This window comes from Streptomyces sp. NPDC002092 (genome assembly GCF_053593775.1).
This window is the reverse complement of record NZ_JBSFDG010000010.1, coordinates 1-54,966: the sequence shown is the minus strand read 5'-3', so window position 1 is coordinate 54,966 and position 54,966 is coordinate 1. Positions and strand designations below refer to the sequence as shown.

Below are 54,966 nucleotides of genomic sequence, written 5' to 3'. Positions count from 1 at the left end.
CGCCCGGCGAGGTGCGCCAGCACGTCCGCCACGGGCCAGAACTCGCCCATGCCCAGCCCTTCTTCCGGCCGGGGCTGCAAGGGATCGGGGGAGCCGGTGGGTGTCTTGCGGTCGGCCTGGGCCCGGATCTCGTAGTGCGCGGCGTGACTGGTGGCGCGGAAAGCCTCCTCGTACGCGGCGAGCGCTCCGCCGAGTCCGCCACCGGCAGTGCCACGGCGCCGGACCCGCAGCGCCAGTCCGGTGAAGGCTGCCGTCACGACGGCCAGACCACCGGTCAGGACGAGGTAGGGCGTCAGCGCATCCATGCCGTCGACCTTACGTCCGCGCATACTGCCTGATATTTCGAACGATGTTCTCGTACACCTTCCCGGCGAACTCGATCACCTTCCTGCGGATCAGGCAGAAGCAGCAGGGGTCTCCTGCGCGGGCTGCTGTCCGAGCGGCAGCAGCCCCCGCTCGGCGAAGACCTTCTTCGCGACGAAGGTCGCGTTCAGAGCCTTCGGCATGCCGCAGTACACCGCCGAGTGGGTCAGGGCCTCGACGATCTGCTCGGGGGTGAGGCCCACGTTCAGGGCCGCGTTGACGTGGACGTCGAGCTGGGCTTCGCAGCCGCCGAGCGCGGTGAGCATGCCCAGCGTGACCAACTGCCGGTCGCGCGGGGCGAGCCCGGGACGGTCGTAGATCTCCCCGAAGGCCCAGGCGACGACCTGGTGACCGAGTTCGGGGTTGATGTCGGCGAGGGACTCGACGACGCGTTGGCCGGCTTCGCCGTCGACCCTCTTCAGGACCTCCATGCCGTGGGCGAAGCGGTCTTCGCGGGTGGTGCTCTCGCTCATCTCGGGTCTTCCGTCCCCGACTGCTCGTCGAGCAGTCGTGCATAGTGATGGATCTTGGCGTCCAGCGCACGGGCGTTGCGGCGCAGCGACCGGATCCGGTCGCCCAGTTCGGCGCGGTGCTCTCGCAGCATCGCCAGCCGGGCGGCGACCGAGCCGTTGCCCTGCGCCCGCAGCTGCGCGAAGCGCTGCATGTCGGCGATCGACATACCGGTCTCGCGCAACCGCAGCAGGAACTCCAGCCAGGCCAGGTCGGCCGCGTCGTAGCGACGCTGGTTGCCGGTGGTCCGGCCGACCCGCTCGATGAGGCCCGCCTTCTCGTAGTAGCGCAGGGTGTCGTGCGAGAGCCCGGTGCGCTCGGCGACCTCGGCGATCGTGAGGGTCGGCTCCCGGTCCTGCGGGAGGCGGTGTCCGCTGGTCATGAACAAGACGGTAGAACCTGGAGCGCACTCCAGGTCAAGCGGCCGCCGGGCGCACCGCCGGGGGCTGCGCCCGCCGACCAGTCGAATTTCACCATCAAATAACTCTCCGGGAGAGTTCTGTTTCCCGGTCGTTCACCATTTCATAAGTGCGCCCTCGTATTTCGGAATTGACTTAATCTCTTTCTCGCAGACGGCACAACCAAACGGAAACGGCGTCCGTCTAAGTCGTCGAATCGATAACCCGCGGGGAGTGCCAAGGAATGGATCGCTCGACTCTGTCCACAGCCGTTTCGAGCGGTCGTTTCTCGCCGAAGAAGGCCGCGGCCCTGCTCGCGGCCGTCATCTCCGCCGCCGTGTTCTGTGCCGCCGACGCCGTCGCCCGCAGCTACCCCTTCGGCCCCCGCACCCGCAGCGTCAACGACCTCGGCAACCAGTACGTGCCCTTCCACGCGCACCTGTGGGACCTGCTGCACGGCCGGGCCGACGGCGGCCTCTTCGTCAACTGGCAGTCCGGCTTCGGCTCGAGCTTCCTGCCCGACCTGGGCACTTACCTCGGCAGCCCGTTCGCCCTGCTGGTCGGCCTGTTCCCCCGGGACGAGATCGATCTCGCGGTCTATGTGATCACCGTGCTGAAGATCGCCTCAGCCGGTGCGGCGATGGCCTGGCTGCTGCTGAGTCTGCGTCCCGGCCGCTGGTGGGGCGCCGGGCTGCTGGGCGCCTCGTACGCCCTGTGCGGCTGGAGTGTGGCGCTCGGCGACTACAACCCGATGTGGCTCGACGGCCTCGCGGCCCTGCCGCTGCTGTGTCTGGTCGGCGAGTGGACGCTCCAGCGCCGGCGCCCGCTGCTCGGCGTCCTGATCGTCGCCCTCGCCTGGATCGCCAACTTCTACACCGCGTACATGGCCACCCTCTGCGCCGGCCTGGTGCTGCTGCTCCGGTTGTGGCTCTGCGACCTCTCCCGAAGGCAGCGACTCGTGGCGGCCGGTCGCGCCGCCGCCACCGTCGTCCTCGGCATGGGCCTGGCCGCACCGCTGGTGACCGTCGTCTACTTCGGCACCAAGCACGCCTACCCGGGGCGGGTCGTGCAGTTCGCGCCCGTGAGCACCGAGGATCTGCTGGCCCGTCTGCTGCCCACGACGTACAGCTTCGGCAGTCCGGCCCTCTACGTGGGCATGACGGCGCTGCTGCTCGCCCTCGCCCTGCCCTTCCACCGGGCGGTTCCCGGGCGGGTGCGCACGGGATGGGCGCTGCTCGTCGCCGCGGTCGCGCTGTCGCTGCAGTGGGGGCCGACCCATCTGGTCTGGCATGCCTTCGCCACCCCGCAGGGCAGCCCGTACCGGCAGGCCTTCGTCGTGTGCGCGCTGCTGGTGATGGCCGCCTGGCAGGCCCTGTCCCACGGCCTTCCCGACCGGCGGGCGCTGGGGGCCGCGGGAGCGCTGCTCGCCCTGATCACCGCCGTGGCGAGCCTGAGTGACTTTGTGAAGCCGGTGGCCTGGCCGGTCCTGGTGCTCGCCGTCATCGGTGCGGCGGGCGGGCTGCTGCTGTTGCGCCGGGCCGAGGGCCGCGGCCGTACCGTCATGGCCGGGCTCGCCCTGGTGCTGCTGTTCGGCGGGCAGTTCGGAGAGGCGGCGGCCACTTCCGCCGTCGCCACCCGCGTCCGCTTCGGCCACATGGACGACTACGCGCCCTGGGGCGCGCGGCAGGAGACCCAGGCGGAGGCGATCGCAAGGGCCGACGGCTGGCCGCGGTACCGCACCGACCCGGGCCGGGAGCAGACCGTCGCCAACGACCCGATGCTGGTCGGCGGCCAGGGCGCCCAGTACTACAGCAGCCTCACCGCCGACGTCCTCAGCCGCACCCTCACCGCCCTCGGCGACGGCTGGACCTCGCGGGGCCGCAACCTGCAGAGCCTCGACAACCCCGTCACCGACGCGATTTTCTCCGTCGGAGCGCGGGTGCACTCGCCGGTCGACCCGCACCAGGCGTATCTGCCGCAGCTCGGCGGCCCGTTGTCGGTCTCCCGGCAGGACGTGCCCCCTCTGGTGACCGTACGCAGCACTCCCGGCCGGGCGGGCTTCGGGCCGTCGCCGTACCGCAACCAGGAGCTGCTGCTCGGCGCCCGCGTCTACACCGTCCCCCGGACCGCCGTGCGCGACGACAACGGAAAGCCGCTGCGGGAGCAGGACGGGGTCGGTGACGGGACCGCCCTCACCCACCCGACGATCACGGCCGACTGCCCGGCCGGCAGCCAGGTCTACCTGTGGGCCCCGTACTACTCCGGCACCGCGCGCCTCGCAGGTCACCGCGTGCTCTTCCGCGCCCATTACCCGCGCAACCGCGCCGCCATGGCACCGCTCGGCACGGCCCCCGGCGCCGGCCGGCTGCGCATCGAACTGACCCCCGACCGCCCCGGCCGCATCCCGCGGGGCGCCGTCGGCTGCCTGGACACCGCCCGGCTGCACAAGGCCGTCGAACACCTCAAGGCCACCGCAGCCACACAGGTCACCGTCTCCGACGCCACCGTCCGGGCCGAACTCCCCGCGGGCAGCAGGGGACTCGCGGTCGTCGCGGCTCCCCGCATCGCGGGCTGGCGCTGCGCCGCGGGCGACGGCGACGCCGTACCGGCCCAGCAGTTCCTCGGTCTGATCGCCGTCCCGCTCGACGGCTCCTCGACCAGCGTCACCTGCCAGTTCCATCCGCCCGGCCTGCGGCTCGGCACGGCCGTCGGGGCCGCCTCGCTGCTGACCCTGATCCTGCTCGGCGCCGTCACCGCCGTACACCGGAGGCGCTCCACCATGCCCGACCCGCCCACGACCAGCACCCGCCCGCGCGAGCCCATGACCGGCGTTCTCTGACCGCGTCCCCAAGGGAAATGACCATGCTCATATCGATCGTCGCACCCTGCTACAACGAAGAAGACGTCATCGAGCGCTTCCACGACCAGGTCCAGAAGGTCGCGGAGGAGCTCCTTCCGCTCGGTCACGACATGGAGTTCGTGTACGTCGACGACGGCAGCCGCGACCGCACGCTCGCCGCGCTGGAGCGGCTGGCCGACCGGGACGCGCGCGTGCGCTACGTCTCCTTCAGCCGCAACTTCGGCAAGGAGGCGGCCCTGCTGGCCGGCCTGCGCCACTCCACGGGTGACTCCGTGATCGTCATGGACGCGGACCTCCAGCACCCGCCGGAGCTGATCAAACGCATGGTGGACCTGCGCAAGGAGGGCTACGACCAGGTCATCGCCAAGCGCACCAGGACCGGTGACCGGATGACCCGCACCGTCACCGCCCGCCTCTACTACCGCCTCATCAACCGCCTCGTCGACGTGGAACTCGTCGACGGCGTCGGCGACTTCCGGCTGATGTCCCGCCGAGTGGTGGACGCGGTCCTGGAGCTCACCGAGTACAACCGCTTCTCCAAGGGCCTGTTCGCCTGGGTGGGCTTCCCCAGCACCACCTTTGAGTACGAGAACGCCGTACGCGAGGCAGGCCGCAGCTCCTGGAGCCTGCGCAGCCTGCTCAACTACGGCATCGACGGGCTGCTGTCCTTCAACAACAGGCCCCTGCGCCTCGCCCTGTACCTGGGCATGGGCCTGCTGGTGTGCGCCCTCGCCTATACCGCGTGGATCGTGGGCGCCGCGCTCGTCAACGGCGTGCAGACGCCCGGCTATGTCACGATCATCACCGCCGTCACCGGTGTCGCCGGAGTGCAGATGATCATGCTCGGGGTCATCGGGGAGTACACCGGCCGCATCTACTACGAGGTCAAGCGGCGCCCGCACTTCCTGGTGAAGGCGAGCAACGTGGACCGGGCGAAGGACCTCATTCCCTGATGCGCAGTGCACTTGTCTCGAGGCAGATGATCACCTTCGCCGTGATCGGTGTCGTCAACACGGGCACGTATTACGGTGCCTATCTGCTGCTCCTTACCCGTTTGCCGTACCTCCTCGCCCATATCCTCGCGACCGCGCTCAGCCTGACTGGTTCATTTTTCCTCAATGCGCGATTCACCTATAGGACACGCCCGACGCTGCGGAAATTCATGCTGTTCCCCCTGACGAATGCCGCGAATTTCGTCATCACGACGGCCGGCGTCTACGTCCTCGTCGACCTGCTGCACTTCAGCAGCCGCTTCGCCCCGCTGCTCGCGTCCCTGGCGGCCATCCCGGTGACCTTCCTCGTCTCCCGGCGGATCATGCTCCCGAAGGCGGACCCCGCCCCGATTGCATAAACGTGCATCGATACGTATAGTCATGCCATCCAGGAGGAGGATGACATGGCGGTACGTGCGGCAGTGGCCGGAGCGAGCGGATACGCGGGCGGGGAGCTCCTGCGTCTGCTCCTGGCGCACCCCGAGATCGAGATCGGGGCCCTGACCGGCAACTCCAACGCCGGTCAGCGGCTCGGCGCGCTGCAGCCGCACCTGCTGCCGCTGGCCGACCGCATACTCCAGGAAACCACCCCGGAGGTCCTCGCCGGGCACGACGTGGTGTTCCTCGCCCTGCCCCACGGCCAGTCCGCCGCCGTCGCCGAGCAGCTCGGCCCGGACGTGCTCGTCATCGACATGGGCGCCGACTTCCGGCTCAAGGACGCGGCCGACTGGGAGAGGTTCTACGGCTCCGCGCACGCCGGGACCTGGCCGTACGGCCTCCCCGAACTGCCGGGTGGCCGCGCCGCGCTGGAGGGGTCCAAGCGCATCGCGGTACCCGGCTGCTACCCGACGGCCGCCACCCTGGCCCTCTTCCCGGCCTACGCCGCAGGGCTCGCCGAGAACGAGGCCGTGATCGTCGCCGCCTCCGGCACCTCCGGCGCGGGCAAGGCGCCCAAGCCGCACCTGCTGGGCAGCGAGGTCATGGGCTCCATGTCGCCGTACGGCGTCGGCGGCGGCCACCGGCACACCCCCGAGATGGTCCAGAACCTCAGCGCGGCGGCCGGGGAGCGGGTCTCCGTCTCCTTCACCCCGACCCTCGCACCGATGCCCCGCGGCATCCTCGCCACCTGCAGCGCGAAGGCCAAGCCGGGCGTGACCGCCGAGTCCGTGCGCGCCGCCTACGAGAAGGCCTTCGCCGACGAGCCGTTCGTCCACCTCCTGCCCGAGGGCCAGTGGCCCGCCACGGCGTCCGTCTACGGTTCCAACGCCGTTCAGGTGCAGGTCGCATACGACGAGGCGGCGGGCCGCATCATCGCGATCAGCGCCATCGACAACCTGACCAAGGGCACCGCGGGCGGTGCCGTCCAGAGCATGAACCTCGCCCTCGGACTCGACGAGTCCACGGGGCTTTCCACGATCGGAGTCGCACCGTGAGCGTCACGGCAGCCAAGGGATTCCAGGCTGCGGGCATCGCCGCCGGAATCAAGGAGAACGGCAACCCCGACCTGGCCCTCGTGGTCAACAACGGGCCCCGCCGCGCCGCCGCCGGTGTCTTCACCTCCAATCGTGTGAAGGCCGCGCCGGTTCTCTGGTCCGAGCAGGTCCTGAAGAGCGGCGAGTTGACCGCGGTCGTCCTCAACTCCGGTGGCGCCAACGCCTGTACGGGGCCGAAGGGCTTCCAGGACACGCACGCGACAGCGGAGAAGGTGGCCGACTCCCTCAACAGCGCGGGACTGGACGAGACGGGTGGTCACGCCGCCGGGCTGATCGCCGTCTGCTCGACGGGCCTCATCGGGGTGCTCCTCCCGATGGACAAACTGCTGCGGGGTGTCGACAAGGCCGTCGCCCAACTCAGCCCGCACGGCGGCGAGAAGGCCGCCATCGCCATCAAGACCACCGACACCGTCCACAAGACGTCAGTCGTCACCAAGGACGGCTGGACCGTCGGCGGCATGGCGAAGGGCGCTGGCATGCTCGCCCCCGGCCTCGCCACCATGCTGGTCGTCCTCACCACGGACGCCGACCTCGAAAGCGACGTGCTGGACAAGGCACTTCGGGCCGCCACCCGCACCACCTTCGACCGCGTCGACTCCGACGGCTGCATGTCCACCAACGACACCGTCCTGCTGCTCGCCTCCGGCGCCTCCGAAGTCACCCCGAAATACGAGGAGTTCGCCGAAGCCGTACGGCAGGTCTGCGACGACCTCGGCCAGCAGCTGATCCGCGACGCCGAGGGCGCCAGCAAGGACATCAAGGTCGAGGTGATCAACGCGGCGAGCGAGGACGACGCCGTTGAGGTGGGCCGCTCCATCGCCCGCAACAACCTCCTCAAGTGCGCCATCCACGGCGAGGACCCCAACTGGGGCCGCGTCCTCTCCGCGATCGGCACGACGAAGGCGGCCTTCGAGCCGGACCGGCTCAACGTCGCCATCAACGGCGTCTGGGTCTGCAAGAACGGCGGCGTCGGCGAGGACCGCGAGAAGGTCGACATGCGCTACCGCGAGGTGCACATCGTCGCCGACCTCGCCGCCGGGTCCGAGACCGCCACCATCTGGACCAACGACCTCACCGCCGACTACGTCCACGAGAACAGCGCCTATTCGTCATGAGCACCACTCGTAAGCACACCGCGCTCCCCAAGGCCCAGATCCTCATCGAGGCGCTGCCCTGGCTGGTCAAGCACAACGGCAAGACGGTCGTCATCAAGTTCGGCGGCAACGCCATGATCGACGAGGACCTCAAGGCCGCGTTCGCCCAGGACGTCGTCTTCCTGCACCACGCCGGGCTCAAGCCGGTCGTGGTGCACGGCGGAGGCCCGCAGATCAGCGCCGCCCTCGACCAGCACGGCATCGTCAGCGAGTTCAAGGCCGGCCTGCGCGTCACCACCGAGGACGCCATGGACGTCGTACGCATGGTGCTCGCCGGGCAGGTCCAGCGCGAGCTGGTCGGGCTGCTCAACCAGCACGGCCCGCTGGCCATAGGCCTCACCGGCGAGGACGCGCACACCATCACCGCCACCAAGCACCAGCCCGAGATCGACGGCGAACTGGTCGACATCGGGCGGGTGGGCGAGATCACCGCGATCGACACGGGCGCGATCGAGGCACTGCTCGCCGACGGCCGGATCCCGGTCGTCTCCTCGATCGCCCGGAGCCAGGACGACGGACATGTCTACAACGTCAATGCTGACACGGCGGCTGCGGCACTCGCTGCTGCGCTTGGAGCGGAGACTCTCATGGTCCTCACGGACGTCGAGGGCCTCTATGAGGACTGGCCGCACAGCGACGAGGTGATCAGCCGCCTCACCGCCTCCCAACTGGAGAAACTGCTGCCGGAGCTGAGCTCCGGCATGGTGCCGAAGATGGAGGGCTGTCTGCACGCCGTCCGCAACGGCGTCACCACCGCCCGCGTCATCGACGGCCGGGTCCAGCACTCGATCCTGCTGGAGATCTTCACCGACGAGGGCATCGGCACGATGGTCGTGCCCGACGAGAATCCGCACGTACAGGGGGAGTCGTGAGCAACCAGGAACTGACCGCGCGGTGGCAGGGCGCGCTCATGAACAACTACGGCATCCCGCTGCTGCCCCTGGTGCGCGGCGAGGGCGCCAAGCTGTGGGACGCCGACGGCAAGCAGTACGTCGACTTCGTCGGCGGCATCGCGGTCAACGCGCTCGGCCACGCCCACCCGGCGATCGTCGAGGCCGTGAGCCGGCAGATCGGCTCGCTCGGCCACATCTCCAACTTCTTCATGTCCGAGCCGACCGTGACCCTTGCCGAGCGGCTGCTGCAGCTGTTCGGGCGGGACGGCAGGGTGTTCTTCTGCAACTCGGGCGCCGAGGCCAACGAGGCCGCCTTCAAGATCGGCCGGCTGACCGGGCGCACACACGTCGTCGCCACCGAAGGCGCCTTCCACGGCCGCACCATGGGCGCCCTCGCGATGACCGGCCAGCAGGGCAAGCGGGAGCCGTTCCTGCCACTGCCCGGAGACGTCACGCATGTGCCGTACGGCGACGCTCAGGCGCTTGCGGCCGCGGTCACCGAGGAGACCGCGCTGGTCATCCTGGAGCCGATCCAGGGCGAGATCGGCGTCGTCACCCCGCCGCCCGGCTATCTCAAGGCCGCCCGGGCGATCACTGCCGCCACCGGTGCGCTGCTGGTCCTGGACGAGGTGCAGACCGGAGTCGGCCGTACCGGCCACTGGTTCGAGTACCAGGCCCACGAGGGTGTCCTGCCGGACGTCGTCACGCTCGCCAAGGGCCTCGGCGGCGGACTGCCGCTGGGCGCGACCGTCGCCTTCGGGCGGGCCGCGGAGCTGCTGCAGCCCGGGCACCACGGCACGACCTTCGGCGGCAACCCGGTCGCCTGCGCCGCCGGGCTCGCCGTCCTGGACACGATCGCGAACGAGGGGTTGCTGGAGAACGTCAAGCAGCAGAGCGAGAAGCTGCGGGAGGGAATCGAGTCACTGGGCCACCCGTTGATCGACCATGTCCGGGGTGCGGGCCTCCTCCTGGGTATCGTGCTCACCGAGCCGCTCGCGCCCCAGGCGCGCCAGGCGGCTCAGGAGGCCGGATTCCTGGTGAACGCGCCCGCCCCCGACGTCGTACGGCTGATGCCGCCGCTGACTCTCGGCGACGACGAGGTGGAGGCGTTCCTCCAGGCGCTGCCCGGCATCCTGGACCAGGCCAACGGGGACGGATCCGGAGAATGAGACGACGATGAGTCACGCGCAGGACGACGCACAGCACGCCGGGCCTGCCGTGCCGCAGACCCGCACCGCACGCCACCGCCGGATCGTGGACATCCTCAACCGGCAACCGGTGCGCTCGCAGAGCCAGTTGGCCAAGTTGCTGGCCGACGACGGGCTGAACGTCACGCAGGCGACCCTGAGCCGGGACCTGGACGAGCTGAACGCGGTGAAGATCCGCAACAACGACGGTGACCTGATCTACGCGGTGCCCAGCGAGGGGGGTTTCCGGACCCCCCGGGCGCCGCTGGGGGAGTCGGCGAAGGAAGAGCGGATGCGGCGGTTGTCGCAGGAGCTGCTGATCTCTGCCGAGGCGTCGGCGAATCTTGTGGTGCTGCGGACGCCGCCGGGGGCTGCGCAGTTCCTGGCCTCGGCCATCGATCAGGCCGAACTGCACGACATTCTCGGCACGATTGCCGGTGACGACACGTTGTTGTTGATCAGTCGGGATCCCAGTGGGGGGAATGCGCTGGCCGAGCATCTGCTGAGGTTGGCTCAGAACGGCCACTGAGAGGGGTGCTTGCGGTTGTTCGCCGACTGCGAGCCGTGGGGGCTTGTCGCGCCCACGCGGCGGAGCCGCACATCGACACATCCCCGCGCCCCTTCAGGGCGCTCCGGTCAGCCCAGGCGAGCAGCCAGGCCCCCCGTGCATCTCACCTCGTCGCCCGCCGTGATCAGCAAGGCCTCCACGTCCGGGAGGGACTCCAGCCAGCCCAGGCCCTGGTTGGAGCCCATGGCGAAGGCTGCTGTGGCCCAGCAGTCCGCCCAGGTGAGCTTGGGGGCCACCACCGTCACCGCCACCAGGTCGGTGACCGCGGAGCGGCCCGTGCGCGGGTCGACTATGTGGGCGCCGCGCTCGGCGGTGCCGGAGGTGGCCACGGCCAACTCGTCGGCGCCGGCCGCGGAGACGACCGCCGCGAGGCCGCCCGGGCGCAGCGGGTCCGCCACCCCGACCCGCCAGGGCCGGTGCGGTTCGGGCACGCCGATCAGCTGGACGTCCCCGCCGCCGTTCATGCTCACGCCGCTCACGCCGGGGGTGGCCGCCAGCAGCCGGGCCGCGCGCTCGGCGGCCCAGCCCTTGACGATGCCGGTCGGGTCCAGCCGCCCTTCGTAGCGCAGGCTGAACCAGCCGTCGCTCACCCGCTCCGCCTCGGCGCCCAGGGCGAGCACCTCGGCGACCTCGGGGGCGCACTGCTCCACGGTCAGCTCACCCCGCACCAGCCGGGAGACCTCACTGTCGTCGCGGTAGGTGCTGAACACCTCGTTCACCCGGTGCAGCCCGGCGATCGCCTCCGCCAGCGCCGCCTGCACCGCACCGGGCTCCCCGCCGCGGACGTCGAAGGAGAAGACGGTCCCCATGACCTCCTCCGCATGACGCACCGCGGCGGGAGCTTCTGCCGACTCGGCCACCGACTCAGCCACCGGCCTGGTCCAGTGCCGACTGCAGCGACTGCATATAGCCGCTGCTCGTGTACGTGGCACCCGACACCGCGTCGATCTTCGCGCTGCCGGCCGCCACCGCCTCCTGGTTGAGCTTGGGGATGGCCATCGCCGTCTTCTGGTCGCTGAGCCCGCCCTTGGGCGCCTGCACCGCGTCCGCCTTGGTGATCTTGCCGTTCGCCACCGTGATCCGGACCTGGACCGGCCCGTACTGGGTCTGCGCGACACTGCCGGTCACGGTCTTGGCCTGGCCGCTCGCGGAGCCCGAGCCCTGGGCGTTGCCGGAGGAGGAGCCCCCACCGCCGCCCTGGGAGGGGCTGGTGCTGCCCTTCGAGGAACCGGCGCTCGCCTTCATCTTGTCGATCGCCGACTGCAGCGACTGCTTGTAGCCGTTGCTCGTGTACGTCGCCCCGGAGACCGAGTCGATCTGCGCGCTCTGCGCGGCGACCGTCTCCTGGGTCAGCTTGGGAACGGAGAGGGCGGTCTTCTGGTCGCTGGTGCCGCCCTTGGGCGCCTGGATCGCCTCAGCCTTGGTGATCTTGCCGTTGCTGACGGTCAGCCGGACCTGGACGTTGCCGTACTGGGTCTGGGCCACACTGCCGTCGACCGTGCCGCTCCCGGCGCCCGCGGCGCCGCCCTGGGGCGACTCCTGCGCGGCCGCGGTCTGCTGCGGGGCCGCGCCGGCCGCCTGGGCGTTCGGGTCGGACGCCGGTTTCAGCGACAGCAGCAGTACGACGCCCGACACGGTGGCGGCGGTGGCCAGCACGACACGCCGGATGGGGTGACTCTTCTTCATCGCTTTCCCAGACTCCTGAAGTCCCGTCGCTCACATCTCGAACGACTCGTGATGGATGCGGCGGGCGGGCACTCCCGCCCCGCGCAGTGCTTCGTACACGCCCTGCGCGAACCCGGCCGGCCCGCACATGAAGACGTCGTGCTGTTCGATGTCCGGCAGCTTCTGCCGCAGCCGCTCCGCCGAGATGTCCGGGCGCTCCCCGTCCGGGCTGTTGACCGCGTACATCAGCCGGGCGCCGCGGTCGTCGGCGATGGCGGCGAGCTCGTCCCACAGGGCCAGGTCCTGCGTGGTGTTGGCCCGGTACAGGAGCGTGATGTCCCCGGAGGCGCCGGGCAGCGTCTCGAACAGCGCCCGCATCGGCGTGATGCCGACGCCGCCCGCGACCAGCAGCACCTTGCCGCGGCTGCGCCGCTGCGCGGTCATCGCACCGTAGGGGCCCTCGGCCCACACCCTGGTGCCGGGTGTCAGCTCGCGCAGCCGGGCGCTGTGGTCGCCGATCGCCTTGACGGTGATCCGCAGCATGTCGGGGCGGGGCGCCGCCGACAGCGAGTACGGGTGGGAGGAGAACCGCATGCCCGGCGCGAGGAACCGCCACCGGAAGAACTGCCCGGCCTCCGCGCCCATCCGGTGCAGCTTCCGCCCGCCGATCAGCACCGACACGATGCCCGGGGTCTCCTCGATCACGGCCTCGACGCGCATGCGATGCCGCAGGTTCAGCCGGATCGGAGTGAGGATCCGGTACCAGACCACCAGCGCGGTCACCGACCCGTACAGCACGTACCAGAAGGTCTTCGCGGTTGGCTCGACGGCGAAGTCGTTGCCGGTGGTGATCTGGTGCCAGAACGTCAGGAACACGGCCCCGTACGTCAGCAGGTGGACGTGGTACCAGGTGTCGTACGGGATCCGGCGCCGCACCGGGCCGATGGACGTCAGCCCGATGAGCACGAACAGGCCGGTGCCGATGGCCGCCTTGCCCATGTCCGGCAGCTGGTTGATGGAGTCGATCGTCTGCTGGACGATGTCACCGAGCGATTTGCCCGCCTGCAGCGCATAGCCCCACATGATGAGGAAGACATGCGCGAAGACCAGGCAGAGCGTGTAGCGGCCGCTCATCGCGTGCCAGCGCGCCACCCGGTCGGAGCCGACGCGCCGTTCCAGAGCGGGCACCCGGGCCATCTGCAGCACCACGAGCGCCATCAGATAGCCCGCCAGCAGACCGGTGATCCGGCCCGCGTTGAGGATCTTGCCGTTCTGGTCGGCGATGGACGGCGTGTTGTGCCACCACAGCCACAGCACACCGACCGCGCCCGCCCATACGGCGAGCAGCAGGACGGTCGCCGGGGAGCGGCGCGGGCGGATGCGGCGCATCGTCTGGCGGCGGGCGGCGCGGCCGCCTGCGAGCGTGGTGGTCACTGTTCCTCCGGGGCGGGGGCAAGGGGGCTGTCGTGGTCCCTTGGCCCAGGAATACGTGGCGCGACGCCGGTGTGTTCAGCCGCGTGCCGAGTCCAGTGCGGACTGGAGTGACTGGCGGTAACCGTCACTCGTGTAGGTGGCCCCGGAGACGGTGTCGATGTTCGCGCTCTGGGCCTGCAGCGCCTCGCTCCTGAGCCGGGGGAGGGCGAAGCTGTTGATCTCCTGGTCCCGCGGGTTGTCCGTCGGGTAGGTGACGGCGGTCACCTCGGTGAGCCTGCCGTTCTTGAGGGTGATACGGACCTGGACGGGGCCCCAGCGGGTCTGGACCGTGTCGCCGGTGACGGTCTTCGTGCCGGTCGTGGTCGATCCTCCGGAGCCGCCGGACCCGGTCGAGCCGCTCGAAGTGCTCGAACTGCTGCTGGGCGCGGGCACCGCCAGCGCCGCCTCCGGCGAGGAGTGCGGCTTCAGCGACAGCAGCAGCACCATGCCGGAGACGGTGGCGGCGCTCGCCAGCACGATGCGGCGCAGCGGACGGTTCTTCTTCAGCGCGTGCACTTGACGGCCTCACAGCTCTCAGAATTCGAACGACTCGTGGTGGATACGGCGGTCCGGCACACCGGCGTCGCGCAGCTCCTCGTACAGGTCCCGGGCGAAGCCGTGCGGGCCGCAGATGTAGACGTCGTGGCCCACGAGGTCGGGGAAGGTCGCGCGCAGGGACTGGGCGGTGAGGCTGGGGCGGCGCCCGTCAGGCCCGTTGAGCGCATACAGCACCTTGGCCCCGCGCCAACGGGCGATGGCCTCCAACTCCCCGCCCAGCGCCAGGTCTTCGGCCGTGCGCGCCCGGTACAGAAGAGTGACGTCGCCGGGCAGCGTCTCGAACAGCGCCCGCAGCGGTGTGATGCCGACGCCGCCCGCGATCAGCAGGGACTTCTGCGCGGTCTGCCGGTCCTGGGTCAGCGACCCGTAGGGGCCCTCCGCCCACACCCGGGTGCCCGGCCGCAGCAGCGCGACGGCCGCGCTGTGGTCGCCGAGCGCCTTGACCGTGATCCGCATCAGGTCCTGCCGGGGCGTCGCCGACAGGGAGTACGGCGTCGACGTCCAGCCCATGCCCTCGCCGAGGAACCGCCAGCGCAAGAACTGCCCGGCCCGCGCGCCCAGTTCGTCCAGCCGCTCGCCCCGTACGACGACGGAGTACACGCCCGGCGCCTCCTTGTGCACCGACTCCACCCGCAGCCGGTGCCGCAGGTTGAGCCGCAGCGGTACCAGGACCCGGAACCACAGCACCAGGGCCGCGACGCCGAGGTACAGCACGTACCAGGCGGCCGTGGCGCCGGTGTGGCCGTTGAACTCGTTGCCCAGGGTGAGCTGGTGGAAGAAGGCCAGGAACACCGCCAGGTACGTGAGCAGGTGGACGTAGTACCAGAACTCGTGACTGACCCGACGGCGGGCGGCGCGCGCCGAGGTGACGCCGACCGCGAACAGGATGACCGTGCCGAAGCCGGCCTTCATCATGTCCGGGTAGTCCAGGACCACGGTGAGCGTCTCGTGCCACACCGAGGCGCGGTCCTGGGCGGCGTACCCGAGGAGGATCAGCACGATGTGCGCGACCAGCAGGCACACCGTGTACCGGCCGGCCATCGCATGCCAGCGGGCCACCCGGTCCGAGCCGATCCGCCGCTCCAGCAGCGGCACCCGCGCCATCAGACCGACCAGCACCGCGCAGGCGTATCCGCACAGCAGCCCGGCGATCCGCCCGGCCCCGGTCAGCCAGCCCGCCGTCCCCACCACCGACCCGGTGTCCGTCCACCACAGGGCGACCACGGCTGCCGCCCCGGCCCACAGCAGGGCGAGCACGGGGCCCGCGGGGGAGCGCCGCGCGGCCGGCGCCACGGCCGGTGCCGCCCGCCGCTCGTACACGGTGGTCATGAGTGCGTCCTTTCGCCTGGATCCGGACGCCACTGTGCCGCCGCAACCTCTCAGCAGCCTCTGAAACCGGCACCCTCTGAGCCCACTCAGAGGAAACTCAGAGCCCCGGAGGCCGCCGCCCGCCCCGGCGAGGGGTGATCCTGGTAGGGCGATGAACACCACCCGCTCCGGCCGCCCCGCCCTCACCCGTCCCGACGGCACTGCGCTGCGCGTCCTCGTCGTCGACGACGATCCGGATCTCGCCGAGGTGCTCTCCGGTGCCCTGCGCTACGAGGGCTGGCAGGTCCGCTCGGCAGGTGACGGCGCCTCCGCGCTGGCCGAGGCGCGGGAGCTGATGCCGGACGCCGTCGTGCTGGACGTGATGCTGCCCGACACCGACGGCTTCGCCGTGCTGCGCTCCCTGCACATTGTGAAACCCGATGTGTGCGTCCTCTTCCTCACCGCACGGGACGCGGTCGAGGACCGCATCGCCGGCATCACGGCAGGCGGCGACGACTACGTCACCAAGCCCTTCAGCCTGGAGGAGGTCGTCGCCCGGCTCCGCGGACTGCTGCGCCGCGCCGGCATGGCACGCCAGCTGGACGAGGGCCCGCGGCTGACGGTCGGCGACCTGGTGATGGACGAGGAGGCCCGTGAGGTGACCCGGGCGGGCGAGCTGATCGAGCTGTCGCCCACCGAGTTCGAACTGCTCCGCTTCCTGATGCGCAACCCACGCCGCGTGCTCAGCAAGGCACAGATCCTCGACCGCGTCTGGTCCTACGACTTCGGCGGCCGCGCCCACGTCGTCGAGCTGTACATCTCCTACCTGCGCAAGAAGGTGGACGCGGGCCGCGAGCCGATGATCCACACGGTGCGGGGGGCCGGATACGTGCTCAAGCCGGTGACGTCATGAGGGAGCAGTGGAAGCGGCTGCCCCGGCCGCGGACGCTCCGGGCCCGGCTCACCGTCGGCCTGGTGGTGCTCCTCGCGGTCAGCTGCGCGGCGGTGGGCCTCGCCGCCGTGATCGAGCTGAACGGCTTCCTCACCAGCCGCCTCGACGAGCAGCTCGGCCAGGTCGGACCCCGGTTCGCCGCCAGTCTGGAACACGGGGGCAAGCTGCCCGACGACCACGACGGCGACGAACACGGCGACGACCGCAGACAGGCCGCCGGCACCTTCGGCGCCCGCCTCGTCGACGGCTCGGCCACCAACGCCGCGGTCGTCCGGACCGGCGGAGTCGTCGACGTCACGCTGACAGCCAGGGACAACAGACAGCTCGCCGCGGTCCCGGTCGACGGCAGGGGCCACAGCGTCCGGCTCTCCGCGCTGTACGGCTACCGGGTGACCGCGTCCAAAGGTCTCGACGGCGACGTCCTGATCACCGGTCTGCCCCTGGAGCCCGTGGAGGCCACCGTCCACCGCCTCGAACTGGTCGCCGGGATCGTCTTCGGCGCCGCCCTCACCCTCACCGGCGTCGCGGGCGCCCTCTGGGTGCGCTGGTCCCTCAGACCGCTGAGCCGGGTCGCCGCGACCGCCACCCGGGTCAGCGAACTCCCCCTGGCAAGCGGTGAGGTGGCCCTGCCGCCGCGCGCCCCCGAGTCCGACCCGCGCAGCGAGGTGGGACAGGTCGCCGGCGCCTTCAACCGCATGCTCGGCCATGTCGAGGACGCGCTGACCAAACGGCACGCCAGCGAGGAGCGACTGCGCAGCTTCGCCGCCGACGCCAGCCACGAGCTGCGCACCCCGGTCGCCTCCGTCCGCGGCCACGCGGAACTGGCCCTGCTCCATCCCGGCCCGGTACCGCCGGAGATCACCCGGGCGCTGGAGCGCATCGCCGCCGAGTCCGGCCGCATGGGCGAGATGGTCGACGAGATGCTGCTGCTGGCCCGACTGGACGCGGGCCGCCCCCTGGAACGGCAACCCGTCGACCTCACCATGCTGGTCCTGGACGCCGTCACCGACGCCCGGGCCGCGGGCCCCGAGCACCGTTGGAGCCTGGAGCTGCCGGAGGAACCGGTCACGGTGAACGGCGACGCCCACCGACTCCAACAGGTGTTGGCCAACCTGCTGACCAACGCGCGGGTGCACACACCCGTCGGCACGAAGGTGACGGTGTCCCTCGAGACCGAGGGCACGACCGTCCTCCTCAAGGTCCACGACGACGGCCCGGGCGTCCCCGGGGACATCCAGCCGGGCGTCTTCGAACGCTTCACCCGAGCCGAACACCGTCGCCGCAAGGACGCCCCCGGCGGGGGCGCGGGCCTGGGCCTGTCGATCGTGGCGGCGGTGGCGGAGGCACACGGGGGAAGTGTCGGCCTGGAGAGCAGAGCGGGTTCGACCACCTTCTCCGTACGGCTCAGTACCGTGTGATTGCCGTACTCCCGTTCGCTGTTCCGACGGCGATGTGCGGCCGCTTCCCGGGAACCGCCCACCTGAGGATCGCCCGCATCGCGGACCGGGGCACGGACACACAACCCGCGGTGGCCCCGCGCCCGTTGACATGCAGGAAGATGCCGGCGCCCCGCCCCCGTACGCGCTGGTGGTAGTTGAACCCGATGACGAACGCATACGCGTACTGCGTCCCGTACGAGGCAAGATGCTCGGACTCGGACGCACGGCAGTCGGCCGGACGTGGATCGGTCCAACGGTTGTAGGACGTCGAGGGGATGTCCTCGCACCACCACGCACTCTGCTTCACCGCACGGTACTTGTACCGGGTCCCGCGCGGCGCGGCCTCGATGCCGAAGGCGTACGGCAGGTCGTACAGCCCGGTCGGAGTCGTGTTGGTGTTCTGCCTGCGCGACGCCCCCTCCACGAGCCCCTTCGCCCCGAACCGTGCGGACGCCGAACCGGCCTTCACCCACCGGCCGCCCCGCAGGTCCCACCAGGTGACCGTGCCGGTCGTCGAGGCCGCCTTCGGGGCCACGGCGGTGATCAGCTGCGTACCGCCACCCGTGTCGGCCATCCGGGCGGGAATCGGCGCACCGGAGGCCGAGGAGGCCGGCACGGTACCGAGGACCAGGAGCGGGGCGCACACCAGGGCGCCGGCGACGAGAGCTGATCGCATGGCTCAGACCGTAGACGGGGGCAGCGGCAACGGCAGCCCGGGTAGGCCATCCAGGCTCGTGGCGATGTGCTCCTTCTTGGCGAAGTACTCGCCGAGCGAGGCGTCGTCCTCGCGCGCGAAGCGCTTGCCGTGCAGGTCGCGGTCCTCGTCGTAGGTCATGAACGGCACGGCATAGCCGCAGGTGTCGCGGACGAGTTCGGCCGTCACGAGGATGACCGCCCGCAGACCGTGCGGGGTCGGGTCGATGTCAGGGAAATGGGTGAGCAGTTCCTTGAAGCGGGGGTCGTCGCGGAAGACGGGCTCGCCGCTCCCGTGCACCCGCACGATGTTCGGCGGCCCCTGGAAGGCGCACCACATCAGCGTGATACGCCCGTTCTCCCGCAGATGCGCGATCGTCTCCGCGTTGGATCCGGCGAAGTCCAGATAGGCCACGGTGAGTTCGTCGATCACCGCGAAGGAGCCCTTGAGGCCCTTGGGCGAGAGGTTGACCGTGCCGTCGCCGGAGAGGGGCGCGGTCGCGGTGAAGAAGAGGGGCTGCGCCTCGATGAACGTGCGCAGCCTGCCGTCTATGCGTTCATAAGTCTTTCCCACGCCTCACGATTATGGAGGCAAACCTTTCGCCCGTCTAAGGAATTACGGGCTCCACTTGCCCGGCCGTGGCCGCCCCGGCCGGCGCTGAGTCGGGGCGGCCGCAGCGCCTGTCACGCCCGTTACTTGGTGAGCGTGCAGGCGGCCAGGGAGTCCAGCCCGGTCGGCTTGGCCGCGGTGCGGCCGATGGCGGTCGCGATGCGGTCGACGGTCGACTTCCGCTTGTCGGTCAGCGGGCCGAGGATCGCGTTCTGCACGAAGTTGGGGCCGCCCTGGCCGACCGTGCTCTGCAGCCGGTTGTTGGCCTCCTGGATCTGGGTCTGCAGGAGGGTGAGGTTGCGGGTGACCTCGGCCTGCGCGGAGGCGGGGATCGCCGGGAGCTTGGAGGCGACGTCCGGGCAGCTGATGGTGCCCACCGCGGAGGCGCCGGAGCCGGCGTTGCCCGCGTTGGCGTTGCCCTTGTTGGCGTTGCCCGCGTTGGCGCCGCCCTTGTTGGCGTTCCCGGAGTTGGCGCCGCCCTTGCCGGCGTTGCCGGAGTTGGCACCGGCGTTCGCGCCACCGGCGTTCAGGGTGCACGGCGCCAGCGCGTCCAGGCCGGCCGGCTTGGCCGCCGTACGCCCGATGGCGGTGGCGATCCGGTTGATCGTGGCCACCCGCTTGTCCTTGAGGGGCCCCAGGATGGCGTTGTTCACGAAGTTGGGGCCGCCCTGGCCGACCGTGCTCTGCAGCCGGTTGTTGGCCTCCTGGATCTGCGTCTGCAGCAGGGTGAGGTTGCGGGTGACCTCGGCCTGCGCGGAGGCGGGGATCGCCGGGAGCTTGGAGGCGACGTCCTGGCAGGTGATGGTGCCGGGGGACGCGGCCAGGGTCCGGGCGTTGTTCGCGCCGCTCTTGGACGGCGTCCCGGCGAGGGCGGAACCGGCGATCACCGCTCCGGACAGCGCCACCGCGGCAGCGCCGCCGATGATCGCGACGCGACGCTTGTTGTACTTCGGAAGAGCCCTGGACATGCGGATGCCTCACTTGGGTCAGGAGTGGGTTTACAGACGCGGCGCCGGCGTTCGGGGTGAAGTACGGGTAAGCGGTTTCGTTTGTTCAACCGTCTTTCAGAACTTCTCCACGCCCCGGCTCCGATCCGAGGCCGATTGACGAATCATGCAGAGCACTGCATACTCATGCATGTCAGTGAATGCGGTGTGAGGAGACCCCGTGACCGAGCGCGTCGTACTCGCCTACTCAGGCGGTCTGGACACCTCCGTCGCCATCGGCTGGATCGCCGAGGAGACGGGCGCCGAGGTCATCGCCGTCGCGGTCGACGTCGGCCAGGGCGGCGAGGACCTGGACGTCATCCGCAAGCGCGCCCTCGCCTGCGGTGCCGTGGAGGCCGAAGTCGCCGACGCCAAGGACGAGTTCGCCGAGGAGTACTGCCTCCCGGCGATCAAGGCCAACGCCCTCTACATGGACCGCTATCCGCTGGTCTCCGCGCTCTCCCGGCCGACGATCGTCAAGCACCTCGTCGCCGCCGCCCGCAAGCACGGCGCCACCACGGTCGCCCACGGCTGCACCGGCAAGGGCAACGACCAGGTCCGCTTCGAGGCCGGCATCGTCGCCCTCGCCCCCGGCCTCAAGTGCATCGCCCCGGTCCGCGACTACGCGATGACCCGCGACAGGGCGATCGCGTTCTGCGAGCAGAAGAACCTCCCGATCGCCACCACCAGGAAGTCCCCGTACTCCATCGACCAGAACGTCTTCGGGCGTGCGGTCGAGACGGGCTTCCTGGAGGACATCTGGAACGCGCCGATCGAGGACATCTACGAGTACACCTCGAACCCGGCGACCCCGCGTGACGCCGACGAGGTGGTCATCACCTTCGAGCAGGGCGCCCCGGTCGCGATCGACGGCAGGCCCGTCACCGTCCTGCAGGCGATCCAGCAGCTCAACGAGCGCGCCGGCGCCCAGGGCATCGGCCGCATCGACATGGTCGAGGACCGCCTGGTCGGCATCAAGTCCCGCGAGGTCTACGAGGCCCCGGGCGCCATCGCCCTCATCACGGCCCACCAGGAGCTGGAGAACGTCACCGTCGAGCGCGAACTCGCCCGGTACAAGCGGCAGGTGGAGCAGCGCTGGGGCGAACTCGTCTACGACGGCCAGTGGTTCTCCCCGCTCAAGGGGGCCCTCGACGGCTTCATCAACGAGGCGAACCAGCATGTGAACGGCGACATCCGCATGACCTTGCACGGCGGCCGGGCGGTCGTGACGGGCAGGCGCTCCGAGTCGTCCCTGTACGACTTCAACCTGGCGACCTACGACACCGGCGACAGCTTCGACCAGGCCGCGGCCAAGGGCTTCATCGACATCTACAGCCTGTCGTCGAAGATCGCGGCCCAGCGTCAGTCGCAGGCATAGCCTGACGTGACCTCGCGTGAGCGAGACTGTGCGCAATACCGACCAATCCTCCCTAGGAGCAACGCAAGTGAGCAGCAACAGCGGTGACGTACGGCTCTGGGGCGCCCGTTTCGCCGACGGTCCCTCCGAGGCCCTGGCGAAGCTGTCCGCCTCCGTCCACTTCGACTGGCGGCTGGCGCCCTACGACATCGCCGGTTCGCGAGCCCACGCGCGCGTGCTGCACAAGGCGGGCCTGCTCACGGACGACGAGCTGACCCGCATGATCGCCGGGCTCGACCAGCTCGAGGCGGACGTGGCCGACGGCTCCTTCGTGGGCACGATCGCCGACGAGGACTGCCACACCGCGCTGGAGCGGGGCCTTCTGGAGCGCCTCGGCCCCGACCTCGGCGGCAAGCTCCGCGCGGGCCGCTCCCGCAACGACCAGGTGACGACCCTCTTCCGGATGTACCTCCGGGACCACGCCCGCACCATCGCCGGCCTGATCGCCGACCTCCAGGACGCCCTGGTCGGCCTTGCTGAGGCGCACCCCGACGTGGCGATGCCCGGCCGCACCCACCTCCAGCACGCCCAGCCGGTCCTCTTCGCCCATCACGTCCTGGCCCACGCCCAGTCCCTGTCCCGGGACGCGGAGCGCCTGCGGCAGTGGGACGAGCGCACGGCGGTCTCGCCGTACGGCTCGGGCGCCCTCGCCGGTTCCTCCCTCGGCCTGGACCCGGAGGCGGTGGCCAAGGACCTCGGCTTCGAGCGCGGCAGCGTCGGCAACTCCATCGACGGCACGGCCTCCCGCGACTACGTCGCCGAGTTCACCTTCATCACCGCGATGATCGGCGTCAACATCTCCCGGATCGCCGAGGAGATCATCCTCTGGAACACGAAGGAGTTCTCCTTCGTGACCCTGCACGACGCCTTCTCCACGGGCTCGTCGATCATGCCGCAGAAGAAGAACCCGGACATCGCCGAGCTGGCCCGCGGCAAGTCCGGTCGCCTGATCGGCAACCTGACCGGCCTGATGGCCACGCTCAAGGCCCTGCCGCTCGCGTACAACCGCGATCTGCAGGAGGACAAGGAGCCGGTCTTCGACTCCGTCGACCAGCTGGAGCTGCTGCTCCCGGCCTTCACCGGCATGATGGCGACGCTCACCGTGCACCGTGAGCGCATGGAGGAGCTGGCCCCGGCCGGCTTCTCCCTCGCCACCGACATCGCCGAGTGGTTGGTCAAGAAGGGCGTCCCGTTCCGCGTGGCGCACGAGGTCGCCGGCGAGTGCGTGAAGGCCGCCGAGGCCGAGGGCAAGGAGCTGGACGAGCTGACGGACGAGCAGTTCGCCAAGATCTCCGCCCAGCTGACCCCCGAGGTGCGCACGGTCCTGAACGTGCCGGGCGCCCTGGCCTCCCGCAGCGGCCGCGGCGGCACGGCGCCCAGCGCGGTCGCCGTCCAGCTCGCCGAGGTGAAGGCGGACGTGGCGGCACAGCACGCGTGGGCCACGGCGAAGCAGGCCTGACGGCCGCACCGCAGCGCACAGCAGGGCCCGGACAGCGCGTCCGGGCCCTTCGTGCTGCCCGGACCGCTTGGTGAACGGATCGCCGCTTGGTAACGGATGAGATTCGGCCACTGGCCGAAACCTTGACGTGGCTCTACTCGGAGGTAACCATTCCGGTTACCCGGTCGACAATGCCGAACGCCGGTCGATCGCAGCCGAGCATGAAAGGGACGTCATGCGCGCCCGAGGTACCAGACGAACAGCCCGCCTTCTCGCCGTCACCGCCATAGCCGCCTTGTGCGCCTTCGGACTCACCGCCCCCGCGGGCGCCGCCGACACTCCCCCGCCCGGTGCCAACGACTGGTCCTGCAAGCCGGACTCGGCCCATCCGCAGCCGGTCGTCCTGGTGAACGGCACCTTCAAGACCTCGTACGAGAACTGGCTGACCCTCTCGCCCGTGCTGGCGAACGCCGGTTACTGCGTCTTCTCCTTCGAGTACGGCGGCCTGGAGACCGCCCCGATCCCGGACTCGGCGGCCGAACTGCGGGACTTCGTGAACGCCGTGCTCGGCGCGACCGGTGCCAAGAAGGTGGACATCGTCGGGCACAGCCAGGGCGGCATGATGCCCCGCTACTACGTGAAGTTCCTCGGCGGTGCGACCAAGGTCGACGACCTCGTCGGGATCGTGCCGTCCAACCACGGCACCACCAACCCCCTCGCCCTCGCGGCGGGCGCCACCGTCTGCGACTCCTGCGTCGACCAGACCGCCGGCTCGGCCTTCCTGCAGAAGCTCAACGCCGACCCGGAGACCCCGGTGGGCCCCGACTACACGGCGATCGCCACCAAGTACGACGAGGTCGTGGTGCCGTACACCAGCGCCTTCCTGAACGGCCCGAACTCGTACGTGACCAACGTCCTCCTCCAGGACCGCTGCCCGCTCGACACCACCGAGCACGACCAGGCGCCCAAGTCGCCGCTCGTCGAGCAGTGGGTCCTCAACGCCCTGGGACGCAAGGGGCCGGCCGACCCCGCCTTCGTGCCGCGCTGCGTCTGACCAGGGCGGGCTGAACCGATCGAGGCTGGGTAGATTGGTGCGGGATCCCGCTCCTGGCGCGGGATCTCCTCCACCGATCGTGCAGGGAGCCACCATGCCCTTCAGCCGCCTGGCCCACGCGACCACGCCCACCGCGCACATCGGACTGGGTCTCGCCGCCGTCGGCCGTCCGGGCTACATCAATCTCGGCCGGGAGGACGACCTCCCGGCCGAGCGCACCGTCGACGCCCTGCGGCTGCGCACCCACGAACTCCTCGACGCGGCCTACGCCCAGGGCGTCCGCTACTTCGACGTGGCCCGCTCCTACGGCCGCTCCGAGGAGTTCCTCGCGGACTGGCTGAACGCCCGCCCTTCCTTCGACGACATCGTCGTGGGCAGCAAATGGGGCTACACCTACACCGCCGACTGGACCACCGACGCCGAGACGCACGAGGTCAAGGACCACAGCCTGGGGACCTACGAGCGACAGCGCGCCGAGAGCGCCGAACTGCTCGGCGACCGCCTCGACCTCTACCAGATCCACTCGGTGACCCCCGACAGCCCGGCCCTCACCGACAAGGAACTCCACGCCGAGCTGGCCGAGGCGGCCGCCCAGGGCACCACCATCGGCTTCTCCACCAGCGGCCCCGCGCAGGCCGACGCCATCCGCGCCGCGCTCGCCGTGACGGTCGACGGGGAGCCCCTCTTCCGTACCGTCCAGTCGACGTACAACGTCCTGGAGACCTCGGCCGGCCCCGCCCTCGCCGAGGCGCACGAGGCCGGGCTCACGGTGATCGTCAAGGAGGGCATGGCCAACGGCCGCCTCGCGGACCCGTATGCACCGGACGCCCTCAAGGCCGTAGCCGCAGAAACGTCTCTGGGCTGCGACGCGGTGGTGCTCGCCCTGATCCTGCGCCAGCCCTGGGCGGGGGTCGTGCTCTCCGGTGCGGCGACCGCCACCCAGCTCGCCTCCAACCTGCACGCGGCAGTCGTGGACCTGGACGAGGACCAGCTGGCCCGCCTGGCCGAACTGGTGGAGAAGCCGCAGGCGTACTGGGAGCGGCGCGGACAGCTGCCCTGGCACTGAAGTCCATCCAGCAGGACCACACCTCCGTGAGACGCATGCGCCCACAATGAGACACCAATGTCTCATGTGCGCTATGGTCGTTTCATGGCCGTCGACCGTGACCACGTACTGCGCACCGCCGCAGCCCTGCTGACCCGCAAATCCACCGCGACCATGGACGAGGTCGCCAAGGCCGCCGGGCTCAGCCGCGCCACGCTGCACCGCCACTTCGCCGGCCGCGACGCGCTGGTGCGGGCGCTCGAGGCGCTCGGCATCGCGGAGTGCGAGGCCGCGCTGGACGCCGCCCGGCTGGACGAGGGAACCGCGAGCGAGGCCGTGCGCAGGCTGGTGAGCGAGATCCAGCCCGCCGCCGGACTGCTCGCCTTCCTGTACGGCGAGAGCCAGCTCTGGGAAGCCGGCCAGGACGCGGGCTGGCAGCGGCTCGACACCCGCATCGGCGCGCTCTTCGTCCGCGGACAGCAAGCGGGCGAGTTCCGTATCGATCTCACCCCCGTCTGGCTCACCGAGGCGCTCTACGGCCTGATCGCCTCGTGTGCCTGGGCCATGCACGACGGCCGCGTCGCCCCCAAGGACTTCACCCACATGGTCGCCGAGCTGCTGCTCGGCGGCGCGCTACGGAGAGAGGAATCATGACCAGCACCCTGCAGCCGGCGACCCCGACCGAGGCGGTGAAGCGCCCGGGCCGCTGGCTCGCGCTGTCCGTCCTGGTGCTCGCCGTGCTGCTGGTGGCCGTCGACGCGACCGTCCTCGGTCTCGCGACCCCCTACATCAGCGAGGACCTCAAGCCCTCCGGCACCCAGCTCCTGTGGATCGGAGACGTCTACTCCTTCGTCATCGCGGGCCTGCTGGTGTCGATGGGCAGCCTCGGCGACCGCATCGGCCGCAAGCGGATCCTGCTCGGCGGCGCCACGGCGTTCGGCACGATATCCGTCCTCAACGCCTACGCGACGACACCGGAGTTGATGATCCTGGCCCGCGCCCTGCTCGGCGTCGCGGGCGCCACCCTGATGCCCGCCACCCTCGCCCTGATCCGCAACCTCTTCCACGACCCGCGCGAACGCAGCCTCGCCGTGGGCATCTGGGGCGCCACGGCCTCCGCGGGCACGGCCGTCGGCCCGATCGCGGGCGGCTTCCTGCTCGAACACTTCTGGTGGGGCTCGGTCTTCCTGATCAACCTCCCCGTGATGGCGGTCCTGGTCCTCGTCGGCATCCGCACGCTGCCCGAGTCCCGCAACCCGAACCCGGGCCCGTGGGACCTGCCCAGCGTCGCCCTGTCACTGGTCGGTGTGATCGGGGTCGTCTACGCGGTCAAGGAGGCCGCGACCCACGGCTTCGAGTGGCCCATGCTCGCCGCGGGGGCACTGGGCGCGGCGGCGCTGTACCGGTTCATCCGCCGCCAGCTCACGCTCCCCGCTCCGCTGCTGGACATGCGCCTGTTCCGCAACCGCGGCTTCAGCGCCGCGGTCCTGGCCGACCTGCTGACCATCCTCGGCCTGTCCGGCCTGGTCTTCTTCCTCTCCCAGTACCTGCAACTCGTCCAGGGCAGGCGCCCGTTCGAGGCGGGCCTGGCCGAACTGCCCGCGGCGGTGGGCGCGGTGGTCGCGGGCCTGATCGCAGGACGCGCAGCGCGCCGCTTCTCGGTACGGGCAGTGGTCGCGGGCGGCCTGGCGGCGGTGGGCCTCGCACTCGCCGCCCTCACGGCACTGGACCAGAACACGGGCTATCCGGTACTGGGCGCCGCGCTCCTGGTCGTGGGAGTCGGCGCCGGGTTCTCCTTCACCGTGACAGCCGATGTCATCCTCTCCTCCGTACCGAAGGAACAGGCAGGCGCGGCCTCAGCGGTCTCGGAAACGGCCTACGAGCTGGGCGCGGCCCTCGGCATCGCGATCCTGGGCTCGATCGTGACGGGCGTCTACCGCGGCTTCGCCGCTCCAACGGGAACGCCGTCAGGGGCGCATGAGTCACTGGGCGGCGCGGTGGAGTCGGCGGCGGGCATGCCGTCGCCAACAGCGCAGGAGATGCTGACGTCTGCGCGAGAGGCCTTCGTCAACGGCCTCAACCTCGCGGTGGGCGTGGGCGCGGCAGTCTTGCTGGCGGCGGCAGCAGCAGCCTGGTTCATGCTGCGAGACGAGCGGTTGGGAAACCACCCTTAAAGGGGCGCGGGGAACTGCGCGAGCAACCACGACGCACCCGCACCCAAAAGCCGCCCGACCGCCGGAGGCACTACGCAGCCTTGGCCTTGGTCGCGTACATGTCCACATACTCCTGCCCGGACAGGCGCATGACCTCAGCCATCACGGAGTCCGTAACCGCCCGCAGCACATACCGATCCCGGTCCATCCCCTCGTACCGAGAAAACTCCATCGCCTCACCGAAACGCACAGTGACCCGCCCCGGACGGGGCATCCCCGCCCCGCCCGGCTGCAACTTGTCCGTGCCGATCATCGCGAAGGGAACCACGGGCGCCCCCGTCATCAGCGTCAGCCGCGCGATGCCGGTGCGCCCCCGGTACAGCCGACCGTCGGGCGACCGCGTGCCCTCGGGGTAGATCCCGAAGACCTTGCCCTCCTCCAGCACGCGGCGCCCGGTCATCAGCGCGGCCACCCCGCCCCGGCCGCCGTCGCGGTCCACCGGGATCATGCCGACGCCGGTGAAGAACCAGGCCATCAGCCGGCCCTTGAGGCTCTTGCCGGTGACGTACTCGTCCTTCCCGATGAAGAACACCTGGCGGTCGCAGACCAGCGGCAGGATCATCGAGTCGATGAAGGTGAGGTGGTTGCCGGCCAGGATGACCGGACCGTCGCCCGGGATGTGCTCCGCGCCCTCCACCCGTGGGCGGAACATCAGGCGCATGATCGGTCCGAGCACTGCCTTGATGAGCACGAAGCGGGACAACGGGCCCTCCGGTGTCAAGGGATTCGGTATGAGTCTGTGCAGGTGAGGACGATACTCGCGGTCACCGGGGTCTTGCACATCGGGTTCACCGAGGTCTTACGCACTGTTGACGCGGGTTTACCTGGGGTGACGCCAGATTGCCTGCCGGTAACAGGCCGGAACGATGTGACGGACGACTCGCCGCCGAACGGGCGAGCCACGCGGGCCCCCTCACGGCTCGTCGGATCTTCTTCCCCGTAGGACCCATACGACATCCCGAGTCACCCGCATGTTCCGGCCAACGCCTCCCTCGCGTCATGTCCACGCCCCTACGATCGGCGCGCCGACAGAACAGACCGAGCCGACGTCAGGGGAGGCGCTCATGGGAACGCAGGAGAACGAGCAGACAGGCGGCACCGGACGACGGGCACTCCTCGGAGCGGCGGTACTCGGCGCGGGCGGTGCCGTACTCGGCCTGTCCGGCACGGCGAGAGCCGCGGGCGCCGACCACACGCACGGCGGACTCAAGAGCCTGCCCAAGCCGACGATCATCGGCCACCGCGGAGCCAGCGGCTACCGGCCCGAGCACACCTTCGGCTCGTACAACCTGGCCCTCGACCTGGGCGCGGATGTCGTCGAGGCCGGCGACCTCGTCCCCACCAAGGACGGCCATCTCGTCTGCCGCCACGAGCCGGAGATCGGCGGGACGACGAACGTCGCCGACCACCCCGAGTTCGCCGACCGCAAGACCACCAAGGTGCTCGACGGCGTCTCCACCACCGGCTGGTTCACCGAGGACTTCACCCTCGCGGAGCTGAAGACGCTGCGCGCGATCGAGCGGATTCCGGCCAACCGCCCGCACAACACCCTCTACAACGGCCGCTGGGAGATCCCCACCTTCGAAGAGGTCCTGAAGTGGCAGGACGAGCAGACCCGCAAGCGGGGCAAGCAGGTGTGGATCTACCCCGAGACCAAGCACCCCACCTACTTCCGCAAGCTGGGCCTGGGCCTGGAGGAGCGGGTCGCCAAGCTGCTGCACAAGTACGGCAAGGACAGGCGGAACTCGCCGGTCATCCTGCAGTCCTTCGAGCCGAGCAGCATCCAGCGCCTGAACAAGCTGGTCGACAACCCGCTGGTGGTGCTCCTGTCCGCCGCGGGCAGCCGCCCCTGGGACTTCGTCGAGGCGGGCGACCCGCGCACCGTCGCCGACCTGATCACCCCGAAGGGCCTCAGGGAGATCGCCGGTTACGCGCAGGGCCTCGGCCCGACCCTCGACCTGATCATCACCAAGAAGGCGGACGGCAGCCTCGACAAGCCGACCACCCTCGTCTCCGACGCACACAAGGTCGGCCTGATCCTGCACCCGTACACCATGCGCAACGAGAACCCGTTCCTGCCGGCGGAGTACCGCAAGGGCACGGCCGCGGACGCGTACGGCGACCCCTTCGGCGCCTTCAAGACGTACTTCGCCACCGGCATCGACGGTGTCTTCACGGACAACGCCGACACCGGCGTGCTGGCTCGCGAGGACTTCGTCAACGGCTGAGCGGCCGACCCCGGTTGGGGTGAACAGTCGGCCGTCCGGGCAACTGGGCCCCGCGCGGCCGCGTCGAACCGCATATGACGCACGACCTGGTTGCCGCTCTGCGCCCGCTGCTCACCGCCGAGGCCTCGGCCGAGGCACATGCCTCCGGGGCCGAGCCGGGCGACCTGGAACAGGCGGTCTGGCTCCGCCTCCTGGAGCACCTCGAGGTGGACGGCCCACCGTCCGACCCCCAGCGCTGGCTGCGCAGCGCCGTCCGCTCCGAGGTGCGCCGCACCCGCCGTACCACCCGACACGAACGGCCGTACGGCATCGAGCCGGCCGACGACGTCGGCCGCGACCCCGAGCAGCTGGCCCTCGCGGCGGCCCGCGGCCGGGCCCTGCGGGAGGCCGTCCGCCGGCTGCCCGGCCGCTGCCCCGGCCTGATGGAGGCGCTGCTGTCCCCGAAGGACCTGACATACCGGGAAATCGCGGGGGAGTTGGGTATCTCACAGGGCAGTCTCGGCCCGGAACGTTCCAGATGCCTGGGTTGTCTCCGTCGTTTGCTCTCGCCGGAGGTTGCGGCCCGCGAACCGCGGGGATAGGAGTGAGGGACAACGTGGCGATCAGGTGAGCGGGAGGCGTGCGCACATGGGCATGAGCGTGACCATCTCGGTGGCGACCGAGCAGGATGCAGAGCAGATCTTCAGGCTCCAGTACCTGTGCTTCCAGAGCGAGGCGGCGCTGTACGGCAACTACCGCATCGACCCGCTCGTCCAGAGCCTCGACTCGGTCCGCCAGGAGGTGGCCGCCGACTGCGTCTATGTGGCGCGGCTCGGCGAGGAGGTCGTCGGCTCGGTCCGCGGCCGCGTCACCGAGGACGGCTCCGCCTCCATCGGCAAGCTCTGCGTCCACCCCCGGCTGCAGGGCCACGGCATCGGCGCGCGGCTGCTGCGCGCGGCCGAGTCGGCGCTGGCGGAGGAGCGCGGCGCCAAGGTGTTCCGCCTCCACACCGGCCACCGCAGCGAGGGCAACCTGCGGCTGTACCGCCGGGTGGGCTACCAGGCGGTGGGCACCTCGCAGGGCAACGACGGGGTGCCGATGATCGTGCTGGAGAAGCCCGCCGGGGCGTACGTGACTACTGCGTGACGGCGCGGTTCCTGCGCAGCCAGTACAGCGCGGACAGCGGCAGCAGTACGGGAATGAAGACGTAGCCCATGCCGTAGTCCGACCACACCGTCGCGTCCGGGAAGGCCGACTTGTCGACCAGCGTCCACGTGCCGACGATCAGCACACCCGCGAGTTCGGCGGCGCAGCAGATCTGCGCCGCCCTGCGGGCGGTTTCGCCGCCGCGGACCAGCGAGTACGTGATGAAGCCGTAGACGACTCCCGCGACGGCGGACAGCGAGTAGGCGAGCGGTGCCCGGTCGAACTCGGTCGCGATCTGGTAGACGGAGCGCGACACGGCCCCGACGACCATCACGCCGTAGAACCAGACCAGCAGCATCCCCGGCCCGCCGATCAGCCGCGTCCTCGTGGGCTTCTCCTGCACCGAGGTCACCTCAGCCTCCCCAGATGTCGTAGAGCCGCACTTCGAGAACGGCCAGGACGATACCGCCGGCGGCCACCGTCACCGAACCCCAACGGGTGCGCTCCGCCAAGGACATGAACCCCGCCGCCGGTACACACGCGAACGCGCCCAGCAGATACGCCACGAAGATCGTCGTGCCCTGCTCCGGCTTCTCGCCCCGCGCCAGCAGCACGATCCCGATCACCAGCTGCACCACGGCCAGCAGCGACACCACGGCCATACCGATGAAGTGCCAGTCCTTCGTCGGCTGGTCTCGATAGGCGGCCCACCCGCACCAGGCGGCGAGCAGCAGCGCGGCGACACCGGTCGCCAGCGTCAGGGCATCAAGCATGCAGCGACCTTATTACGGCCCAAAAGACCTGCCGCGCCCGGCCCGGGCGGTCAGCCGGCCGGGCCGTCGGCGACGAACGCCGCCACCTCGGGTCCGATGCGGGCTTGGGCGCTGACCGGGGCGCCGCCCGGCAGGGCCGCCCTCCAGGGCAAGGCGCCACCGTGGCATTGACCACAGCACGCCGACCCCGCGAGCTCCACGCCGGTGCGGCCGTGAAGGATCTGCCGGCCTTGTCCGCGCTGGTCACCGACAGGAAGCGGACGTCTGCGGCTGCCAGCCGAAAAGCGTCCACGCCTGTCCAGCATGCGGACAAGCGCGGTTGGTCAGGACCATGCGTCTGCTTTACTGATCACATGACCACGACGAGCTGCCGCACCCTTGCGACCGAGGCGACCATGACGCCCGGTGCTCGTTGTATGTGTCGAATGCGCGCCTTCTAGAGGGCCCCTGCACCACCCCCTGAGTCTCGCGCCCCGAAGCGAGCCGCCGCGGCATGTCCGTACGCCTTCCGCCGTATGTGACCGAGCCGCCCGCGCATGACTTTCCCTTCCGTACCAGGGCACACCCACGCCCGCGTACTCGACAGTGACGGAACCCCAGTGATCACGACTTCAGGCCTGACCAAGGTCTACCGCTCACGCGGCCGTGAGGTCACCGCCCTGGACGGCGTCGACCTGCACGTCCGCGAAGGCGAGGTGTACGGCGTCATCGGCCAGTCCGGCGCCGGCAAGTCCTCCCTCATCCGCTGCGTCAACCTGCTGGAGAGGCCCACCGCCGGGACGGTGACCGTCGCCGGGCAGGAGCTCACCGCCCTCGCGGGGCGCGGACCCCGCGCCGGCAAGGAACTCCGTCAGGCGCGCAGCCGTATCGGCATGGTCTTCCAGCACTTCAACCTGCTGTCCACGCGGACGGTCCAGGACAATGTCGAGCTGCCGCTGGAGATCCTCGGCAAGTCCGGCAAGGAGCGCTCCCGCAAGGCACTCGAGCTGCTCGACCTGGTCGGCCTCGCGGACCAGGCGAAGGCCTACCCCGCCCAGCTCTCCGGCGGCCAGAAGCAGCGCGTCGGCATCGCCCGCGCCCTGGCCGGCGACCCCAAGGTGCTGCTCTCCGACGAGGCGACCAGCGCCCTCGACCCGGAGACCACCCGCTCCGTCCTCCGGCTGCTGCGCGACCTGAACCGGCAGCTGGGCCTGACCGTCCTGCTCATCACCCATGAGATGGACGTCGTGAAGTCGGTCTGCGACTCGGCCGCCCTGATGGAGAAGGGCCGCATCGTCGAGTCCGGGACGGTGAGCGAACTGCTCGCGACCCCCGGCTCCGAGCTGGCCTCCGCCCTCTTCCCGGTGGACGGCGAGGCCACCGGCGACGACCGCACCGTCGTCGACGTCACCTTCCAGGGCGAGGCCGCCACCCAGCCCGTCATCTCCCAGCTCTCACGCACCTACAACATCGACATCTCCATCCTGGGCGCCGCCATCGACACCGTCGGCGGACTGCAGGTCGGCCGGATGCGCATCGAACTGCCCGGCCGCTACGAGGACAACGTCGTGCCGATCGGTTTCCTGCGCGAACAAGGCCTGCAGATCGAGGTCCTGGGCCAGGAGCCCGTACTGCTGACGGAAGGTGCCGAGCTGTGACCTGGACGGAAATGCAGCCGCTGCTGTCGCAGGCGTGTTGGGACACCCTGTACATGGTCGGCTGGTCCACGCTGATCGCCGTCCTCGGCGGGCTCCCGCTCGGCATTCTGCTCGTCCTGACCGACCGGGGCGGACTGCTGCAGAACGTCCTCGCCAACAAGGTCATCGGGCAGATCGTGAACGTCGCCCGCTCGATGCCGTTCATCATCCTCATGGTCGCCCTGATGACCTTCACCCGCTGGATCACCGGCACGACCATCGGCCGCGAGGCCGCCATCGTGCCGCTCGCCATCGGGGCGATCCCGTTCTTCGCGCGCCTCGTCGAGACGGCTGTCCGCGAAGTGGACGGCGGGCTCGTCGAGGCCGTGCAGTCGATGGGCGGCAACACCTGGACCGTCGTCCGCAAGGTCCTCGTCCCCGAGTCGCTGCCCTCGCTGATCGCCGGCACCACCACCACGGTCGTCGCCCTCATCGGCTACTCCGCGATGGCCGGCACGGTCGGCGCCGGCGGCCTCGGCGACATCGCCATCCGCTACGGCTACCAGCGCTTCGAGACCGAACTCATGTGGATCACCGTGGCGATCCTGGCCGTCGTGATCTCGGTCATCCAGTTCGCCGGCGACTACGCGGCCCGCTCGCTCCACGGACGGGGTGGCCGCTCCGGCCCGGCGCCGAGGCTGCGCCTGCTGAAGGCCAAGGAGCCGGCCTCGACCGACGCCGGCCACGCCGCCTGAGCACCCCACAGACTCCCCGCACCACCAACCGCGGGGTCGCTCCACCCATAAGGAAAGGCACTTTTCGTGCGTAACACCGCAAAGCTCACCACTGCCGTCCTCGCCGCCGGAGCCCTCACCTTCGGGCTCACCGCCTGCGGCTCGGGCACCGACTCCGCCTCGGGCTCCTCCGACTACAGCGGACCGCTGATCGTCGCCGCGAGCCCGACCCCGCACGCCGAGATCCTGGACTTCGTCAAGAAGAACCTGGCGAAGAAGGCCGGACTCGACCTGCAGGTCAAGGAGTTCCAGGACTACATCGTCCCGAACACCGCGACCGAGGACGGCTCGGTGGACGCCAACTACTTCCAGAACCAGCCGTACCTCGACGACTTCAACAAGAAGCGCGGCACCCACATCGTGCCCGTCGTCACCGTGCACCTGGAGCCGCTCGGCCTCTACTCCCACAAGGTCAAGAAGGCCGACGCGCTGAAGAGCGGCGCCACCGTCGCCGTCCCGAACGACGCCGTGAACGAGGCCCGCGCCCTCAAGCTGCTCGTGGCGGGCGGCCTGATCACGCTCAAGCCCGGCGTCGGCAACGAAGCGACCCCGCAGGACATCTCCAAGAACCCGAAGAACCTCAAGTTCAAGGAGGTCGAGGCGGCCCAGACCGCGCGCTCCCTGGACGACGTGGACGCCGCGGTCGTCAACGGCAACTACGCCATCTCCGCGGGCATCAAGCCCGCCAAGGAGGCCCTCGTCCTGGAGCCCGCGAAGAACAGCCCCTACGGCAACTTCCTCGCTGTGAAGAAGGGCAACGAGAAGGACCCGCGGGTGAAGAAGCTCGCCAAGCTGCTCACCTCGCCCGAGGTGAAGAAGTTCATCGAGGACAAGTACCAGGGCTCGGTCATCCCGTCCTTCTGAACCCTCTCCTGACGGCACGTATACGGCGTATCGCCACGCACGGGGTCCACTCGCTCACCTGGAGTCGGCCCCGTGGTGCGGTTCCGTGCCGACATGCTGCATGCTGGGCAGTTCAGCAGGCCCCGAAGGTTTTCCGAAGGTTACGGAGTGGCGCATGACTAGCACCTTCCCCAACATCTCCATCAGCACGGAGCGGTTGGTGCTGCGGCCCCTCGACGAGGACGACGTGAACGGGCTTGCCGAGATGATGAACGACGAGCAGGTCGGCGCCTGGACCGACGTCCCCCAGCCCTTCGACGAGGACCAGGCCCGCCACTGGATCACCGAGTACGCGCCGGCCGAGCGGGCGGCGGGCCGCGGACTCGATCTCGCCGTCACCGAGTTCCTCACCCAGCGCCTGGTCGGCATCGTCCAGCTCACCAAGACCAACTGGCATGTGCGGTCCACCGAACTGTCGTACATCATCGCCCCGTGGGCGCGCGGCGAGGGCTACGCCTCGGAGGCCGCGCTCGCCACCGCCCAATGGCTCTTCGGCGACCAGAAGTTGGAGCGCATCGAGCTGCGCACCGCCGCCGACAACACCGCCTCCCAGCAGGTCGCCCAGAAGATCGGCTGCATCAGCGAGGGCGTCCTGCGCAACGCCTGCATAGCCCACGTCCGCGCCGAGGACGGGACCTGGAGCGACGTACGCACCGACTTCATCGTGTGGAGCCTGCTTCCGGAGGACCTCGACGGCGCGGGCGAGGAACTGGCCGACAGCGGCGGTTTCACGACCTTCACCGACTGGAACTGAACCTTGGGGGCTCGAGGGTCCGCACCTGACACCAGGTACCCTCACGGAGCCCGACCTGCGTAAAACCCCTGGAGACCGACGACGATGGCCGACCGTGTCACGGTGATCGGCTGGGACGGCTCGCCCCTGACCGCCGCGGCCCGCTCCGCCCTGGGCGCCGCCACGCTGGTGGCCGGTGCCGCCCACCACCTGGCGCTCCCCGAAGTGCCGCCCCGCGCCGAGCGCATCCGCCTCGGCAGCGTCTCCCTCGCCGCCCGCCGCATCGCCGGCCACCGCGGCACCGCGGTCGTACTGGCCGACGGCGACCCCGGGTTCTTCGGCGTCGTACGAACCCTGCGCGCACCCGAGTTCGGCCTCGAGGTCGAGGTCGTCCCCGCCGTCTCCTCCGTGGCCGCCGCCTTCGCCCGCGCCGGTATGCCCTGGGACGACGCCCAAGTGGTCGTCGCACACCGCCGCACCCTGCGACGCGCAGTGAATGTGTGCCGCGCCCACACCAAAGTCGCCGTCCTCACCTCACCCGGCGCAGGTCCTGCCGAACTCGGCCTCCTCCTCGAAGGCGTCCACCGCACCTTCGTCATCTGCGAGGAACTCGGCACCGAACGCGAACAGGTCACCGTCGTCACCTCCGACAAGGCCCCCGACCACACCTGGCGCGACCCGAACGTCGTCATCGTCATCGGCGGGCCCGCCGGATCCGGCGTCCCCGGTGAGGGCGGCGGCTGGCTCGCCGGACGCGACCCGGGAGCCGGACCACGCGGCTGGACCCAGCCCGCCGAGGCCTACGACGGCCCGCTCGGCGAGGGCGAGACGGATCTGCTGCGCGCCGCCCAACTCGCCCGGCTCGGCCCGCGCGTGGGTGACCTCGTCTGGGACATCGGCTGCGGCAGCGGCGCCTTCGCCACCGAGGCCGCACGCGCCGGAGCCGCCGTCATCGCCGTCGACCGTGCGCTGGAGGCCTGTGCCCGCACGGACGCCGCCGCCCGGCACTTCGGCGTCCAGTTGCAGATCGTGCAGGGCACGGCCCCGCACGTCCTGGAGAACCTCCCCGAGCCGGACGTCGTCCGGGTCGGCGGCGGGGGAGCGGCCGTGGTCTCCGCGGTCGCCGACCGCCGCCCGCAGCGCATCGTCACCCACGCGGCCACCCGCGACGCGGCCGAACTGATCGGCCGGGACCTCACCGAGCACGGCTACCAGGTCGAGTGCGCCCTGATCCAGTCCGTCGAACTCGACACCAGGGCCTGGACGGAGACGGAGCGGAGCGTCGCGTTCCTGCTCAGCGGAGTACTCCCGGGGCGCACGTCGTGACCCTGGCGCCGTCCCAGTGATCCTGGTTTCTGCCGTCCCGGTGATCCTGTAGTCGTACCGCTCGCGGTAGGCTGGCCGACCGTTGTACCGCACCAGGTGGCCCGGCAGTTCGTTCGTCAATGTCCGGAAAACGCACCCCTTTTGGGGTGGGCGCGGTACGGCAGAACCGGAGGACGCGCAACGTGGCGCAGTCCACAGCGGGTCGTCACGGATCAACCTGTCGTGACGGCGGAACGGCCGGGACAATGCCACTGAATGGCTTTGTCGCCTTTTGCGGGCGGGTCGTTCGTGCCGCTGGGCAGGCACGCTCGTTCTTCACTGCGGGGGCGGTCGGTGCGCCGCTCCCGGTGGGCTGTACGTGGAAGCACTAACCGATGGGCGAGGGGTACGCATGACCGACACCGGCCAGGTCCCGGGCGAGGGACTGCCGGAGAGCGCAGGCATGGTGGAACAGCCGGGCGTCCACGCGCACGGTGCGTACACCTACCTCTCCGAGACCACCGCCGAGGACGAAGACCTGTTGCTGCTGCCGGGGGCCCAGAGCCCGTGGGGCAACGAGGTCGCGCCGCCCGCGCCCGAGCCGGTCGTCGAGGCCGTCCATGAGCCGGGCCCGCACGAGACGGCGGGCCGCGACAGCGGCTCGGTCGACCTCGGCGGCGTCCGCCTCCCGGGCCCGACGCCCGCCCCGGCGCCGGTGACGCCGCGTCGCCCGCTGCACCTCGGCCCGCCGATCCCCGACACCTCGGCAAGCCCGGTCCGCTCCCTCGCCGACCGCGGCCCCGCGGGCGCACCGGTACGCCAGCCCGCCGCGCCGGCCGCCGGCCCCGAGTACTACGACGCCCCCCAGTTGCACCAGATGCCTCCGCAGGGCGCGGCCCCTTGGGGCGCCCAGGCGCAGGCCGCGGTGCAGGCAGCGGCACCGGTGAACGCCCAGGCACCGGCTGCGGAAACGGTTGTTCCGGCGGCCGAACCGGGCGCGGAGCCGGTGGCCGCCGCACAGCCCGTCATGGCCCACATCGCCACGGAGACCGCTCCGGCGGCGCAGAACGGTGACATCGGCGTGGCCCACGGCCCGGAGGGCGGGCACGTTCCGGTGGGGGTGTCCGCCGTGGAGGGCGGGCAGACTGCCGGGGGCGCTGCCGGTGGACCGGTTGCCGGGGACGGGCATGTCGCTCCCGGCGGGTTCGCCGCCTCGGAGAGCGGGCACGGGGCTCCGGGCGAGTTCGCCGCGGACGGCGCGCAGCCGGCTCCCGCGGGAGCCACTGAAGACGTGGAGCAGGGCCCGGTGGCTTCGGACGCCGGGCAGGAGGCACTGGACGGTTCTGCGCCTGAGGCCGCGCAGACGCCCGTTGCCGGAGTCGCCCCCGAAGGCGGGCAGCCCGATGCAGCCGTGCCCGGTGTGGAGGCCGTACCCGCTACGGAGCCTGCGCCCGAAGCCGCGCCGGTTCCCGGAGCGGCACCTGCCCCGGAGGCCGTCCAGGTCCCGGAGGCGAGCCACGCGCCGGAAGGAGCGCCGGCGGTCGAGGGCGCACCCGAGGGCCTTACACCTGCGGTTGCCCCGGTCGCCGAGGGGCTTGCGCCAGAGGGCGCGCCGATCATCGAGCCCGTTACGTCAGAGGGCGTACCGCTCACCGAGGCCGCTGCGCCCGGCAGTGAGCAGCCCGCCGCCGCGGCGCCCGAAGCGCCGCAGGTCGCCGAGGCCGTGGCGCCCGAGAGCCGGCAGGCGGTCGCGCCAGGAGCCGGGCAGTTCCCCGAGGCGGTCGCTCACGAGGCCGCGCAGTTCCCCGAGGCAGTGGCCGCCGAGGCCGGTCAGCTCCCCGAGACGAACGCACCGGAAGCCGCACAGCTCCCCGAGACGCCCGCACCGCACACCGAGCAGGCGCCTGAAGCAATCGCCCCCGAGGCCGCACAGGCACCCGAGGCCCTGGCACCGGATGCCGGCCAAGCTGCCCACCCCGCCGACCTGGCGACGGCCCAGCCCATCTTTGTGGAACCCGCCCAGGCTGTCGCAGTCGAGCCCACGCACACTGCCGAGGCGCCCGCGCACGTGCCCGGGACCGTGGAGGCCGCCGGAGCCACCCCCTTCCCGGAAGCGGCGCAGCCCGCGCAGCCCGTGGCGCCGGCCGGAGACGCGAGCACCGCCCCCGAGCCCTCCCCCCACCTCGCGGCAGCAGAGCACCAGAGCAGTCCCGTCCAGGCCGCGCCCCACGCACCGACGCCCGTGCCGGAGGCCGAAGTGCAGCCCGAGGCCGCTGCCATCGCCGACCCGGCCCCCGCCGCCGTGCCTCCGGCGCCCTCCGTCCCGGCCGCCGAACCGGCCGAGGGGGGCTCCCCGACGGACCAGGCGCACTCCGCAGAGCCCCCGGCACCCGAGCCGGCCGTGGTCTCCGCCGAGGCCCCGCCCGCACTCCCGGCCGACGAGGCCGCGGACCCGGCCCAAGCGGATCACGGCACTGAGCCCCTCCAGCCGCTCGCCGCGGAGCCGGCGGACCCGCAACCGGACGCGTCCCTCGGCCAGTTCGTCCTCGTGGGCGGCTCCGTGCCGACCACCCCGCACCTCGCCCCGACCCCGCCGCACGCACTCACCCTCCCCCCGGAGGCAGCGCAGGCGCCGGAGCCGATCGTCAAGGTGCCCGCCCCGCGGGAGGCCGACCCCGACCTCGTACAGCACGCGGAGGACCTGGACACCAGGGCCGCCGACCAGGAAGAAGAGAGCACGGCCGCAGTGGAAGATGTACGACAGTCCACCGGCCCGGCCGCGCCCGCCTACGACGACGCGGAGCGCGAGGCGGTCATGAAGGTCATGCGCGAGCGCCGTGACATCCGCAACGGCTTCCGCAGCGACCCCATCCCGCACGAGGTGCTGCTCCGCGTCCTGGAGGCCGCGCACACGGCCCCGTCCGTCGGCCACTCGCAGCCGTGGGACTTCGTCGTCATCCGCTCCGCCGACACCCGGCGCAGCATGCACGAACTGGCCATGCGCCAGCGCGACGCATACGCGAAGTCGTTGCCCAAGGGCCGGGCGAAGCAGTTCAAGGAACTGAAGATCGAGGCCATCCTCGACACCCCGGTGAACATCGTCGTCACCGCCGACCCGACCCGTGGCGGCCGCCACACCCTGGGCCGCCACACCCAGCCGCAGATGGCGCCGTACTCGGCCGCACTCGCCGTCGAGAACCTCTGGCTCGCCGCCCGCGCCGAAGGCCTCGGCGTCGGCTGGGTCAGCTTCTTCGACGAGCGCGAGATGGTCCGTGCGCTCGGCCTGCCCGAGCACCTGGAGGTCATCGCCTACCTGTGCGTCGGGTACGTCGACGAGTTCCCGGACGAGCCCGAGCTGATGCAGGCCGGCTGGTCCAAGCGCCGCCCGCTGTCCTGGGTGGTGCACGAGGAGACGTACGGCCGCCGTGCCCTGCCCGGCGAGGAGCCGCACGACCTGCTCGCCGAGACCGTCGCCCAGATCCGCCCGCTGGACGCCAAGGCGCTCGGCGAGGCCTGGGAGCGGCAGAAGCGCATGACCAAGCCGGCCGGCGCGCTCGGCATGCTGGAGATCATCTCCGCGCAGCTGTCCGGGCTTTCGCGCCAGTGCCCGCCGCCGATCCCGGAGCCCGCGGCCGTCGCGATCTTCGCGGGCGACCACGGCGTGCACGCCCAGGGCGTCACCCCGTGGCCGCAGGAGGTGACGGCCCAGATGGTGGCCAACTTCCTCGGCGGGGGAGCGGTCTGCAACGCCTTCGCCGGTCAGGTCGGCGCCGAGGTGTGCGTGGTGGACGTCGGCGTCGCGGCCGACCTGCCCGCCACCCCCGGCCTGCTGCCCCGCAAGGTCCGCGCGGGCACTTCCGACATGACGACCGGGCCCGCGATGACCCGCGAGGAGGCCAAGCAGGCCATCGAGGTCGGCATCGAGACGGCCCGCGACCTGGTGGCGGCCGGCAACAAGGCGCTGCTGACGGGCGAGATGGGCATCGCCAACACCACGGCGTCCGCCGCCCTGATCTCGGTCTTCACCGACACCGACCCGGCCGAGGTGACCGGTCGCGGCACCGGCATCAACGACGAGACCCTGGCCCGCAAGACCGAGGTCGTCCGCCGCGCGATCGAGGTCCACCAGCCGGACCCGGCCGACCCCATCGGCGTGCTCGCCGCGATCGGCGGCTTCGAACACGCGGCGATGGTCGGTCTTCTGCTGGGCGGCGCCTCGCTCCGCACTCCGGTGATCCTGGACGGCGTCAGCGCCGGCGCCGCGGCCCTGGTCGCGCGCGCCATCGCCCCCGAGGTCCTCGCGGCCTGCATCGCGGGCCACCGCAGCGCCGAACCCGGCCATGTGGCGGCGCTCAACAAGCTGGGCCTGCGCCCCCTGGTCGACCTCGACCTCCGCCTCGGCGAGGGCACGGGCGCCCTGCTCGCCCTGCCGCTGGTCCAGAGCACGGCCCGGGCCATGCACGAGGTGGCGACCTTCGACTCGGCGGGCGTCACCGAGAAGTAGCCCCGTACCGGGGTGGGGTATGCGCTCCTGCGTGCACCCCACCCCGGCCGTACGCTGAACCCACCACTGAAATCCGCACGTCAGGGCTGCTCCAGCGCCGTAGCACCCATCGCATTGCCAGGACGAGGAGCCGCACCTCATGGCCGAAAACCCCGCCTACCCCGTAGGCCTCCGCCTCACCGGCCGCAAAGTGGTCGTCCTCGGCGGAGGCCAGGTCGCCCAGCGCCGCCTCCCGGCCCTGATCGCAGCAGGCGCGGACATCCTCCTCGTATCCCCCGAGGCGACTCCCTCCGTCGAGGCCATGGCCGACACGGGCGAGATCACCTGGCACAGGCGCCCGTACGCAGAAGGCGACCTCGCGGACGCCTGGTACGCCCTGATCGCCACCGGCGACACGGAGGCGAACACCCGGGCCTCCGCCGAGGCGGAACGCCACCGCGTGTGGTGCGTCCGCTCCGACGACGCCGACGCCGCCACGGCCTGGACCCCGGCGACCGGCCACAGCGAGGGCGTCACGGTCGCCGTCCTCACCACCGAGGCCCGCGGCCGCGACCCCCGCCACACCGCGGCCATCCGCGACGCGGTCGTCGAGGGCCTGCGCGACGGCACCCTCGTCGCCCCCCACCACCGCACCCGCACCCCGGGCGTCGCCCTTGTCGGCGGCGGCCCCGGCGACCCGGACCTCATCACGGTCCGCGGCCGCCGCCTCCTCGCCGAGGCCGACGTCGTCATCGCCGACCGCCTCGGCCCCCGCGACCTCCTCGCCGAACTCCCGCCGCATGTCGAGGTGATCGACGCGGCGAAGATCCCGTACGGCCGTTTCATGGCCCAGGAGGCCATCAACAACGCCCTGATCGAGCACGCCAAGCAGGGCAAGTCGGTCGTACGGCTCAAGGGCGGCGACCCCTACGTCTTCGGCCGGGGCATGGAGGAGCTGAACGCCCTCGCCGAGGCCGGCATCCCCTGCACCGTCGTGCCCGGCATCTCCAGTTCGATCTCGGTCCCGGGCGCGGCCGGCATCCCGGTCACCCACCGGGGCGTCGCGCACGAGTTCACGGTGGTCAGCGGCCATGTCGCCCCCGACGACGAGCGCTCCCTGGTCGACTGGGCGTCTCTGGCCAAGCTCACCGGCACGCTGGTGATCCTCATGGGCGTCGACAAGATCGGAAAGATCGCCGAGACGCTCGTAGCGCACGGCAAGCCGGCCGACACCCCCGTCGCCCTGGTCCAGGAGGGCACCACGGCCGCCCAGCGCCGCGTCGACGCGACCCTGGCGACGGTCGGCGAGACCGTGCGTACGCAGGAGGTCAAGCCGCCGGCGGTCATCGTCATCGGCGCGGTCGTCGGCGTAGGCCCGCGGACATCTGCGTAACCGCGGGTAACCCAACTCGTACACAGCCGTTGGCACCACACCCAGGACAAGGCAGTATCACCCTGTGGCCGATCTCATCACCGTTGAGGATCCCGACGACCCGCGCCTGCGCGACTACACAGGCCTGACCGACGTGGAGCTGCGCCGCAAGCGTGAACCGGCCGAGGGCCTGTTCATCGCCGAGGGCGAGAAGGTCATCCGCCGGGCGAAGGACGCCGGGTACGAGATGCGCTCGATGCTGCTGTCCGCGAAGTGGGTCGACGTCATGCGTGACGTCATCGACGAGCTTCCGGCCCCGGTGTACGCGGTCAGCCCGGACCTGGCCGAACAGGTCACCGGCTACCACGTGCACCGCGGCGCGCTCGCCTCCATGCAGCGCAAACCGCTGCCGACCGCCGCCGACCTGCTCCAGACCACCCGCCGGGTCGTCGTCATGGAGTCGGTCAACGACCACACCAACATCGGCGCGATCTTCCGCTCGGCGGCCGCCCTCGGCATGGACGCGGTCCTGCTCTCCCCGGACTGCGCGGATCCGCTGTACCGCCGCAGCGTCAAGGTCTCGATGGGTGCGGTCTTCTCCGTCCCCTACGCCCGCCTCGACACCTGGCCCAAGGGCCTGGAGTCGGTCCGCGAGGCAGGCTTCACGCTCCTCGCGCTCACCCCCGACGAGAAGGCCAGGTCCCTCGACGAGGCCGCCCCGCACAAGATGGAACGCGTGGCTCTGATGCTCGGCGCCGAGGGCGACGGCCTGTCCACCCAGGCCCTGGTCGCCGCCGACGAATGGGTCCGCATCCCCATGTCCCACGGCGTCGACTCCCTCAACGTGGGCGCGGCGGCCGCGGTCGCCTTCTACGCGGTGGCCACCGGCCGCCCGACGGGATAGTCCGGTGCCGAAGCGGGAGGCGATCGTCGCGGTGCTGCGCCGGGGCGGCCGAGTACTGGCGATCCGCCGCGGCCCCGGCGTCCCCCGCCCCGGCTACTGGCAGCCCCTCAGCGGCAAGGTCGAACCGGGGGAGACCCAGGAGCAGGCCGTGGTCCGCGAGGTCAGGGAGGAGGTCGGCCTCACCGTCTCGCCCCTCGCCAAGGTCTGGGAGTCGGAGACCGACGACGGTCTCTTCCGCCTCCACTGGTGGACGGCGGACGCGACCACCGGCGAGATCGTCCCCGACCCCGTCGAGGTCGCCGAGGCCCGCTGGGTCACCCCCGAGGAGTTCCTGGCGCTGAGCCCGGTCTTCGACGGCGACCGCGAGTTCTTCGAACGGATCCTGCCGGGGCTGTGACCCCTCAGTCCACGTGGGCGCGCCCCGGCTCCACATGCTGTTGCCGCTGCGGTTCGACGCCGTCGCCACCGCCCAGTCCCCGCGACGGCCCCTGGCACCCCTGCGCCGCGGCGATGCCGAGCGCCACCAGCAGCGTCACGACGACGAACACGAACAGCCGCTGGCGCAGCAGCCGCGGATTGGCAGGCCGCCGTCCCGTCCCCGTGGGCCTGGGCGCCGGACGACCGGTACCGCTGCGCGGCGCGGGCCGGGCCCCCGTGCCCTGGCGGCTCGTGTTCCGCGACCCCGGTGCGGGCCGGGACCCGGAACGCTGGGGCGGCGGGGGGCCACCGCGGGAGACGTTGCCGCCCCGCGCAGGAGCGGCCCCGCCTCGCACCGGAGGGGCCCCACGCGACCCGGCGGAGGCGCCCCGCGACGGGGGACCCCCCTGCGGGCCGGGGGGACGACGGTGTTCGCGCTGCTGCTCCGGATAGGTCTCGACGAGCCGCCCGGTGGGCCGGTCCGCCTCCCCGGAACGCGGCGCGGGCGGACGCGGGTCGGCAAGCCCCTGCGCCTCACGGGCGGCGATCTCCTTGAGGCGCAGCGACAGCTGAAGCGTGCTGGGCCGCTCCTCGGGATCCTTCGCCAGACAGGCCCGTACGAGCGGAGCCAGCGCGTCCGGAACGCCGTGCAGCTGCGCCTCTTCGTGTACGACCCGGTACAGCATCACCTCGGAACTGCCGTGTCCGAAGGGCGAGTCACCCATCGACGCGTACGCCAGGGTCGCCCCCAGCGAGAACACGTCCGTGGCGGGGGTGACGGCGGCACCGCGCACCTGCTCCGGCGCGAGGAAACCGGGGGAGCCGACGGCCGTACCGACATGGGTCAGCGTGGATGCCCCGGTCGCCCAGGCGATACCGAAGTCGATGATCCGCGGCCCTTTCGGGGACAGCAGGATGTTCGACGGCTTGAGATCCCGGTGCACGACGCCAGCCTCGTGCACCGCGACGAGGCCCTCGGACAGGGCGGCTCCCACCGCCGCGACGTCCGCGGCACCGAGCGGCCCCCCGTCGGCGACCTTGTCGTGCAGCGACGGACCGGGCACGTACTGAGTGGCGAACCAGGGCCGTTCGGCGTCGAGGTCGGCGGCGACGAGCCGAGCCGTGCATCCGCCCCGGATCCGCCGCGCGGCGGAGACCTCCCGCGCGAACCGGGACCGGAACTCCTGGTCCTCCGCCAGATCCGGCCGGATGACCTTCAGTGCGACCCGCTGCCCCTTCTTGTCGGAGCCCAGGTACACGACGCCCATCCCACCCGCACCGAGCCGTCTGTGAAGCCTGAACGAGCCGACGACGCGCGGGTCCTCGCGCCTCAGGCGCATCATCGCCATGTTCATCCCCGCTGCCCGGTCCGTGTGACGTGGCACAGCTTACGTTTCCACGGCCGCCCGCGCGCAGAGGCCGCGCCCTCTCGCCCAGATCGATTGTCAGTGCCGGATGCGAGACTTGAAGGGTGGTCAGGGGCCCGTCGAGCAGGCGGACTTCAGCGGTCCTGCGACCTCAACCACCCATCGAAGAAGGGGGATTGAACACGTGAAGGGTGATCGCGTGGAAATAGTCGTGGATGCGGGGGACACGACCCGCACCTACGAGGTGGTGGCGAGCAGGGCGGGCCGTCGGGTGGAGACTGCGGTACGCCGAGGTGTCGTGGAAGTGAGCGAAGTCACCCGCAACGGGTCCGTGGTCCGCACGGCCCGCTTCATGGCGAACCGGGTGCTGGCTCTGGTCGAGCAGCCGATCCCCAGGGAGGACGGCTCGGAGAAGGCCGGGCACACCGGGCGTCCCCTCCGGGAAGACCCTGAGACCTAGGACCTCGTCTCCACCCAGGGGAGTACGCCCCAGCTCATGGCTCATCCTCCGGGAGGCCCGGCAATCGGTACGAGGGCATGACGTGCGGCGAGCGCCGGACGCCTAGATTTGAGGTCAAGCGGCGGGTGCAGCACTCGTCCCCCGAGGTCAGACACCCGCCGCTGCCAACGACAACTGAGAACGGTCAGGAGAGGGACCATGGCCATGACGGCACCGCGGACACTGATCCGCACCCAGGAGCGCACCGCACTCCGCCGCCGCACGGGCCGCCGCCACCCCCTGGTGGCGACGCTCATGGTCCTCCCCCTGGCGGCACTGCTCTTCTTCGTCTTCGACGGCTGGGAGACAGTGGCCACACAGGCGTCGTCCGTGGGCGTGATGCTGGGGCGCTGAGCGGCGACCCCAGGCCCGGAAGAGCGGTCCGGGCGGGGACATCCACCCATGAAACCCCGTGGGGACGGGGGTGCGGCGGACGGCAAAAATGCCGGCGCAGCTGGGGAGCTGCGCCGGCATTGCTTTTCCCTCCACAACCACCCCGCGGGTGCACTCTCAAGCCGCCGGTCAGGCATTCTCAGCCCGTCCGGCGTTTGAGGACGAGGCCGTCCAGGCCGATCGGGATCCGGGGCGCAGCCCCGAAGCAGGGTGCGGGGGCGGAGCCCCGCGAGGGGTGCAGGGGACGCAGTCCGGCAGTCCCCGCCGGGGTGGCGGGGTGCAGGGGCGGATCCGCTGGCGGGGTCGAAGGGGCGGAGCCCCTGGGGACGGGACGGGTAGGGGCGGCGGGGGCGCATCCATCCGCGGTCACCGCCGCGGGCAGCCCCAGACCCACGCCACCGCCGAGCGCCGTACACACCCCACCACCCCGCCGTACCCTCGCGAGAGACCCGCCGCCCCCAGGGAGCCCCGTGACCACCCCCTTGCTCGCCGAACTGACCACCCGAGCCAAGGCCAAGGCCCACGCCGGCACGGACACCTGCCCCTGCGGCGCAGCCACCCTCGCCGACCGCCCCGACGCCACCGTCGTCCGCCACGCCGACACGGTCGCCAAGGCCCACGCCCCCCACACCTCCCGCACCGACCTCACCCCCCGCCTCACCGCCGCCACCCACCTCTCCGGCATCCTTCTGCCCCCGATCGCCCCGACCCCCGTCGACCTGCACGGCCGCCTCGTCACGTTCTGGCCCTACGGCACCCCCGTGGACCCGGACACCCCCGACGCCGCCCCCTGGGAGCCCGCAGCCACCCTGCTCGCCCGCCTCCACCGCACCCCCGCCCCCACACCCCTACCGCCCATGCGAGGCCCCGCCAAGGCCGCCCGGGCCATCGACCGCCTCAGGGCAACGGCCGCCGACCACCCCGCCACCCGCCCGGTCCTGCAGGCCTGGATCACCCTCCCGCCCTGGGCCCGTGCCGAAGCCCCCATGCCGGACACCACCACCCTGTGCCACGGCGACCTCCACCTCGGCCAGCTCGTCCGCCACCCCGCCCCCGACGGCCCCTGGCTGCTCATCGACGTCGACGACCTCGGCACCGGCGTCCCCGCCTGGGACCTCGCCCGCCCGGCGGCCTGGTACGCCTGCGGCCTCCTCCTGCCGGACGAGTGGACCCGCTTCCTCACCGCCTACCGCACGGCCGGCGGCCCGGCCGTCCCCGCCGACGGCGACCCCTGGCCGGCCCTGGACGTCCCGGCCCGCGCCCTCACGGTGCAGACGGCCGCCCGCGCCACAGCAAAGGCGGCAGCGGAGGACCGCCCCCTGGACGAGGTCGAACTGTCCATGATCGACGCATGTGCCCGAATGGCTTCGCTCCCGCCGCAGTTGACCCCGGAATTCGCGAAGTAGGGTGCAACCGACCGCACCCTGACAGAGTCTGTCCTGGCGAAACGCGAAGCAGGACCGACCGGCGAGGAGTTGAGCCGACCATGCAGTGTCCGAAGTGTCATGCGCCGATGCACACGTACAACCGCAACGGTGTCCAGATCGAGCAGTGCAGCGGCTGCCGCGGGATCTTCCTCGACTACGGCGAGCTGGAGGCGCTGACCCGCCTGGAGTCCCAGTGGTCCCAGCCCGCACCGCCGCCCCCGCCCGCCCCGCAGGCGTACCCGGCCCCGCCCGCCCCCGCCTGGGGCGCCCAGCACGGCGGCCACGGAGGTCACTACGGAGGCCACCACGGCGGTCACCACCGCCACAAGAGCTTCGGCCACATGCTCTTCTCCAGCTGACGGCACACGACGAAGCCCCCGGCCGTACGAGACGGCCGGGGGCTTCGGCTGGTGCGCGATACTGGGATTGAACCAGTGACCTCTTCCGTGTCAGGGAAGCGCTCTCCCGCTGAGCTAATCGCGCAGGTGAACCTGCATGTGCTGCGTACTGCGTGCGCGATACTGGGATTGAACCAGTGACCTCTTCCGTGTCAGGGAAGCGCTCTCCCGCTGAGCTAATCGCGCGGGTATGGATCTCGCCGTACGTGCTGGAAGATCCAGTGGACGATACTGGGATTGAACCAGTGACCTCTTCCGTGTCAGGGAAGCGCTCTCCCGCTGAGCTAATCGTCCTTGGAGGTGGAGACGGGATTTGAACCCGTGTAGACGGCTTTGCAGGCCGTTGCCTCGCCTCTCGGCCACTCCACCAGGAGTGCAGGGGTTCGGGAAGATCCCCTGTTTCCATCGAGCGGACGACGAGGCTCGAACTCGCGACCTCAACCTTGGCAAGGTTGCGCTCTACCAACTGAGCTACGTCCGCTTGTCGTTTCGGTCCGCTCTCACGTCCCGGCGACGAACTGAACTCTAGCGGATTCCGGGGCCAGCACAAAAACGCGTTTGCGCAGCGTGCTGCGTTGCACCTGCTCGCGTACGTGGTCAGGGCCCCTGAAGGGACACGCCAGGGCCACCTTCACGACACCCGCCCTAGACTCGACTGCGTGCTCGACCTCCCTCCTCTCGCCCGCTTCGGTGACCGCGTCGCCACCGGACTCCTCGACCTCACCAGCGATCCCGCGGCCCTCGACTCCACCGGTTTCTGGGCCGTCGTGGCGGACTTCGAGGGCCGGTTGACCTGCGCCCGCTTCAGGGACGTACGAGTGGAGCCCGTGCCCGCCCCGGTGCCGGGTCAGTGGCGGGGACCGGCCGCCGGTGACTGGACGTCCTCGCTCGACCGTGCTGCGTACACGGCGGGTGTGCGCCGCATCCGCGAGCACATAGCGGCCGGCGAGGTCTATCAGGCGAACCTCTGCCGGGTGCTCTCCGCGCCCGTCGCGCCCGACGCGGACGTGGACGCCCTGACCGCGCTGCTGGCCCGCGGCAACCCCGCACCGTATGCAGGAACGATCCGGCTGCCCGGGCACGGGGTCGAGATAGCGACCGCCTCGCCCGAGCTGTTCGTGCGGCGCGGCGGCCGTGTCGTGGAATCCGGTCCGATCAAGGGGACCGGGCGCACCGAGGCGGACCTGCTGGAGAAGGACTACGCCGAGAACGTGATGATCGTGGACCTGGTCCGCAACGACATCGGGCGTGTCTGCGCCACAGGCAGCGTGAGCGTCCCCGATCTGTGCGCCGTGGAGAAGCACCCGGGGCTCGTCCATCTCGTGTCGACGGTCCGTGGCGAGCTGCGCGCCGACGCAGGCTGGCCCGAACTCCTCGCTGCGGCCTTCCCGCCCGGATCGGTCACCGGTGCACCCAAGTCGAGCGCCCTGCGGATCATCGACGCTTTGGAGACGGCGCCCCGCGGCCCGTACTGCGGAGGCATCGGCTGGGTCGACGCGGACCAGGGAACCGGCGAGCTGGCGGTCGGCATCCGCACCTTCTGGATCGACCGCGCCGAGGGCGTCCTGCGCTTCGGGACGGGCGCCGGCATCACCTGGGGCTCCGACCCGGAGGCCGAGTGGCGGGAGACCGAGCTGAAGGCGGCCCGACTGCTCGCGGTAGCGTCTGGGACGTACGAGGTGAGTGGAGAGGGACTACAGACGTGAAGATCTGGCTCGACGGCGGGTTGCAGGACATCGAGTCCGCCCGTGTCTCCGTCTTCGACCACGGGCTGACCGTGGGCGACGGCATCTTCGAGACGGTGAAGGCGACGGAAGGGAAGACGTTCGCGCTGACCCGGCACCTCGACCGGCTGACCCGCTCCGCGCGCGGCCTCGGCCTGCCCGACCCCGACCACACCGAGATCCGCCGCGCCTGCGCCGCCGTTCTCGAGGCCAACCCGATGCCGCTCGGCCGGCTGCGCATCACCTACACCGGCGGCCACGGCCCCCTCGGTTCCGACCGGGGAGAGCACGGCCCCACCCTCGTCGTCGCACTCGGCGAGACCACCCGCCGCCCCGACTCCACGGCCGTGATCACGGTGCCGTGGACGCGCAACGAACGCGGCGCCCTCACCGGGCTGAAGACGACCTCGTACGCCGAGAACGTCGTCGCCCTCGCCCGGGCGCACCAACACGGCGCGTCGGAAGCCCTGTTCGCGAACACCGTCGGGCAACTCTGCGAGGGCACCGGCTCGAACGTATTCGTCGTCCTCGACGGCGAGATCCACACCCCGCCGGTCGCCTCCGGCTGCCTGGCGGGCATCACGCGCGCGTTGGCCGTCGAATGGACCGGCGCCAAGGAGACCGACCTGCCGCTCGACGTCCTGGAGCGTGCGGACGAGGTCTTCCTCACCTCCACCCTGCGCGACGTCCAGGCGGTGCACCGCGTCGACGACCGCGAACTGCCGGGCGCACCGGGCCCGGTGACCGCCAAGGCCATGCGGATCTTCAACGAGCGGTCCGGCGACGACCTGGATCCGTGAGAGCCCGGGAAAACGGGCTGCCGACGGGCGGCTGAGGCGGGTAGAACACCTCTGATGACCACGACCCTGCGGCCGAGCGAGCCGCTTCAGCACAACGCCGACGGGACGCGTTCGCGCCGTTTCCAGGTGTGCGTGAACAGCCGACCAGTGGGCGCGATACACCTGGGCACGTCCGCTGCCTTCGGTGACAAGGTCGCCCACATCCTCGACCTGCGCATCGAGGAGCCGGACCGCCGCCGCGGCCGCGGCACCGTGGCCGCGCTCGCCGCGGAGGAGGTGGCGCGCGGGTGGGGGTGCGCACGGATCGAGGCGACCGTCCCCGGTGGGGCCGGGGCGGGGCTGCGGCTCAGCGAGGTGCTCGGCTACGTCGTGCGCAATCGCGGAATGGAGAAGCGCCTCGCACCGACCCCACCCGAACTGCCTGAGGGCAGCCGGGCCCGCCCGATGACTGAGGCCGAGTTCGTCACCTGGCAGGAGCACGAGTCGGAGGACTACGCCCGCACCTTGATCGAGCGGGGCGTGCCGGAGGCCGAGGCGTATGACAGGGCACGCCGCGACCACGAGAAGCTGCTGCCGGAGGGGCTGGCGACCGAGAACGCCACGTTCAGCGTTCTCGAACATGAGGGCACGCGCGTGGGCACCCTGTGGCTGGCGCTGCGGGGGGATAAGGCCCATGTGTGCGACGTGGAGGCCGACGCCGCACACCGCGGGCACGGCCACGGCCGCACCCTCATGCTCCTGGCGGAGATCCAGGCGCTCGCGGCGGGACGTGAGGTCGTCACTCTGAACGTGTTCGCCGGAAACACCCCGGCCGAGCGGCTCTACGACTCACTCGGCTACCGGACGACGCAGTACGCCCTGTACAAGCCGCTTCTCTGAGCGGACCCGCGCCCCTGAAGGGCGCGGCGCTCCGCCGCGGGCCGCGACGGCGCCGCAGACGACAATCCATGGCGGGCAGACACCGCGGGAGCGCCGAGCAGCCTGTCAGGCCCCCGCCTCGGCCAGCAGCCGGTCGACGATCTCCTCGATCCGCTCCCGCAGCCCCTCCTGGCTCTTGCCGCCGTCCAGGCGCTGACCGTCGATGACGTACGTGGGGGTACCGGTCACGCCGATCGCCTTGCCCTCGGCCTGGTCGGCGTCGACGATCAGGATGTGCCGGCCGTCGATCAGCGCGGTGTCGAACTCCTCGGCGTCCAGACCGAGTTCGGCGGCCACCTCGACCAGGAAGGGCTCTCCCTTGAGGCCCAGCTCCTCGACCCGCGCCAGCAGGGCCTCGGCGTAGGCCCAGCCCTTGCCCTGTTCGAGGGCTTCCTCGGTGGCCTGTGCGGCGGCGAAGGCGTGCTTGTTCTTCTCCAGCGGGAAGTGCCGCAGCCGCAGTTCCAGCCGGTCGCCGTAGCGGGCGCGCAGGGCACGCAGATCGTCGAGGGCGCTACGGCAGTCCGGGCACTGGAGGTCGCACCAGACGTCGAGGACGGGCGCGGCGGGAAGCGCGTGGGAGGAGTCGCTCATGCCGTCAGTCTTCCAGTTCGGCCGCGGTCGACCCAATCGGAGCCCGGCCTCGGTGACCTGAGCCCGGGATCCTGATCCACACCCGGGGGAGTGCCCGGGACCGGCACCTTCGGAGGAGCCGACCCGGAGATGTCCCTGATGTCCGCCCGGACCATGGCCGCGCGGGGTCCGGGCGGTGCAGGATGGAAGGGACGAAGTGCCCCTGCCCGATCGAGCCCTGCCTGGAGGACCGGATGATTGCCGAGACCGTCTGTTCCGCCGTGTCCGCGGCAGGCCTGGGCATCGCGGTGGTCACGGCGTACCGCAAGCGTTTCCTCGCGGCCGCCCGCATCGCAGCCTACTCACTCGTCCCCATCGGCCTGGTGATGACCGGCACCGTGCAGTGGCTGGCGGACACCGCCTTCAGTCCGACGGCCTGGGCGGGCTTCGGCGTGCTCGGCGCCGCCTGGCTGCTGTTCTCCGCCACGCGCGCGGTGGAGCGCCGCCGGGGCGGCACCCGCAAGGAGCGCAGGGAAGCCAGGGCGGCGGGGCAGCGCGATGCGGTCGCTCCGACGGCTTCCGCGCCTTCCCTCGGCCCAGGGGCCCGTCCGGCGACCCGGCCCGCGAGCACGCCCCGCACTCAGTCGGCGGACGACTTCAGCGATATCGAGGCCATCCTCAAGAAGCACGGCATATGACCCGCGCATGACGACTGAAACGACACAGTGGATCAAGGCTGTGGCGTGAAATGATCACGACCTGAACCGGACTTCACGGAATTCGGCGAACTGCTGGTCATTCCGGGCGTGTTGAGCGCACCGGACCTGCGGAGTGCGCCATCATCGCCGCGAGATGCTGGACACGGAACACGGCGATACCGCGCCGCCGAAGGACGAGCCGCGCGGATGCCTCTTCGCCCTTTCCCAGCCACCGCTGATGATCTTCCTTGCGGTGATCGGGTGTCTGCTGCTCATGGCCTCGTTGCACGACCTGCTGATGCTGTGAGCCGTACCCGTGGTCCCCGGCGACACCCGCGGGGGACCACGTCGACATCCTTGTCCGGCGGCTCGGGCGTCAGCCCGCCGCCTCCTTGCGCCGTGCCCGGTACGCGGCCACGTGCAGCCGGTTTCCGCAGGTGCGGCTGTCGCAGTAGCGGCGCGAGCGGTTGCGGGAGAGGTCGACGAAGGCGCGCCGGCAGTCGGGGGCCTCACAGCGGCGCAGCCGTTCCTGCTCACCGGCGACCACGAAGAAGGCGAGCGCCATCCCGCAGTCGGCCGCCAGATGGTCGGCGACGGAGGCGCCGGGCGCGAAGTAGTGCACATGCCAGTCGTAGCCGTCGTGGTCCGTGAGGCGCGGAGTCGTCCCCGCGGCGGCGACCAGCTCGTTGATCACACCGGCGGCGGTCCGGGCGTCGTGCGCCGCGAAGACCGAGGCGAACCGGCCGCGGATCTTGCGCACGGCCGAGAGGTCGAACTCCGAGAGCGCCCCCACATCACTGATGTCGTGGTTTCGTACGAAATCCTCGAGAGCCGCGACGTCGGGCAGTCCGTCCGGTGCCGCGTGGTCCTCCGGTGCGGTGTTCACCAGATCCACCACGGTGTCGAGCGCGCACCGGGTGTCGTGGGTGATCAGCACGTTTCGCTCCCTGGCCTGGGGGTCGGGCGGACGCCCGCCTCATGCTGGCCGATGGTAGTGGCTCGCCGCCCGGCTGCGGGCGGTCCTGCCACCGGGGCACCTTCCCCCTGCCCCGTCGCACACACCGGCGCCGCCCCCACGACTCGATCGCGGCGGCGGCGCTGATGCGTACCGTATGCAGTTGTTCTGGCCCGAGCCGTCTCCCCGAGTCGACGGCGCCGGGCGGCTTCGTGGTGCCTCGCCTAGCTCTCCGCCAGGATGTGCGAGAGCTCCTGATCGAGATCGAAGTGCCGGTGTTCCGTGCCGGGAGGCACAGCGGCGTCGGTTCGCTTCAGGAAGGATTCCAGCGCCCGCGCCGGGGCTTCCAGCAGCGCCTCGCCCTCTGGGGAGCTCAGCGCGATGCACACGACCCCCTGACCGTGACTGCGCGACGGCCAGACACGGACGTCGCCGGTGCCGGTGGGCCGGTGCAGCCCCTCCGCGAGGAGGTCGCGGGCGAACACCCACTCGACGGTCTCCTCGGCTCCGGTGTGGAAGGTGGCGTGCACGGCGTAGGGGTCGGCCGTGTCGTACCGCAGGCCTGCGGGGACAGGCAGGGAGGACTCGCTCGACACAACGAGGCGCAGGTGCAGCTCGCAGCTGACCGTGGTGTTCATAAGCGCCAGGGCCTTTCGCTCAGTGTGCGCTCGGGGATTCGCACGTCGGCGAAATCGACATGCCACCTACGGTGCCGTTGTAAACCCCTCTGAGTGTTTTGCGTGCCTTTACGTAACTCTTCCGGCCGATGGGTCGTTCGCGCGGTACGGCCATTCCAGTGACTGGTTTCCGCTCGGTAAAGTAAGGTAAAGTTTGGCCGTATGAATACGGGGAGTAACCGGACCGAGGGAGTGCCGGGCGAGGCTGCCGTGGCATCGCACGAGACGAGGCCGGACGGGCCGCAGGACGAGCACGGGCTCGGCTCCAAGGCACCGGCGTTCATCAAGAGGCGTCGCGCCCTGCATCTGAGCTGGCAGGTCGGGGTCTTCGTGGTCGGTCTCGCGGTCGTGGCCGCCGGCATCGTCATGCTGCCGCTGCCCGGGCCCGGCTGGGTGGTGATCTTCGGCGGCATGGCCATCTGGGCGACCGAGTTCGTCTGGGCCCAGCTGGTGCTCCGCTGGACGAAACGCAAGGTCACCGAGGCGGCACAGCGAGCCCTCGACCCCGAGGTGCGGCGCCGCAACATCACGCTGACGGCGATCGGTCTCGTGGTCGTGGGCGTGCTGGTCGGGATCTACCTCTGGAAGTTCGGCGTCGTGATGCCCTGGAAGATCAAG

The 54,966-nt window shown here is 71.0% G+C and carries 56 protein-coding genes and 5 tRNA genes (1 of these 61 only partly in view); 38 read left to right on the top strand and 23 right to left on the bottom strand.

The window, feature by feature from the left end; translation table 11 throughout:
* The 3 genes from ACWCRD_RS23470 to ACWCRD_RS23460 form a co-directional block, all read right to left on the bottom strand.
* Window positions 1-50, bottom strand: the 5' portion of a protein-coding gene (locus ACWCRD_RS23470) for a DUF6314 family protein (protein WP_450967977.1). 394 nt of this gene lie to the left of the window's left edge; 50 of the gene's 444 nt are visible here — the first part of the coding sequence; it begins with the start codon at window positions 48-50; its stop codon lies off the left edge, out of view.
* Between the two features lie 345 nt (window positions 51-395).
* Complete coding sequence (locus ACWCRD_RS23465) at window positions 396-836, bottom strand: carboxymuconolactone decarboxylase family protein (protein WP_450967743.1); 441 nt, start codon at window positions 834-836, stop codon at window positions 396-398.
* Entirely contained in the window at window positions 833-1,255 is a 423-nt protein-coding gene (locus ACWCRD_RS23460) for a MerR family transcriptional regulator (protein WP_450967742.1), read from the bottom strand. The genes ACWCRD_RS23465 and ACWCRD_RS23460 overlap by 4 nt, the downstream gene beginning before the upstream one ends.
* A gap of 260 nt (window positions 1,256-1,515) precedes the next feature.
* Here ACWCRD_RS23460 and ACWCRD_RS23455 point away from each other — a divergent pair, with 260 nt between their 5' ends.
* Genes ACWCRD_RS23455 through ACWCRD_RS23420 form a run of 8 tightly spaced genes read left to right on the top strand, consistent with a single transcriptional unit; the run spans window position 1,516 to window position 10,379 of the window.
* A complete protein-coding gene (locus ACWCRD_RS23455) occupies window positions 1,516-4,110 on the top strand; it encodes a YfhO family protein (protein WP_450967741.1) in 2,595 nt (864 codons plus the stop codon).
* A gap of 23 nt (window positions 4,111-4,133) precedes the next feature.
* Window positions 4,134-5,084: a glycosyltransferase family 2 protein gene (locus ACWCRD_RS23450; RefSeq protein WP_450967740.1), complete on the top strand. Its 951-nt coding sequence runs from the start codon at window positions 4,134-4,136 to the stop codon at window positions 5,082-5,084.
* A 26-nt stretch (window positions 5,085-5,110) separates the two neighbouring features.
* Entirely contained in the window at window positions 5,111-5,482 is a 372-nt protein-coding gene (locus ACWCRD_RS23445; protein ID WP_450967739.1) for a GtrA family protein, read from the top strand.
* A 45-nt stretch (window positions 5,483-5,527) separates the two neighbouring features.
* Window positions 5,528-6,556, top strand: coding sequence for an N-acetyl-gamma-glutamyl-phosphate reductase (gene argC / locus ACWCRD_RS23440; RefSeq protein ID WP_450967738.1), 1,029 nt, complete (start codon window positions 5,528-5,530; stop codon window positions 6,554-6,556).
* A complete protein-coding gene (argJ, locus tag ACWCRD_RS23435; RefSeq protein ID WP_450967737.1) occupies window positions 6,553-7,731 on the top strand; it encodes a bifunctional glutamate N-acetyltransferase/amino-acid acetyltransferase ArgJ in 1,179 nt (392 codons plus the stop codon). The genes argC and argJ overlap by 4 nt, the downstream gene beginning before the upstream one ends.
* On the top strand, window positions 7,728-8,642 hold the full coding sequence (argB, locus tag ACWCRD_RS23430; protein ID WP_450967736.1) for an acetylglutamate kinase: 915 nt from the start codon (window positions 7,728-7,730) through the stop codon (window positions 8,640-8,642). The genes argJ and argB overlap by 4 nt, the downstream gene beginning before the upstream one ends.
* Complete coding sequence (locus ACWCRD_RS23425) at window positions 8,639-9,832, top strand: acetylornithine transaminase (protein ID WP_450967735.1); 1,194 nt, start codon at window positions 8,639-8,641, stop codon at window positions 9,830-9,832. Before argB ends, ACWCRD_RS23425 begins: the two co-directional genes overlap by 4 nt.
* 7 nt (window positions 9,833-9,839) lie before the next feature.
* Window positions 9,840-10,379, top strand: coding sequence for an arginine repressor (locus ACWCRD_RS23420; protein ID WP_115909266.1), 540 nt, complete (start codon window positions 9,840-9,842; stop codon window positions 10,377-10,379).
* A gap of 107 nt (window positions 10,380-10,486) precedes the next feature.
* Here the strand turns inward: ACWCRD_RS23420 and ACWCRD_RS23415 are convergent, their stop codons facing one another.
* The 5 genes from ACWCRD_RS23415 to ACWCRD_RS23395 form a co-directional block, all read right to left on the bottom strand.
* Window positions 10,487-11,227: an FAD:protein FMN transferase gene (locus tag ACWCRD_RS23415; RefSeq protein WP_450967976.1), complete on the bottom strand. Its 741-nt coding sequence runs from the start codon at window positions 11,225-11,227 to the stop codon at window positions 10,487-10,489.
* A 55-nt stretch (window positions 11,228-11,282) separates the two neighbouring features.
* On the bottom strand, window positions 11,283-12,104 hold the full coding sequence (locus ACWCRD_RS23410) for an FMN-binding protein (RefSeq protein WP_450967734.1): 822 nt from the start codon (window positions 12,102-12,104) through the stop codon (window positions 11,283-11,285).
* A gap of 30 nt (window positions 12,105-12,134) precedes the next feature.
* Entirely contained in the window at window positions 12,135-13,517 is a 1,383-nt protein-coding gene (locus tag ACWCRD_RS23405; protein ID WP_450967733.1) for a ferredoxin reductase family protein, read from the bottom strand.
* Window positions 13,518-13,592: 75 nt separating this feature from the next.
* A complete protein-coding gene (locus tag ACWCRD_RS23400) occupies window positions 13,593-14,072 on the bottom strand; it encodes an FMN-binding protein (RefSeq protein ID WP_450967732.1) in 480 nt (159 codons plus the stop codon).
* Window positions 14,073-14,090: 18 nt separating this feature from the next.
* A complete protein-coding gene (locus tag ACWCRD_RS23395) occupies window positions 14,091-15,443 on the bottom strand; it encodes a ferredoxin reductase family protein (protein WP_450967731.1) in 1,353 nt (450 codons plus the stop codon).
* Between the two features lie 151 nt (window positions 15,444-15,594).
* On the opposite strand from ACWCRD_RS23395, the gene ACWCRD_RS23390 reads away from it, so the two are divergent.
* Together ACWCRD_RS23390 and ACWCRD_RS23385 are read left to right on the top strand one after the other, a co-directional pair.
* The gene (locus ACWCRD_RS23390; RefSeq protein ID WP_450967730.1) at window positions 15,595-16,335 is read left to right on the top strand and encodes a response regulator transcription factor; all 741 of its coding nucleotides are present in this window, start codon (window positions 15,595-15,597) and stop codon (window positions 16,333-16,335) included.
* A complete protein-coding gene (locus ACWCRD_RS23385; protein ID WP_450967729.1) occupies window positions 16,332-17,792 on the top strand; it encodes a sensor histidine kinase in 1,461 nt (486 codons plus the stop codon). Before ACWCRD_RS23390 ends, ACWCRD_RS23385 begins: the two co-directional genes overlap by 4 nt.
* Here the strand turns inward: ACWCRD_RS23385 and ACWCRD_RS23380 are convergent.
* From ACWCRD_RS23380 to ACWCRD_RS23370, 3 genes are all read right to left on the bottom strand, one after another.
* Complete coding sequence (locus tag ACWCRD_RS23380; RefSeq protein WP_450967728.1) at window positions 17,779-18,489, bottom strand: L,D-transpeptidase family protein; 711 nt, start codon at window positions 18,487-18,489, stop codon at window positions 17,779-17,781. The two genes, ACWCRD_RS23385 and ACWCRD_RS23380, sit on opposite strands and share 14 nt — an antisense overlap.
* Window positions 18,490-18,492: 3 nt before the next feature.
* Window positions 18,493-19,080 carry a pyridoxamine 5'-phosphate oxidase family protein gene (locus ACWCRD_RS23375; protein WP_450967727.1) on the bottom strand — a complete coding sequence of 196 codons (588 nt, stop codon included), beginning with the start codon at window positions 19,078-19,080 and terminating at the stop codon, window positions 18,493-18,495.
* A gap of 119 nt (window positions 19,081-19,199) precedes the next feature.
* Window positions 19,200-20,084 (bottom strand): hypothetical protein, encoded by an 885-nt coding sequence (locus ACWCRD_RS23370; protein ID WP_450967726.1) that lies wholly within the window; start codon window positions 20,082-20,084, stop codon window positions 19,200-19,202.
* A 199-nt stretch (window positions 20,085-20,283) separates the two neighbouring features.
* Here ACWCRD_RS23370 and ACWCRD_RS23365 point away from each other — a divergent pair, with 199 nt between their 5' ends.
* The 6 genes from ACWCRD_RS23365 (at window position 20,284) to ACWCRD_RS23340 (ending at window position 27,230) form a co-directional block, all read left to right on the top strand.
* A complete protein-coding gene (locus ACWCRD_RS23365) occupies window positions 20,284-21,480 on the top strand; it encodes an argininosuccinate synthase (protein WP_450967725.1) in 1,197 nt (398 codons plus the stop codon).
* Window positions 21,481-21,547: 67 nt separating this feature from the next.
* Entirely contained in the window at window positions 21,548-22,978 is a 1,431-nt protein-coding gene (gene argH, locus ACWCRD_RS23360; protein WP_450967724.1) for an argininosuccinate lyase, read from the top strand.
* A 214-nt stretch (window positions 22,979-23,192) separates the two neighbouring features.
* Complete coding sequence (locus ACWCRD_RS23355; RefSeq protein ID WP_450967723.1) at window positions 23,193-24,011, top strand: alpha/beta fold hydrolase; 819 nt, start codon at window positions 23,193-23,195, stop codon at window positions 24,009-24,011.
* 94 nt (window positions 24,012-24,105) lie between these two features.
* Window positions 24,106-25,077 carry an aldo/keto reductase gene (locus tag ACWCRD_RS23350; protein ID WP_450967722.1) on the top strand — a complete coding sequence of 324 codons (972 nt, stop codon included), beginning with the start codon at window positions 24,106-24,108 and terminating at the stop codon, window positions 25,075-25,077.
* Window positions 25,078-25,161: 84 nt separating this feature from the next.
* Window positions 25,162-25,710: a TetR/AcrR family transcriptional regulator gene (locus ACWCRD_RS23345; protein ID WP_450967721.1), complete on the top strand. Its 549-nt coding sequence runs from the start codon at window positions 25,162-25,164 to the stop codon at window positions 25,708-25,710.
* Window positions 25,707-27,230: an MFS transporter gene (locus ACWCRD_RS23340; RefSeq protein WP_450967720.1), complete on the top strand. Its 1,524-nt coding sequence runs from the start codon at window positions 25,707-25,709 to the stop codon at window positions 27,228-27,230. Before ACWCRD_RS23345 ends, ACWCRD_RS23340 begins: the two co-directional genes overlap by 4 nt.
* A gap of 70 nt (window positions 27,231-27,300) precedes the next feature.
* On the opposite strand, the gene ACWCRD_RS23335 is transcribed toward ACWCRD_RS23340, so the two are convergent.
* Window positions 27,301-27,972, bottom strand: coding sequence for a lysophospholipid acyltransferase family protein (locus ACWCRD_RS23335; protein WP_450967719.1), 672 nt, complete (start codon window positions 27,970-27,972; stop codon window positions 27,301-27,303).
* Window positions 27,973-28,333: 361 nt separating this feature from the next.
* On the opposite strand from ACWCRD_RS23335, the gene ACWCRD_RS23330 reads away from it, so the two are divergent.
* The 3 genes from ACWCRD_RS23330 (at window position 28,334) to ACWCRD_RS23320 (ending at window position 30,622) form a co-directional block, all read left to right on the top strand.
* The gene (locus tag ACWCRD_RS23330) at window positions 28,334-29,497 is read left to right on the top strand and encodes a glycerophosphodiester phosphodiesterase (protein WP_450967718.1); all 1,164 of its coding nucleotides are present in this window, start codon (window positions 28,334-28,336) and stop codon (window positions 29,495-29,497) included.
* Window positions 29,498-29,571: 74 nt separating this feature from the next.
* A complete protein-coding gene (locus ACWCRD_RS23325; RefSeq protein WP_450967717.1) occupies window positions 29,572-30,078 on the top strand; it encodes an RNA polymerase sigma factor in 507 nt (168 codons plus the stop codon).
* 46 nt (window positions 30,079-30,124) lie between these two features.
* The gene (locus ACWCRD_RS23320; protein ID WP_450967716.1) at window positions 30,125-30,622 is read left to right on the top strand and encodes a GNAT family N-acetyltransferase; all 498 of its coding nucleotides are present in this window, start codon (window positions 30,125-30,127) and stop codon (window positions 30,620-30,622) included.
* Here ACWCRD_RS23320 and ACWCRD_RS23315 read toward each other — a convergent pair.
* Complete coding sequence (locus ACWCRD_RS23315) at window positions 30,612-31,034, bottom strand: hypothetical protein (protein WP_450967715.1); 423 nt, start codon at window positions 31,032-31,034, stop codon at window positions 30,612-30,614. The two genes, ACWCRD_RS23320 and ACWCRD_RS23315, sit on opposite strands and share 11 nt — an antisense overlap.
* A gap of 1 nt (window position 31,035) precedes the next feature.
* Window positions 31,036-31,395, bottom strand: a complete 360-nt coding sequence (locus ACWCRD_RS23310) for a hypothetical protein (protein WP_450967714.1) — start codon at window positions 31,393-31,395, stop codon at window positions 31,036-31,038.
* Between the two features lie 599 nt (window positions 31,396-31,994).
* On the opposite strand from ACWCRD_RS23310, the gene ACWCRD_RS23305 reads away from it, so the two are divergent.
* The 9 genes from ACWCRD_RS23305 (at window position 31,995) to ACWCRD_RS23265 (ending at window position 43,902) form a co-directional block, all read left to right on the top strand.
* Complete coding sequence (locus ACWCRD_RS23305; RefSeq protein WP_450967713.1) at window positions 31,995-33,032, top strand: methionine ABC transporter ATP-binding protein; 1,038 nt, start codon at window positions 31,995-31,997, stop codon at window positions 33,030-33,032.
* Entirely contained in the window at window positions 33,029-33,766 is a 738-nt protein-coding gene (locus tag ACWCRD_RS23300) for a methionine ABC transporter permease (RefSeq protein ID WP_450967712.1), read from the top strand. Before ACWCRD_RS23305 ends, ACWCRD_RS23300 begins: the two co-directional genes overlap by 4 nt.
* Window positions 33,767-33,832: 66 nt before the next feature.
* The gene (locus ACWCRD_RS23295) at window positions 33,833-34,669 is read left to right on the top strand and encodes a MetQ/NlpA family ABC transporter substrate-binding protein (RefSeq protein ID WP_450967711.1); all 837 of its coding nucleotides are present in this window, start codon (window positions 33,833-33,835) and stop codon (window positions 34,667-34,669) included.
* A gap of 154 nt (window positions 34,670-34,823) precedes the next feature.
* Complete coding sequence (locus ACWCRD_RS23290) at window positions 34,824-35,462, top strand: GNAT family N-acetyltransferase (protein WP_450967710.1); 639 nt, start codon at window positions 34,824-34,826, stop codon at window positions 35,460-35,462.
* Between the two features lie 84 nt (window positions 35,463-35,546).
* Window positions 35,547-36,767 (top strand): precorrin-6y C5,15-methyltransferase (decarboxylating) subunit CbiE, encoded by a 1,221-nt coding sequence (gene cbiE, locus ACWCRD_RS23285; protein ID WP_450967709.1) that lies wholly within the window; start codon window positions 35,547-35,549, stop codon window positions 36,765-36,767.
* A 391-nt stretch (window positions 36,768-37,158) separates the two neighbouring features.
* Window positions 37,159-41,250: a nicotinate-nucleotide--dimethylbenzimidazole phosphoribosyltransferase gene (gene cobT, locus ACWCRD_RS23280; protein ID WP_450967708.1), complete on the top strand. Its 4,092-nt coding sequence runs from the start codon at window positions 37,159-37,161 to the stop codon at window positions 41,248-41,250.
* Window positions 41,251-41,389: 139 nt separating this feature from the next.
* Entirely contained in the window at window positions 41,390-42,622 is a 1,233-nt protein-coding gene (cobA, locus tag ACWCRD_RS23275; protein WP_450967707.1) for a uroporphyrinogen-III C-methyltransferase, read from the top strand.
* Between the two features lie 64 nt (window positions 42,623-42,686).
* Window positions 42,687-43,505 carry a TrmH family RNA methyltransferase gene (locus ACWCRD_RS23270; RefSeq protein ID WP_450967706.1) on the top strand — a complete coding sequence of 273 codons (819 nt, stop codon included), beginning with the start codon at window positions 42,687-42,689 and terminating at the stop codon, window positions 43,503-43,505.
* A gap of 4 nt (window positions 43,506-43,509) precedes the next feature.
* On the top strand, window positions 43,510-43,902 hold the full coding sequence (locus tag ACWCRD_RS23265) for an NUDIX domain-containing protein (protein ID WP_450967705.1): 393 nt from the start codon (window positions 43,510-43,512) through the stop codon (window positions 43,900-43,902).
* Window positions 43,903-43,906: 4 nt separating this feature from the next.
* On the opposite strand, the gene ACWCRD_RS23260 is transcribed toward ACWCRD_RS23265, so the two are convergent.
* Window positions 43,907-45,277: a protein kinase domain-containing protein gene (locus ACWCRD_RS23260; RefSeq protein WP_450967975.1), complete on the bottom strand. Its 1,371-nt coding sequence runs from the start codon at window positions 45,275-45,277 to the stop codon at window positions 43,907-43,909.
* A 196-nt stretch (window positions 45,278-45,473) separates the two neighbouring features.
* Here ACWCRD_RS23260 and ACWCRD_RS23255 point away from each other — a divergent pair, with 196 nt between their 5' ends.
* From ACWCRD_RS23255 to ACWCRD_RS23240, 4 genes are all read left to right on the top strand, one after another.
* A complete protein-coding gene (locus ACWCRD_RS23255) occupies window positions 45,474-45,749 on the top strand; it encodes a hypothetical protein (RefSeq protein WP_344405710.1) in 276 nt (91 codons plus the stop codon).
* A gap of 198 nt (window positions 45,750-45,947) precedes the next feature.
* Window positions 45,948-46,142: a hypothetical protein gene (locus tag ACWCRD_RS23250; RefSeq protein ID WP_344405712.1), complete on the top strand. Its 195-nt coding sequence runs from the start codon at window positions 45,948-45,950 to the stop codon at window positions 46,140-46,142.
* A 509-nt stretch (window positions 46,143-46,651) separates the two neighbouring features.
* Window positions 46,652-47,587, top strand: coding sequence for a phosphotransferase family protein (locus tag ACWCRD_RS23245; protein WP_450967704.1), 936 nt, complete (start codon window positions 46,652-46,654; stop codon window positions 47,585-47,587).
* A gap of 80 nt (window positions 47,588-47,667) precedes the next feature.
* A complete protein-coding gene (locus ACWCRD_RS23240; protein ID WP_115909298.1) occupies window positions 47,668-47,967 on the top strand; it encodes a TFIIB-type zinc ribbon-containing protein in 300 nt (99 codons plus the stop codon).
* Between the two features lie 49 nt (window positions 47,968-48,016).
* Here ACWCRD_RS23240 and ACWCRD_RS23235 read toward each other — a convergent pair.
* From ACWCRD_RS23235 to ACWCRD_RS23215, 5 genes are all read right to left on the bottom strand, one after another.
* A tRNA-Val gene (locus tag ACWCRD_RS23235) sits at window positions 48,017-48,091 on the bottom strand.
* Between the two features lie 29 nt (window positions 48,092-48,120).
* Window positions 48,121-48,192, bottom strand: a tRNA-Val gene (locus ACWCRD_RS23230).
* A gap of 36 nt (window positions 48,193-48,228) precedes the next feature.
* Window positions 48,229-48,300 (bottom strand) — tRNA-Val (locus ACWCRD_RS23225).
* 1 nt (window position 48,301) lies between these two features.
* A tRNA-Cys gene (locus ACWCRD_RS23220) sits at window positions 48,302-48,375 on the bottom strand.
* A gap of 39 nt (window positions 48,376-48,414) precedes the next feature.
* A tRNA-Gly gene (locus ACWCRD_RS23215) sits at window positions 48,415-48,487 on the bottom strand.
* Window positions 48,488-48,665: 178 nt separating this feature from the next.
* Between ACWCRD_RS23215 and ACWCRD_RS23210 the strand changes: the two genes are divergently transcribed.
* Genes ACWCRD_RS23210 through ACWCRD_RS23200 form a run of 3 tightly spaced genes read left to right on the top strand, consistent with a single transcriptional unit; the run spans window position 48,666 to window position 51,409 of the window.
* Window positions 48,666-49,712, top strand: coding sequence for a chorismate-binding protein (locus tag ACWCRD_RS23210; RefSeq protein WP_450967703.1), 1,047 nt, complete (start codon window positions 48,666-48,668; stop codon window positions 49,710-49,712).
* Window positions 49,709-50,530 (top strand): aminotransferase class IV, encoded by an 822-nt coding sequence (locus tag ACWCRD_RS23205; protein WP_450967702.1) that lies wholly within the window; start codon window positions 49,709-49,711, stop codon window positions 50,528-50,530. Before ACWCRD_RS23210 ends, ACWCRD_RS23205 begins: the two co-directional genes overlap by 4 nt.
* 54 nt (window positions 50,531-50,584) lie before the next feature.
* On the top strand, window positions 50,585-51,409 hold the full coding sequence (locus tag ACWCRD_RS23200) for a GNAT family N-acetyltransferase (protein ID WP_450967701.1): 825 nt from the start codon (window positions 50,585-50,587) through the stop codon (window positions 51,407-51,409).
* A 105-nt stretch (window positions 51,410-51,514) separates the two neighbouring features.
* On the opposite strand, the gene ACWCRD_RS23195 is transcribed toward ACWCRD_RS23200, so the two are convergent.
* Complete coding sequence (locus ACWCRD_RS23195) at window positions 51,515-52,039, bottom strand: DsbA family protein (RefSeq protein ID WP_450967700.1); 525 nt, start codon at window positions 52,037-52,039, stop codon at window positions 51,515-51,517.
* A gap of 233 nt (window positions 52,040-52,272) precedes the next feature.
* Between ACWCRD_RS23195 and ACWCRD_RS23190 the strand changes: the two genes are divergently transcribed.
* Window positions 52,273-52,716, top strand: a complete 444-nt coding sequence (locus ACWCRD_RS23190; RefSeq protein WP_450967699.1) for a hypothetical protein — start codon at window positions 52,273-52,275, stop codon at window positions 52,714-52,716.
* A 154-nt stretch (window positions 52,717-52,870) separates the two neighbouring features.
* The gene (locus ACWCRD_RS23185; protein WP_180292031.1) at window positions 52,871-53,023 is read left to right on the top strand and encodes a hypothetical protein; all 153 of its coding nucleotides are present in this window, start codon (window positions 52,871-52,873) and stop codon (window positions 53,021-53,023) included.
* A gap of 69 nt (window positions 53,024-53,092) precedes the next feature.
* Here the strand turns inward: ACWCRD_RS23185 and ACWCRD_RS23180 are convergent, their stop codons facing one another.
* Together ACWCRD_RS23180 and ACWCRD_RS23175 are read right to left on the bottom strand one after the other, a co-directional pair.
* The gene (locus ACWCRD_RS23180) at window positions 53,093-53,653 is read right to left on the bottom strand and encodes a CGNR zinc finger domain-containing protein (RefSeq protein ID WP_450967698.1); all 561 of its coding nucleotides are present in this window, start codon (window positions 53,651-53,653) and stop codon (window positions 53,093-53,095) included.
* A 242-nt stretch (window positions 53,654-53,895) separates the two neighbouring features.
* A complete protein-coding gene (locus ACWCRD_RS23175; protein ID WP_004002642.1) occupies window positions 53,896-54,309 on the bottom strand; it encodes an SsgA family sporulation/cell division regulator in 414 nt (137 codons plus the stop codon).
* Between the two features lie 201 nt (window positions 54,310-54,510).
* Here ACWCRD_RS23175 and ACWCRD_RS23170 point away from each other — a divergent pair.
* Window positions 54,511-54,966, top strand: a 456-nt coding sequence (locus ACWCRD_RS23170; RefSeq protein WP_450967697.1) for a TIGR02611 family protein, incomplete at its 3' end; no start/stop codon positions are given.

Bases quoted from the DNA above. Each gene is read 5' to 3' on its own strand.
- ACWCRD_RS23290 (WP_450967710.1), top strand. From the start codon at position 34,824: ATGACTAGCACCTTCCCCAACATCTCCATCAGCACGGAGCGGTTGGTG.
- cobT (WP_450967708.1), top strand. From the start codon at position 37,159: ATGACCGACACCGGCCAGGTCCCGGGCGAGGGACTGCCGGAGAGCGCA.
- ACWCRD_RS23380 (WP_450967728.1), bottom strand. From the start codon at position 18,489: ATGCGATCAGCTCTCGTCGCCGGCGCCCTGGTGTGCGCCCCGCTCCTG.
- ACWCRD_RS23385 (WP_450967729.1), top strand. From the start codon at position 16,332: ATGAGGGAGCAGTGGAAGCGGCTGCCCCGGCCGCGGACGCTCCGGGCC.
- argC (WP_450967738.1), top strand. From the start codon at position 5,528: ATGGCGGTACGTGCGGCAGTGGCCGGAGCGAGCGGATACGCGGGCGGG.
- ACWCRD_RS23445 (WP_450967739.1), top strand. From the start codon at position 5,111: ATGATCACCTTCGCCGTGATCGGTGTCGTCAACACGGGCACGTATTAC.
- ACWCRD_RS23390 (WP_450967730.1), top strand. From the start codon at position 15,595: ATGAACACCACCCGCTCCGGCCGCCCCGCCCTCACCCGTCCCGACGGC.
- ACWCRD_RS23240 (WP_115909298.1), top strand. From the start codon at position 47,668: ATGCAGTGTCCGAAGTGTCATGCGCCGATGCACACGTACAACCGCAAC.
- cbiE (WP_450967709.1), top strand. From the start codon at position 35,547: ATGGCCGACCGTGTCACGGTGATCGGCTGGGACGGCTCGCCCCTGACC.
- ACWCRD_RS23320 (WP_450967716.1), top strand. From the start codon at position 30,125: ATGGGCATGAGCGTGACCATCTCGGTGGCGACCGAGCAGGATGCAGAG.
- ACWCRD_RS23410 (WP_450967734.1), bottom strand. From the start codon at position 12,104: ATGAAGAAGAGTCACCCCATCCGGCGTGTCGTGCTGGCCACCGCCGCC.
- ACWCRD_RS23395 (WP_450967731.1), bottom strand. From the start codon at position 15,443: ATGACCACCGTGTACGAGCGGCGGGCGGCACCGGCCGTGGCGCCGGCC.
- ACWCRD_RS23350 (WP_450967722.1), top strand. From the start codon at position 24,106: ATGCCCTTCAGCCGCCTGGCCCACGCGACCACGCCCACCGCGCACATC.
- ACWCRD_RS23200 (WP_450967701.1), top strand. From the start codon at position 50,585: ATGACCACGACCCTGCGGCCGAGCGAGCCGCTTCAGCACAACGCCGAC.
- ACWCRD_RS23345 (WP_450967721.1), top strand. From the start codon at position 25,162: ATGGCCGTCGACCGTGACCACGTACTGCGCACCGCCGCAGCCCTGCTG.
- ACWCRD_RS23185 (WP_180292031.1), top strand. From the start codon at position 52,871: ATGCTGGACACGGAACACGGCGATACCGCGCCGCCGAAGGACGAGCCG.
- ACWCRD_RS23340 (WP_450967720.1), top strand. From the start codon at position 25,707: ATGACCAGCACCCTGCAGCCGGCGACCCCGACCGAGGCGGTGAAGCGC.
- ACWCRD_RS23310 (WP_450967714.1), bottom strand. From the start codon at position 31,395: ATGCTTGATGCCCTGACGCTGGCGACCGGTGTCGCCGCGCTGCTGCTC.
- argB (WP_450967736.1), top strand. From the start codon at position 7,728: ATGAGCACCACTCGTAAGCACACCGCGCTCCCCAAGGCCCAGATCCTC.
- ACWCRD_RS23355 (WP_450967723.1), top strand. From the start codon at position 23,193: ATGCGCGCCCGAGGTACCAGACGAACAGCCCGCCTTCTCGCCGTCACC.
- ACWCRD_RS23420 (WP_115909266.1), top strand. From the start codon at position 9,840: ATGAGTCACGCGCAGGACGACGCACAGCACGCCGGGCCTGCCGTGCCG.
- ACWCRD_RS23460 (WP_450967742.1), bottom strand. From the start codon at position 1,255: ATGACCAGCGGACACCGCCTCCCGCAGGACCGGGAGCCGACCCTCACG.
- ACWCRD_RS23465 (WP_450967743.1), bottom strand. From the start codon at position 836: ATGAGCGAGAGCACCACCCGCGAAGACCGCTTCGCCCACGGCATGGAG.
- ACWCRD_RS23190 (WP_450967699.1), top strand. From the start codon at position 52,273: ATGATTGCCGAGACCGTCTGTTCCGCCGTGTCCGCGGCAGGCCTGGGC.
- ACWCRD_RS23330 (WP_450967718.1), top strand. From the start codon at position 28,334: ATGGGAACGCAGGAGAACGAGCAGACAGGCGGCACCGGACGACGGGCA.
- ACWCRD_RS23195 (WP_450967700.1), bottom strand. From the start codon at position 52,039: ATGAGCGACTCCTCCCACGCGCTTCCCGCCGCGCCCGTCCTCGACGTC.
- ACWCRD_RS23415 (WP_450967976.1), bottom strand. From the start codon at position 11,227: ATGGGGACCGTCTTCTCCTTCGACGTCCGCGGCGGGGAGCCCGGTGCG.
- ACWCRD_RS23325 (WP_450967717.1), top strand. From the start codon at position 29,572: ATGACGCACGACCTGGTTGCCGCTCTGCGCCCGCTGCTCACCGCCGAG.
- cobA (WP_450967707.1), top strand. From the start codon at position 41,390: ATGGCCGAAAACCCCGCCTACCCCGTAGGCCTCCGCCTCACCGGCCGC.
- ACWCRD_RS23450 (WP_450967740.1), top strand. From the start codon at position 4,134: ATGCTCATATCGATCGTCGCACCCTGCTACAACGAAGAAGACGTCATC.
- ACWCRD_RS23250 (WP_344405712.1), top strand. From the start codon at position 45,948: ATGGCCATGACGGCACCGCGGACACTGATCCGCACCCAGGAGCGCACC.
- ACWCRD_RS23455 (WP_450967741.1), top strand. From the start codon at position 1,516: ATGGATCGCTCGACTCTGTCCACAGCCGTTTCGAGCGGTCGTTTCTCG.
- ACWCRD_RS23260 (WP_450967975.1), bottom strand. From the start codon at position 45,277: ATGAACATGGCGATGATGCGCCTGAGGCGCGAGGACCCGCGCGTCGTC.
- ACWCRD_RS23370 (WP_450967726.1), bottom strand. From the start codon at position 20,084: ATGTCCAGGGCTCTTCCGAAGTACAACAAGCGTCGCGTCGCGATCATC.
- ACWCRD_RS23175 (WP_004002642.1), bottom strand. From the start codon at position 54,309: ATGAACACCACGGTCAGCTGCGAGCTGCACCTGCGCCTCGTTGTGTCG.